Genomic DNA, 41,041 nt, shown 5'->3' with positions numbered 1-41,041 from the left:
CAACGAGTGCCCACACAGATTGATAGGTCTATATTGTTAAAGAGCTTGCTTATCGAGAAGTTTTTCTCTCAAAGCGGAGGGGCATTCTAGCGAGATAATTGAGAGTGTCAAACACTTTTTTCAACTAATTTTTCGTAGAAGCTTTTCACCTCTCCGACCCTGCTGAAGCCTTGTGGCGCCTGCCGTGTCGATGGATGCGCATTATAGGGAGAAGATTTTCTTTGGCAATACTAAAAATGCATTTTTTCTAAAAAAACATGCCAAATGGATACTTTCTATCCAACCTTAAAATTACCCAGAAATAACACTCAGGATTTCTACAATTTACCCACAAAAAGCTGTGGATAACTACTCATCACTATCGAAGAAATAAGAAATGCGTGAACGTGGATTAAGGTATTCTTTGATTTTCTCCGGCAATTTAGACGGATGAATCGCATTAACTATCTTTATGTCCTTTGATGCAAGGTCAATGATTGGCGCTTGAGTTCTTGGAACTGCTGGGTCATAGACCAGTACATTTGGAAATAGTAAGTGGGACGCATTAACAGAGATAACCAATCCCACCATATTATTGGAGAGCTGAACCACTGTTCCCGGTGGGAACACCCCCATAAACTTAATAAGGATGTTGAGGTTCTCTTCTTTATATAAGTGTTTGCAATTCTTATAGAGGTGGGAAAGCGCCGTATATGGAATTTTTTGTTCAGCAGCAATCGAGGTGTGACATAAATTATCAAAAGCATTCGCAACGATAATCACTTGAGCGAGTTCATCAATCTCATCTCCCTTCAAACCTTCAGGATAGCCAGAGCCATCACGCAATTCATGATGTTGCGCTATCACTGTTTTTGCACTGTCAGGAAAGTCTTCAATTTGATTAGCCATATCCAAGCCATACTTAGTATGTAGCTTTAGATAATTGCTTTCTGGTTCAGTGAGTGGAACTTGCTTCCTTAATATAGCGGTTGGAATTTTGATTTTGCCCATATCATGGAACAAAGCAGCAAAAGAAAGCGCTTTAAGTTGCTCCGCTGAATACCCCTTCGCACGTCCAATCATCATCGCGATTACCGCAACATTAAGGGAGTGGAAGTAGATATCTTCAAACTCGTTTTTACCGTTCATTAAGTGCAGTGTCACATTGTCATCACACATTAACTTATCAACGATGTCATCGATCAGTTGTTGTGCCTCCCCTACTGCATCGACAGGGCGGTTGCGAATTTTGGTCATCACTGAACGCATTCTCGCAAGTGAACGCTCAAACTCTTTTTCACATTGAATGACACGGCGTCGATACGCGCTTAACTTTTCTATGCGTTTTTGCTTTTCTTTCCAAAGCTTTTGCGCTTCAAGATCTAATGTATTGTCTTGCGTTACTTCAACCTGAGGTTGATTTGCAGGTAAAGGAGACGCATCGCTTTGCTCGGGATTGAAATAAACGAACTTCACACCAAGATGACGAATCATCTCAACTTGTTCTTGGTCTTTGATTTTGAAGCTATTGAGTAGGAATGGGTGATCATTCCACTTTAGCGGAAGACGGATATGTAACCCGGGCTGAATACGATCCACTGTAAGTTTAATTGCTGCCACTTTTCCACTACTGATTCGGTTTTCCTGATAAGCCTATAATAGTAGTCAATTTTGTAAATGAATTCATCAATAAGGAGGATGTATCAAGCACCTCTGTGCATGTCGTCAACAAAGTTGCACTAACCAGGTCGATAAGAAAGGGAAACTAAGTAATTATTCGGTCGGCTTTGCGCAGCTTTAATTGTGCTTCAAATTCGGGTTGAGTCATCAATGGTTGCTCTTTTATTAAGCCTATCAACGTTTGCACCGCTACTCTGGCCATATCACTGATCGGGAAATGTACCGCTGACACAGTTGGGTACAAACTTTCACACAAATCCACACTGTCGAAGCTCACCAATGAGATTTGCTTCGGTACGGAGATACGATGCTCATGAAGAAACTGCATGGCACCCACGGTCATTTCTTCACTGCATGAGAACACTGCGGTCAAATCGGGATGCCTTCTATAAAGAGCAGCCATTGCATCGTACCCACTTTGACGACCGTAGTTTCCTTCTTCACACCAACTCTCATCGATGTCTATACCCGCCGTTTTCACTGCATCAATATAACCTCGCTTTCTCAACAAACTGTTTTGGCGTTGAGAGGGACCAGCGATGCAAACTATTTTTTGATGGCCACCAGCGATTAAATGCTCAACAGCAATTCGGCTCGCGTGATGATGGTTAAAGGTCACACAGCGTTCTTCAATGCCCTCGACATACCGATCGAGCAGTACAAATGGTGTTGGTAGTTTGGCAAGTTCTCTCAAATCATCATCAGAAAGATAACGACTATGGAGCACATAACCATCACAGCGCAAATCATTAAAACGCTGAATTGCCTCTCGCTCCCCTTCCGCTGAATGATGTCCTTGTGCCGTGATGAGGAACTTCTTGTGCATATCCAACTCAGTCTGCACTTGTTCCATCATTTCACCAAAGAACCCACCCGTGTAGTACGTCACCAAAAGGCCAACCATATTACTAGAAGAGGTCGCGAGTGAACGCGCGATTGCACTAGGGCGATAGTTGAGCTCTGCCATCGCAGCTTCGACTTTCTTTCTCGTTTTTTCTCGGAACTTCCCTTCTCCATTAATGATACGAGAAACCGTTGAGCGATTTACTCCTGCGAGTTCGGCTACATCTTTAATCCTTGCCATAATGCTGCTTAATCCAACTTCCTGTTTTGTTAATCATGACTTAGCGAAAAGTGGCTGCCAGCAAATCGTAAGGTGTATAGGGGGCGATGCTGACAGCCTTAATCATACACTGGCGACTCCACTTGAAGAAACGAGAGCAGAGTAATCCGTGATTGCCATACCATGCTGAGCAAGTTCTTGTTTAAAAACGGGAGAAGTCAGGACTTGAAGTTCCACCTCTCTTTGTTGGGCGTAGCTACTTTTCGACAATAGAGATTGGTCCGCTTCCGCCGGGTGACACATCACTTCAACTACGTCATATTGAGCTTTCAAACTCAATAAATGCTTCATAATGCCTTCCAAACTAACCCCTTGATCATAGAACTCAGCAGTAAAGTAATACTTCACACTGTTCTCTATGTGGCACAAACCGCTACCACGCAAAGGTACTTTGTATTTCTGAGCAACCTTTCGAATCACCGGAAGCAGCTGTGGATGTGTATGCGCATGGTGGTGACTATCTAAATGACTTAGTGGCAGACCCAATTTAAGAAATGCTTCCACCTGGGCCACCGCTTCTTGATAGACCACCTCTTCTTCGAAATCTTGTATCTTCCATAGCTCATCGTAACTAACAAACTGAGTTTGACCACGAGTAAGATTTGGATGTCCCGTTAAAGGAATACCGGTAGTAAAACGAAGGTGCACACCAACGTTCAAATTTGGGTTCTGCTTTGCTAAATCAAGCGCGTGCCGCTCAGCATCCATTCCCACCATCATTGTTGTAGACTGAACCACACCCTGTTGATGGGCTTTGATAATTCCCTTGTTCACACCCGGAGTTAAACCGAAATCATCTGCGTTAAAGATCACTTTCATTGGTGCGGTTCCTTACTTTACAAAGTCGTCAATTTGAATTGAGGCAGATACGCGGCGTTTACTTCTAATATCTCATCCAAAATGGACTTAGCCCGTCCGATATCAGGAACAAGCGGATTATTGGTTAACGCCATTAACGCTTTTTCGTAGCTTCCTTCAACTGCAGCTTCAATAGCGAGCTGTTCATAAGCTTTGACCTGATGAAGTAGTCCTTTGATATTGCTAGACAGCTCACCAACTGCCAGCGGCTTCGCTCCCCAACTGCCGATCACTGCACTGCATTCAATCACCGCGCTATCCGGTAAGCCATTGATAGCACCATTGTTTAGCACGTTCACTACATGAATACTGTTACGATTGTTGTAAATTGCATCCACGAGATTCAACGACGCGTCAGAATAGTAAGCGCCTCCTCGCTCTTCCAATTCCTTTGGCTTGTGGTCTAAATTAGGATCTTGGTAAAGCTTAAATAATGCGCTTTCTGTTTCCATCACCTGCTCAGCACGTGTCCCTTGCTCTCCTGCACTCTGCTTTTCTTCCGCTAGCATCGCATCTGTTTGATAGAAATAACGATGATACGGACAAGGTATGGCTCCAAGCGCTTTAAGAAACGCAGGATCCCACGGCTCTTCCCATATATTTTTCATGCTGAAGTTGGCACCATCCCCAACTTTTTCCAGAACGGTTTGCGTAACGTCTTCTCCTTTCAACCAAGCCTTGAGCACCCAAACAAGATGGTTTAAACCAGCAAACTCAAGCTGAAGCTCTTTTGGCTCGCAATCCATCATTTCGGCAATCATCATCTCCATAGATACAGGAACGTTGCACAAACCTATACTTTTTACGTTGGAGTATTTACTGACCGCTTCTGATACCAAACCTGCAGGGTTAGTAAAGTTCAACATCCACGCGTGTGGAGAAAGTTCTTCAATGTCCTTACAGATATCGAGAATAACAGGAATAGTGCGCAGCGCTTTTGCAAAACCTCCGGGACCCGTGGTTTCCTGACCGATAACGTCATACTTGATTGGAATTCGCTCATCATTCGCTCGTGCCGTTAGTCCGCCAACGCGAAATTGAGTCATTACAAAATCTGCATCTTTTATCGCTTCACGACGATCAAAGCCGGCTTTGATTTCAATGTCAGCTCCTGCTTTATCAATCATCCGTTGTGCTAAGCCTTTGATGATCTCTAATTTCTCCGCACCTGATTCAATATCGACAAAGTGCATCTGCTTTACAGGCAAGAACTCCAAACGCTTAATTACCCCCTCAACAAGCTCTGGGGTATAACTGCTTCCACCACCTATAATGGCGAGTTTGATTGCATTTCTTGGCATCGTACCGTCCTTATCTCGCTGCTAACTGCTTGTTCAACGCAACGATTTCCACTGCCATTTCTTGCGCTAAGATGGTTGTCATTAAGTGGTCTTGTGCGTGTACCATAACAAGAGTCATTGGCAGTTTGCCCTCCCCCTGATCTTCTTCAATCAATTGGGTTTGAATCAGATGCGCTTTGTTAATGCACTCTTTTGCTTGAGAAAGCTTTTCCTCTGCGGCGGTAAAATCTTTCTCTCTCGATAGACGCAACGCTTCGTAGCTCAAACTCCTGGCTTCACCTGCATTACAGATAATTTCCATTACGACTAGTTCTTGTTCCATTTCTTCTCTCCGGAAATGAAGGCTGCCAAGCGACAGCCAAATCATGATTAAGCTGTCACGCCCTCGCCTGATGGCTGTTCAGCGTCTTTACTTTCTTTGCTCGTAGGTAACTCTTGTTCCATAACCTGCTTTTCAAACATCTTGAAGAACGGCAGATAAATGAAGAGATCAAGAATCAGAAGCCCAATCACCAACAGCACAGGTGAGAATGTCCAACCGCTCCCCCATGAGGCACCAATTAACGCCGGAGTCGTCCATGGCGTGGTCGCAACCCCCATACCAACAAAGCCGAGTTGTACTGCAAAGTAAGCAATGGTTGCGTTGACGATTGGTGCAAACACAAATGGAATGAATAGAATTGGGTTCATTACGACTGGGCTACCAAAAATCACAGGTTCATTAATTTGGAAAAAACCAGGTACCGCACTCATGCGACCAATACTCTTTAGGTGAGCAGAGCGGCTAAATGACATCAACATAACAAGGGCAAGCGTTGCGCCCGAACCACCAATAAAGATGTAGAAATCCCAGAATGGTTGAGTGAATACGTTTGGAATTGGTTGACCCGCGACAAACGCATCAATGTTGGCACTGATGTTGGTTAGGAAGATTGGAGACAATAAACCAACCACAATTGCGGCACCATGAATACCAGCAAACCAAAGTAGTTGACACACAAGCAATGCACCGATGATTGCTGGTAAGGTGTTGGAAGCACTGATCAATGGCTTAAACATCGCCATCACTGCATCAGGGATCAACATGTCATATTGAGTTTGAACAAAGATACTTAATGGGTACAGTGTTAGAAATACAGCCAGTACCGGAAGAAGAACTTCGAAAGAGCGAGCAATCGCAGGTGGTACTTGTTCTGGCATGCGGATAGTAATGTTGTGTTTTTTCATGAAGCGGTATAGCTCAACAGCAAAGAAGGCGCACATTACCGCTGTAAAGATCCCGGTCCCCCCCATATGTTTCATAGCAAGCGCTCCGTCTTTTGCAGGTGCAGCTACCAGCAAAAAACACATCAAAGACAATACGGCGCTGGTGATACCGTCCATCTTGTACGCTTTCGCCAAACTATAGGCGACGCCAAGCGAGACAAATATGGTCATGATGCCCATCGACATATTGAAGGGCATCATAATGGTATCGAAATGCGTGGTCGCAAAATCCAACCAAATTCGTCCTAGTGCAAACGTCGTGTCTTCAGCAAATGGTGGGAAAGCAAAAATTAAGATAAAACTACCAACAATAATAAACGGCATTGCCACAATAAATCCGTCTCTCATTGCTCTGACATGAGGCTGATTACCTACTTTCGCTGCAATTGGGGCTATATGTTTTTCGACTATTCCTATAATCGCATCATAGAGCTTCATAGAATCCATCCTTATTTTCAGACAAAAGAATCCCACACCAAATATTGATATTTAGTGGCAACTCTTATTTCTATTTAAAATTATTGAATTAGTTAATAAGTTCTAAAGCTTGCTGGAGTACTTCTTCTCCTTTCATCATCCCGTAGGCTTGTGGAGAGATTGCATCAATATTCTTACCATGTTCTTGTGCTGTTTTGCGCAACTCCTCTAACTGAAATCGCACTTGCGGACCTAACAGACAGACATCGTACTCTTTAATTGCCTCATCAAACGCATTAACTGACAGTGCATCAATCTTACACTCAAGCCCTTGCTTTTCAGCAGCTTGTTCCATTTTCTTCACTAGCATACTGGTCGACATTCCAGCACTGCAGCATAAGAGGATCTTTTTCATAGCCTTGCTCCCATTGTGTAAATTTCGAACTACAAAAACTGTAGCAAAAATAACCAACACAAAAAAGCGCAACCGGTTGCATTGAGTATGAACAAGATCTCACTTTCAATATAAAACAAAGGAGTAATTACATAAAAATAGGAATTAGACAGGAAAAGACAAAGCTAAGTATATATTTACAATTTTCATATTTATTCAATTAAAACATTAAATTAAAAACAAGAAATTTATTATCAACCTCGCTATTTAGAAGCATAAAAACCATGATAATAATCATTTGAATTTCATGTCATTAACTATTTAATCCTCTTAGTAACCTAAAACATCACAACCGTCATTGACAGATTTCTCGACACAGCTCTTATACATTGCCATCAACTAAATAAACCATTGAGACTGCTGACGTGAGCACATTAATTGAGCAATTATTTCAAGAATTAGTTACAGACCTAGGCATCGACACACTCCAGCCCAACGAAGACGGGCATTGTACTTTGATGGTTGATGAAACTCTTTTGCTAGACATCGAGTTGGACCCTAAACGTGAACGGCTGATCCTGACATCGCTAGTAGGACCATTAAGTTCCCAACAAGGCATAAAACAATTATCAAGCTTAATGCAGTTCAATAAAGCCTTATATAAAGAACTCAATATGTCTCTAAGCCTTGAAACTCACACAGCGAGTATCGTTTTGACATACAGCGTGGATGCTGGTCTTTGTACTGTGTTTGACCTAGAAAGCGCACTGTCGTGTTTCATCAGTCAAACAGAGAAATGCCGTCATTTGCTAGAGAGTACCCAAGAGGACTCGCCCCCTAAAAATAGCATGCTCAATACTGCTATCTGCGTTTAATTTTCCTCAAGAATTTATAGAGATACCGATATGGCTATACAACTACAACAGTTTCTTAGTGTTGCTAAAAATAACACTGTGGTTGCCAATCAAAACAATCAAGGAGAGGTCACTTTAAAAAGTGGTCGTTTTGAAGGCAAAACGCTTTCTCCTTTTGCAAAGCACACTCAAACTCAATCCAATCTTAACCTTCAAACCATGGGGCTCTTTCTCAACTCATTACAGAAAGAGTACGGAAGTGATATCACCTCACATCTAGCTTCTAAGTTAGATATTACCTCCGGTAGTAAGCCGTTAAGCGGAAAAGTCATCCAGACCATTGTTGGTGAGGCGAATGCCATCAGCAAGGCCATGACCGCTTTCAATGCCCAAGCCGTTCATGATTTTATTGCCTCTCCAAATGGCGCTCAAAAATTACTTGCTAACAACGACCACGAGCAATGGTTGGCTCCAAATAATGCAGCAGGAAAACAATTTGAAGGCTTACTTCACGAGGCATGCGACAAACAACACCATCAATTGACTCAACGAGAAATTGCCGAGATCGCCCAAACCGTTGTTGATGACATACATCGTCTTCCACAAGGTATTCAAGAAGACTTCAACCAAGTAGCGGATGCATTCAATCAGAAAGATCATTATCAAGTACTTCACAACCTCGATAATTGTGCGCAAAAGATCATGCTACGCGCGCAATTTGACTTAGCTGATGTCGATAAGCAAAAGCTTGGCGCTGACGACAAGAGTGGTTACCAGCAACGTATCGTGTCTGAATTAACGCAAGGCTTATCTCAGACTCAAGCCAGCGATTTACTCAACTCTATTCTTAATCATCCAACCAGCAAAGAACTGGTCCAATTGCTCAACTCTCCAGGATTCAAAATGCAAGTAATGGATGACCTAGAGCAAGCCGATATTCCACATGAAGAGCAGTTGTTAACACTGACTAAACTGTGTCGAACTGAAACACTGCTTGATGCACTAATTACAGAGTTAGATAAACGCGCACATGGTAGTGACAAAGCATCGCAACGTTTAAATGATTGGGTTAGTTACTATGGACAGGGTATTGGTGCTGGTAAGATTTCAGCATCAGATCCTGAGTTTGCTTCTGCTTTTTTGACGATGCAAGCCAATGACAACCACTTAAATCTTGACGATTGTGGGCTTACTCAAGAGCCTGTTGCTGCGCAAACCAAACAATATGTCACGCTGACTAACCCCACAGCCGTCACCAATGCACTCAAAGAAATAGCCGCAAAAGTGGATGAAAAACGCAGTGAGCAGTTTGAGAAAGACTTTGATCGTGCAACTTATCTAGTTGATGGTGCACAAATTAGTCGCAATGAAGATTCAACATTAGATGACATCAGTAAAATGCCGACAGGCGTAAGCTACTTTGCTAACCAAGAGTTGTTTGCAAGCGTCCTTATCTCTTTAATGAATGAACAAGGCATCACGCCAATAGGCGACCCAACATCCACGTTCAATTTGTACAATAAAGAAGATGGCACAATGGAACTTCATGCCCAATTGGACATGCAACTTAAAATGATGATTGGTTTAAACGAAGAGCCATTAGATCCGGATAAAAGCTCGCTGCATCTTGAGGTCAATCTAACGATAGCAGCGCACAATAGCCAAATTGATGCCAAGTTAAATGGACCAATTAACGTCGACTATCGAGCCGCTCCTCTTTAATCCCGCGTAATAAGATTCCAACAAATAACCGAGCCTCGATAGTGTCGAGGCTTTTTGTTAGCCTGAAATGCGTCAGTTTTTAGGGACATAATCCCGCTAACTACCACCTTGATCATCATGCTGGATTTGAATTCACAAACCTCAGATACAACAAAGCCCCGACTTTCGTCGAGGCTCTGTCTTGGAATATGGTACCGGTGGGCGGACTTGAACCGCCACGCCCGAAGGCAACGGATTTTGAATCCGTCGTGTATACCAATTTCACCACACCGGCATCTCTGGGCTATTGCCCTTTGATGGTTGGCATTATACGTAAGCTTTTGACCTGCGCAAGCAGAAAAACCTTAAATAACTATCGTTTGCTGATAATTTCGCCACAAAGTGTGACAAAGGAGATCTCATCTTAGCTCAGTCTGCCGTTTTGGTTTGTTGTAATACCACCATTCAGTCCTATAAACGGTTAACGGTAATATCCGAAATGTAACCATTACCGATATTAGATAGCGCACCATGAATCATCCGCGCTGCATCACCTGCGCTCATAAAACTACTAGTGTCTAAAGACTTACCACTCGTCTCCCAAAACTCAGTCGCCATACCTCCAGGATACACTGCGATAATTTTCATTGGTTTGCCTTTTAATTCCATACGAACGGATTCAATCAAACCTTTGACAGCCCACTTCACCGCACAGTAGGTCGATTCTTGTGCCTTAGGCTGTTGTGCCGCTGTCGACATCACCATCACAACATTTACCGGCTGATCTTGATAACGCTTTACCAACTCTCTTAAGACATGAATTGCTGAAGTGAGATTGTTTTCAATCAGCTTTTGAATCTCTTGTGGGTCTTGCTCGGCTAACAAACCAAAATAACCACTTCCCGCACAATGAATCAGAGTTGAAGGCACTTGAGGCAACTCATCAAACAACTTCTCGACTTGAGATGCGTCAATAAGATCGCAACTTCTTACCTTAGCTTTACTCGAGAGGTGTTGAGCAAGCGTATTTAACTTCTTTTCGCTGCGACCAGTTAACAGTGTTTCTTCGCCTTGAGCATCATACAACTTAGCTAACTGCGCCCCTAAGCCACTGCTCGCGCCTGTAATTACGATCATCTTGTACCTCTATCACGTCATTCGTAATCTTGTGTTCTAAGCAAAGTAACCCATGTTTGATGCTTTCACAGATTGCATGATAGGAAGTTTGAACTCGGTTACTTTGTTGGATAGTTGATTAGCGATAGAGTCGTATTCAAACTTGTGATTTGCCCACAATTGAAGACTCTGTGCGTTAGCTCTCTTTTCACAAGCTAATGGAATCTATATTCTGACGCACAATTTTAAAGGTAAGTGATGGAATTATGACGACTTCTACAACTCTTCCACCAGCGGGCTTTTTCCGTCGACTCGCAGCATTGTTTTACGACACGCTGATCATCCTAGCGATTGAGATGATGGCAGCAGGCGTAGTAATGGCGATTGTTTTTGCGCTTAATGCGGCAGGCTTGCTGAGTTATGGGGAATATGTGGATGCAGCAGATATGCTAGGAAAGCATCCAGTTCTAAGCCCATTGTTCACGCTGTATCTGGCTGTGGTGTGGATCTACTTCTTTGTATTCTTCTGGACCCGCGCAGGACAAACACTGGGCATGCGAGCTTGGAAAATGCAAATTCGTAACAGTAAGGATGGTGCGCCAATTACAGTTACTCAGGCTTTAATTCGTTTAGGTACGTCGGGCTTTGGTTTGGCTAACTTGACTGTGCCAATCGACCCACAAAAACGTGGCTTCCACGACATTTGGGCAAAAACCGAAGTCGTTGTCTTGCCGAAAGCAAAATAGCGAAACCGCGCAAGCAGAATAGAAAAAGGAAGGCACAGTGCCTTCCTTTTTTATGTTTATCGCTTTTGAAAACCTACAGCTTTCTTCTTAGCAAGGATACCGCAATTGCTAGGAACACTAAGCTAGGGGCTAATGCGCCGAACACTGGCGGAATGCCATATACCAAGGTCAGAGGTCCAAAGAACTCACTGGATATGTAGAAGGTAAAACCTGCAACTACCCCTGAGAGCACCCTTGCACCCATGGTGACACTACGCAATGGACCGAAAACAAACGACAACGCCATCAGCATCATTACTGCGATAGAGAGTGGTTGAGATAGCTTGCGCCAAAATGCGAGTTCATAACGCGAAGCATCTTGTTCCGAGGCTTTCAAATAGGTCACATAGTCATATAAGCCACTTAAAGAAAGCTCTTCTGGTTTCACCGTTACCACCGCCAACTTATCTGGTGCTAATGAGGTGTGCCATTCCATCTGCTCTAAATCGCGCTTGGTAATGACGTTTTCATTTTCCATATCGGTGATTTGGACATAACGCATCAACCAGTTGTTATCTTGTTGGTAGTCGACTTCTTCTGCGAAGATAACTTTGTCTAAGTTCTTATCTTCATCGAAACGCCACATGTTCAAGCCGTAGAGTTTGTCATCTTCCACTTTACCGATAAAGATGAAGTCGTTGGCATCACGAGCCCATACCCCAGCCCGCACCGACACAATACTACCGCCAGATAGAGCAAATGCACGTAGGTCACGCGCCATCTTTTGCGCCTCTGGTGCGCCCCATTGACCTAGCGTCATAACGATAAGCATTAGAGGTACTGCGGTTTTAAGTACTGATAAGCCGATATCCAACTTAGAGAAACCCGCGGCTTGCATAACCACAAGTTCAGAACTTGAAGCAAGCATGCCCAAACCAATCAAGGCTCCCAGCAGCGCCGCCATTGGGAAGAACATTTCGATATCGCGAGGAATACTCAGCAAAACAAAGTAAAGCGCGTGCATTAGGTCGTAAGCACCACGACCAACTTTACGCAACTGTTCTACGTACTTGATGATGCCCGACAAGCCGACGAAAGTCGCCAGAACCAAGGCTGTGGTAGAGATGATCGTTCTACCGATGTAAAGGTCTAAGAGTTTGAACACAGCTTACGCGAGCCTCTTCTTGCGGAATTTGTCTTTAATTCGTCGAGCTGGAACACTGTCCATCATGTTAGCCAAGATAGCGACAATCAATAACATGGCATTAATTGGCCACATACCAATAGCAGCAGGAATAGCACCATCTTCTAGCGCGGATTTCGTTGCACTAATCGCAAGGAAGTACGCCAAGTAAATCAAGATAGCCGGTCCCATTTTAGCAAAGCGTCCCTGGCGCGGGTTCACTGCCGACAAAGGAATAACCAGCATCGTTAATAGTGGAATACACACGAACAACGAGATACGCCATTGCAGCTCAGCCTGCGCTTCAGGATCTGGGTGACCAATCAAGTCTGCCGTTGGGTACGCTTCCCAATCGCGACCTTTTTGCTTCACTTCACGCTGACCAATCAAACCTTCGTACTGATCGAACTTAGTAACCATGTATTCAACACGAGTCGGCACACCTTCATAGCGCGTACCTTCATGCATTGTGATGATCTGACGTCCATCCGACAGTTCTTTTACTTCACCAGAAGAGGAAAACATCACGCTTGGTAAGATGGAATCACGCGGACGCATCTGTGCTACAAACACATTACTTAACGTGCTGTCTTTGATGTCATCAATAAAGACAACCGAAGAACCATCTGGCGTGCCTTGGAACTGACCTTTCTTCAATAAGTCGACACTGTTTTCTGCTGCGACTTGCTCATAAAGTTGCTCAACACGGTCTTGTGACCAAGGCGATAGCCATAATGCATTGAACGCTGCCACACCCGATGTGATGATCGCCAAGTACAACGCAGCTTGTACCAGGAACTTATTCCCGATACCCGTCGCGTTCATCACCACGATTTCACTTTCCGCATATAAACGACCAAATGTGATCAATATGCCGATGTACAAACTTAATGGCAGCATTAATAGCCCCATTGCTGGCATGTTTAAACCAACAACTGAGAAAATTAACCCAGCAGGAATATCCCCGTCCGAAGCATCAGCAAGAACACTGATAAACTTCTGGCTCACAAACACCAAAAAAAGCACGAAGAAAATCGCAAATTGGCTCTTGAGTGTTTCGCGGATCAAATATCTAACAATAATCACGCTGAAATTACCTATACAAAACTTGTTTTTTTGGTCGAATCACTATAGTTTCCCGTTGAACCATTTATTTTTTTAAAAATTATAAACTAGATGTTAGCGCTTAAATCAGCTCTGTTGGTAAGACCTGAGCTTAAATTCAACAAGTAAGCGATCATTATCTAACATTTAGAGCAATTTGTCTTCAGGATGTAGGAGTACGCATGGAGTTCAGTGTTAAAAGTGGCAGTCCAGAGAAACAACGTAGCGCATGTATTGTTGTTGGTGTGTTTGAACCACGTCGCCTTTCTCCAGTAGCCGAGCAACTTGATAAAATCAGTGACGGTTACATCAGTTCACTACTTCGCCGTGGTGATCTAGAGGGTAAACCTGGTCAGATGCTGCTACTGCATCAAGTACCAGGTGTTTTGTCAGAGCGCGTTCTACTCGTAGGTTGTGGTAAAGAACGTGAGCTAGGCGAGCGCCAGTACAAGGAAATCATTCAAAAGACGATCAGCACACTTAACGAAACAGGTTCTATGGAAGCAGTATGTTTCCTAACTGAACTGCACGTTAAGGGTCGTGATACTTACTGGAAAGTTCGCCAGGCAGTAGAAGCGACTAAAGATGGTCTTTACACATTCGATCAGTTCAAGAGCGTTAAGCCAGAAACTCGTCGTCCACTGCGTAAGCTAGTATTCAACGTACCAACGCGTCGTGAATTAAACCTAGGCGAGAAAGCAATCACTCACGGTCTAGCTATCGCATCTGGTGTGAAAGCATCAAAAGATCTTGGCAACATGCCACCAAACATCGCAAACCCAGCGTACCTTGCTTCTCAAGCACGTCGCCTTGCTGACGATTACGAAACTGTAACCACCAAGATCATTGGTGAGCAAGAGATGGAAAAACTGGGCATGACATCTTACCTAGCAGTAGGTCGTGGTTCGAAGAACGAATCAATGATGTCGATTATCGAATACAAAGGTAACCCAGAATCAGAAGCAAAACCTATCGTACTAGTCGGCAAAGGTCTGACGTTCGATTCAGGCGGTATCTCTCTAAAACCTGGTGAAGGTATGGATGAGATGAAGTACGACATGTGTGGTGCAGCATCTGTATTCGGTACGATGAAAGCGCTAGCGAAGCTAAACCTACCAATTAACGTTATTGGTGTTCTAGCAGGCTGTGAAAACATGCCAGGCAGCAACGCTTACCGTCCAGGTGATATCCTAACAACCATGTCAGGTCAAACCGTAGAAGTTCTAAACACGGATGCGGAAGGTCGTCTTGTTCTTTGTGACGCACTGACTTACGTAGAGCGTTTCGAACCAGACTGTGTAGTAGACGTTGCAACGCTAACTGGTGCTTGTGTTATCGCACTAGGTCACCATATTAGCGGCGTAATCTCTAACCACAACCCACTTTCTCATGAGCTAGTAAATGCTTCTGAGCAAGCAAGTGACCGTGCATGGCGTCTACCAATGGCAGACGAGTACCACGAGCAATTGAAGAGCCCGTTTGCTGATATGGCAAACATCGGTGGTCGTCCTGCTGGTACTATCACTGCGGGTTGCTTCTTGTCTAAGTTTGCTAAGAAGTACAACTGGGCACACGTCGATATCGCAGGTACTGCTTGGAAATCAGGCGCAGCGAAAGGCTCAACGGGCCGTCCTGTCTCAATGCTTGTCCAATTCCTTTTGAACCGCAGCGGCCAAGAGACAGAAGAGTAATTTCTGAACAACATCTAAAAGGGCCGCAAGGCCCTTTTTTATTACCTCGATTTTCTTGATTGAAAATCGGATTTAAGATGGTCTTAGGAAGAGACCAACGGCAAGTGAGAGAATGATGCAAACTGCAACCTTCTACATCATTAACGAAGAGAGCCCGCAAGCAACGGTGGCTGGCTTTGAAGAATACATTGTTTTTTTGGCTCAGCACTTTGCTCGCCAAGGCGCAAAAGTATACCTGAACTGCCAAGACAAACCGCACGCCGAGCAGCTCGCTGAAGCCTTTTGGCAAATTGATGCAGACAAGTTCATGGCACATAATCTTGTAGGCGAAGGACCGAAATACGCCACCAATATTGAGATCGGTCATAATGGGGTAAAACCCAATTGGAATCGTCAGCTGGTAATTAATTTGGCGGAAAATGAGACAACCTTTGCGAACAAGTTTGCTCAAGTGGTAGACTTCGTGCCTTGCGAAGAAAAAGCTAAACAGCTCGCAAGAGAAAGGTATAAAATTTACCGTCAGGCAGGTTATCAACTGCAAACGATCGAAATTCAATATCCTTAACGGTCAATCCTTATAGTTAAGCTCTCCACTCAGAGAGTTCACTTATAAAGATTGACTTAGATTCAACCATCAACGTATCCATTAAAAGAGCGCTATGGAAAAGACATACAACCCAACTTCAATCGAACAAGCTCTGTATCAGACTTGGGAAGAGAAAGGCTACTTTAAGCCACACGGTGACACTACTAAAGAATCATACAGCATCATGATCCCGCCACCGAACGTCACTGGTAGCCTACACATGGGCCACGCGTTCCAAGATACGATCATGGATACGCTTATCCGTTGTGAGCGCATGAAGGGTAAAAACACTCTTTGGCAAGTAGGTACGGACCACGCAGGTATCGCAACTCAGATGGTTGTTGAGCGTAAGATCGCTGCAGAAGAAGGCAAAACAAAACACGATTACGGTCGTGAAGCTTTCATCGACAAAATCTGGGAATGGAAAGGCGAATCTGGCGGCACTATCACTAAGCAGCTTCGTCGTCTTGGCGCATCTGTAGACTGGGATCGTGAGCGCTTTACGATGGACGATGGTCTATCTAACGCTGTTCAAGAAGTGTTCGTACGTCTATACGAAGACGACCTAATCTACCGCGGTAAGCGTCTAGTTAACTGGGATCCAAAGCTACACACTGCGATTTCAGATCTAGAAGTAGAGAACAAAGACACTAAAGGCAACATGTGGCACTTCCGCTACCCACTAGCAGATGGCGTTAAAACAGCAGATGGCAAAGACTACATCGTTGTTGCAACGACTCGTCCAGAGACTATGCTAGGCGATACTGGTGTTGCAGTTAACCCGGAAGATCCACGTTACAAAGATCTTATCGGTAAAGAAATCATCCTTCCTATCGTTGATCGTCGCATCCCAATCGTGGGCGATGAGCACGCAGATATGGAAAAAGGTACTGGCTGTGTGAAAATCACACCTGCGCACGACTTCAACGACTACGAAGTTGGTAAGCGCCACCAGCTACCAATGATCAACATTCTGACTTTCGACGCGAACATCCGTGACGCTTCTGAAGTATTCAACACCAACGGCGAAGCAAGCGACGCTTACAGCACTGAGCTACCAGCTAAGTACCACGGTATGGAACGTTTTGCTGCTCGTAAAGCTATCGTTGCTGAATTCGACGAGCTAGGTCTACTTGAAGAAGTGAAAGATCACGATCTACAAGTTCCTTACGGCGACCGTGGTGGCGTGGTTATCGAACCAATGCTAACTGACCAATGGTACGTACGTACTGCGCCTCTAGCGAAAACAGCGGTTGAAGCAGTAGAAAACGGCGACATCCAATTCGTTCCTAAGCAATACGAAAACATGTACTTCTCTTGGATGCGTGACGTTCAAGACTGGTGTATCTCTCGTCAGCTATGGTGGGGTCACCGCATCCCAGCTTGGTACGACAACCAAGGTAATGTTTACGTAGGTCGTGACGAAGAAGAAGTTCGTAAGAACAACAACCTAGAGTCAGTTATTGAACTTCACCAAGATGAAGACGTACTGGATACATGGTTCTCTTCTGCACTATGGACGTTCGGTACTCAAGGTTGGCCAGAGCAAACTGACGATTTGAAAGTATTCCACCCTTCAGACGTACTAGTAACTGGTTTCGACATCATCTTCTTCTGGGTTGCGCGCATGATCATGATGACCATGCACTTCGTGAAAGACGAAAACGGCAAACCACAAGTACCATTTAAGACAGTTTACGTTACTGGTCTAATCCGTGACGAAAACGGCGACAAGATGTCTAAGTCGAAAGGTAACGTACTTGACCCAATCGACATGATCGATGGTATCGACCTAGAGTCTCTAGTAGAGAAGCGTTGTGGCAACATGATGCAGCCTCAGCTAGCGAAGAAGATCGAGAAGAACACTCGTAAGACGTTTGAAAACGGTATCGAAGCATACGGTACAGACGCACTACGTTTCACTCTTGCAGCAATGGCATCAACAGGTCGCGATATCAACTGGGATATGAAGCGTCTTGAGGGTTACCGTAACTTCTGTAACAAACTATGGAACGCAAGCCGTTACGTAATGATGAACACAGAAGAGCAAGATTGTGGCTTCAACGGTGGTGAGATTGAATACTCACTAGCGGACAAGTGGATCGAGTCTCAGTTTGAACTTGCAGCGAAAGCGTTCAACAACCATATCGACAACTTCCGTCTAGATATGGCGTCTAACACGCTTTACGAATTCATCTGGAACCAATTCTGTGACTGGTACCTAGAGCTAACTAAACCAGTTCTATGGAAAGGTACTGAAGCGCAACAGCGTGGTACTCGCCGTACACTAATCACGGTTCTTGAGAAGACTCTACGTCTAGCTCACCCAGTGATTCCTTACATCACTGAAACTATCTGGCAAAGCATCAAGCCACTAGTTGAAGGTGTAGAAGGCGAGACAATCATGCTTCAAGCACTGCCTCAATTCGACGAAGCAAACTTCAACCAAGAAGCGCTAGACGATATTGAATGGGTGAAAGCGTTCATTACCAGCATCCGTAACCTACGTGCTGAATACGACATCAACCCAGGTAAGCCGCTTGACGTTATGCTGAAAGCTGCAAACGCAGAAGACGCAGCGCGTCTAGAAGCAAACAAACAAGTACTGATGTCTCTAGCGAAACTAGAATCTGTACGCGTACTTGCTGCTGACGAAGAAACGTCAGCGTGTGCGACAGCATTGGTTGCTAAGTCTGAGCTGATGATCCCAATGGCGGGTCTGATCGACAAAGACGCTGAGCTTGCTCGTCTAGATGGCGAAATCAAGAAAACTCACGGCGAAATCAAGCGTATCGAAGGCAAACTAGGTAACGAAGGCTTCGTAGCGAAAGCACCTGAAGCGGTTGTTGCTAAAGAGCGTGAGAAGCTTGAAGGCTACAAAGAGACACTAGCTAAGCTAGAAGAGCAGAAGACAACGATCGCTGCACTTTAATCGCTAAAGGCTAGAACAAAAAGAATCAAAGGGTTGGTGTGAAAGCATCAACCCTTTTTGCATTTTATCGCTAGGAAAGCTTTCAAAGATATCCACTCTTCTCTCCTACTCTTCCTCCTATTTAATAGTTTTTACCTATCAAACTAATCTTAACTGACCATTAGATTTAATGATAATAATTCTCAATAATAGACCTATCGAAACAACACAACGATTGAGTAATTATCATGAAAAAGACACTAACCTTTGCAGCACTCCATTTTACTATCGCGTTTAGTGTCGCTTACGTGCTTACTGGCGACATTCTAATTGGTAGTTTAATTGCCATGATTGAGCCTTCAGTGAACACCGTCGCTTTCTACTTTCATGAAAAGGCATGGGCAAAAGTCCCAGCGCTTAAAGCTCGTCAGTGGATGACCAAATTAAAAACCGCAAGCTTTGCCACTATCCACTTCAGTGTTGCGTTTAGCGTGGTTTACTTACTAACAGGTGATGCGTTTGTCGGCGGTATTATGGCGATGCTAGAGCCAAGCTTGAACACAGTGGCTTACTACTTCCACGAGAAAGTATGGATGCGTAAATCAGATAACCAAGCACCACAATTTTGTCTACACCAACACGCTTAAACATGGAGGCTCAATACGCCTCCTAACGAGCAAAATGACATTTACCATTGACAAAGTTGCGCACCGCAATTAATTTAATTGCGGTGCGCAACTTTATTTTCAGAGGTAAGTGATAATGAATGCTCGTCAACTCCGACACTACTCCCGTCAAGCCGTCCGATTGCTTGGCATGCTCGATAAACAATGCGGCGATGTCGCTCTCACTCCAGTACAAGCGCACGCCTTAGGTGAAATCCAGCTGCAGCCGTTAACCATCAATCAATTGGCACAGCAACTTAATGTCGACAAGTCCAATGCGAGCCGAACCGTTACTGGTCTGATTAAATTAGGCTTGGTTGAGAGCATCGAAAACCCAAAAGACAAACGTAGCCAACTTGTCGCGCTTACAGAACAAGGGCAACAGGCGTTATCGCAACTAGACCAGCAGCAAAACAGCTTCTTTGAACAACTGCTTACCCAACTCGATGACAGCGAGCAAGAGCAACTCAAACTTGGTCTAGAGACTTACCTAAAAGGGCTAACGAAAGTGTGCCAGGCTGAGGAATACGTTCTTCGACCTCTTACCAAAGCAGATAACTCGCAAGTTGCGGACGTGATTCGTAAAGTCTCTGCAGAATACGGTTTAACCGCAGATAAAGGTTATGGTGTGGCAGATCCAACGCTTGATGACATGTACTCGGTTTACGATCAACAAGGCGCAGCCTACTGGGTAGTAGAGTACCAAGGCGAGATTGTGGGTGGCGGCGGCTTTGCACCTTTAGCTGGTGAGCCAAATGTGTGTGAGCTGCAAAAGATGTACTTCTTACCTCAAACACGAGGGCACGGCTTAGCTAAACGCATCGTCGCATTGAGCTTACAGCTAGCGAAACAGTTTGGGTATCAGCAGTGCTATTTAGAAACGACAGAATGTCTAAGAGAAGCGGTAGGTTTGTATGAAAAGCTAGGCTTTGAGCATCTCGATGCCCCGCTAGGACAAACAGGGCATGATGCATGTGAAGTCGTGATGCTTAAGACGTTATAGCGTTTTATCCCCAAACTTAAAGTACAAGATGGGTAACACAGAGCTCTTGGCTAAGCGCCACTGTAAATGCTTGGCGTTGCCCATCCAACTCCACCACGAGTTCGTAGAGATCTTTTGGATCGGGATCGTTAAGATCGGCATACTTTGGCGCTTCAATCTGGAATAAAGCACTCGCATGATCCGCTCGGACATCAATAGGAATATGGTAAGTCATGCCATTAAACTTAACCGATGCCGATACTAGACCCGGCGCAAAAGTTTGATAGTACAAGTCTACTTTAAACTCACAACCACCACCATGGTGCCAAATCTGCTCGGTTGCTACACGGTCTAAACGCACATTGCGAATAAACTGCAGATACGGCTCTTGCCATACCCCCAAGCGCTCATCACTCTTTTGATATTCATGATCCGCAAGTGAGCACAACTCTGGTTTATCCTCATCCAGCAGAAGATCTTCTTCTTCCTCAAGGAACAGGATCTCAAAACGGTTACGCCCCATCTGCATGAACGGACGAATGTCTTTTTTGTACATGCTTTGTGAACAGTCACAGTCGAACAATGCTACCCCGTTTAAACGCACTTCTGCATGGTAATCCACACCACCCAACACCATTTCTACCGCAGGGAATGCCATCATGGATTCGTCCACTTCAATGTCGTGCATCAGGTGCCACTCTTGCTGACGAATCGCTTCTTCAGTCAGTTCAGCAGGCAATACCTGACTCAAAGGAGCAGGGAAAGTAATGTCATCCTGTGGGATAGAAAGGTCCGTCAGTGGAGAGACTTGCCATAAACCGGCGAGTGAGAGTTGCATATACACCTTGAGCTAGATCAATTTTCACGCATTATATACACAACTAACTTAGGGTTACAGGCTATAAGCAGACAAACTCAATGAGAATTATTTATCGTCATCGGCGGTTATCATTTTCAAGGCACAAAAAAGCCAGCGATAAACGCTGGCTTCTTAGATTGAATAAGAGGATTACTCTTCGTCTTCATCATCTTCTTCAGGGTAAAGCGCATCTTCGCCTTCGTAGTAAGTACCCCAACCGTCGTAAATGATGTCGTATTTTTCTGCAAGATGAACCAGTTTCTCAACTTGTGCATCAATCGCTTCTGCGTTTAGTGCAGATTCCATTGTTGCATCACAGCAAAGCAGTTTGTTGCCGTCTTCATCTTCTGTTTCTTCAGCTTCAAGAACTTCAAAGCCCATCTTGAACGCTTCAACAACCGCTTTCTCTAGCGTGTCGAAGTCTTCAGCAAATAGGTGGTGCTCGATTTCGTATAGTGAATCTGGATCGCTGCCGTCTTCTAGCAATGCTGCAATGATATCGCGAGTCTCTTCCTTTTGAATCTCAATTAATTCTTCTACTGATAGATATTCATCTTCGTGAGACATGTTTTGGCTCCAGATTAGTTACTTGATGGAAACACTATACTCTAAACTGAGTACGTTAATGCGGTGAAATATGGCACGGATTGCGATGAAAAGCCACAAACAAACACCAAACTGCGGTGATTCTTGATGATAATTTTTGCTCGCAAATCTAAACCCCGCTCACAGAAACAAAAAATTAACAAAAACGACTAATCTTTAATATTCAGAAGATCCTAATTGAACCTAAGACGAGTAATTTTAGACATGTTTGCGTGTTTATGATCTTGGAGTGAATACAGCAACGACTCGGTAATTCTGACCTAACGAATAAAAGAAAGCTAAAAACTGCATATTTCAGAATGGTTATGCACGTTTTATGCACTTTTGATGTATGAGTTCTTTCTCAAACGAAAAAGAATAAAAACGCACTTTTTAAAACTCATGAACAAACAACAAAGTATAGAATTAAAATACATCATGAAACCATTTACGAAATATAACGCCAAAAAACGATATTTTTGCAAAATATAATCAAAGTTCTAGGACTTGCATCTTTGCACCAAGCTTGTCATAACTAACGGCTGGAATATTTGTAAGGATGCAAAATGAGTAAGCTGTACGTTGGATCAGAAGTTGGTCAACTAAGACGAGTTCTATTAAATCGCCCAGAGCGCGCCCTCACCCACCTAACGCCATCGAACTGCCATGAGCTACTGTTTGATGACGTATTAGCGGTCGAAGCAGCTGGTGAAGAACACGATGCGTTTGCGCGCACACTGCGTGAACAAGATGTCGAAGTACTACTGCTTCATGATCTGCTGGTTGAAACCCTTGCGGTTCCAGAAGCAAAACAATGGTTGTTGAATACTCAGATCTCTGACTTCCGTTACGGTCCGACTTTCGCTCGTGATTTGCGTCAGTACTTCGCAGAGATGGACGATGAGCACTTAGCAAGCATTCTTCTTGGCGGCTTGGCTTACTCCGAACTGCCAATCAAGTCTTCATCAATGTTGCCAAAGATGAAGCGCCCACTGGATTTCGTGATCGAGCCTCTGCCTAACCACCTCTTTACCCGTGACACGTCATGCTGGGTATACGGCGGCGTTTCTCTTAACCCAATGATGATGCCTGCACGTCAACGCGAGACCAACCATCTGCGCGCCATTTACCGCTGGCACCCAACCTTCGCGGGTCAAGACTTCATTAACTACTTTGGTGATGAAGACCAGCACTACGACAATGCCAACGTAGAAGGTGGTGATGTACTGGTTATCGGTAAAGGTGCAGTTCTAATTGGTATGTCTGAGCGCACAACCCCGCAAGGTGTCGAAAACTTAGCGGCAAGCCTGTTTAAGTCTGGTCAAGCGAAAGAAGTGATTGCTATCGATCTACCAAAACACCGCTCGTGCATGCACCTTGATACGGTCATGACGCACATGGATGTAGACACTTTCTCGGTATACCCAGAGATCATGCGCAAAGACTTAGACACATGGCGCCTAACACCTAAAGGCAACGGTGAAATGCATGTCGAAGCGTCACACAACTATCTGCACGCCATTGAATCGGCACTTGGCTTAGACCAATTGAAGATCATCACAACCGGTGGTGACAGCTACGAAGCTGAGCGAGAGCAATGGAACGATGCCAACAACGTACTGACGGTGAAACCTGGTGTTGTGATTGGCTACGAGCGTAACGTCTACACTAACGAGAAGTACGACAAAGCTGGCATTGAAGTCCTGACTATCCCGGGTAACGAGCTTGGTCGCGGTCGTGGTGGTGCACGTTGTATGAGCTGCCCAATCGAACGTGACGATATTTGAGAAACCTCTCCCACCAAATAAAACCAATTGAGACTAAGGTTGATGTGAATGCATCAACCTTTTTTGTTTTTAATTAAAATAATTATTCACAATAAAAGCATTTATATGTTTTAATGCTTTTATTCTTTATCAACCAAACGACCTAAAGGACGAGCTATGGCTTTCAATCTACGTAATCGCAACTTTTTGAAGCTATTGGACTTCTCAACTAAAGAGATCCAGTTTTTGCTCGAACTGTCTGCAGAGCTGAAAAAAGCTAAATATGCAGGAACAGAGCAGAAGAAACTTCAAGGTAAAAACATCGCACTAATCTTTGAGAAATCTTCTACTCGTACCCGATGTGCGTTTGAAGTCGCGGCCTTTGACCAAGGCGCTCAAGTCTCTTACATCGGTCCTTCTGGCTCACAGATCGGTCATAAAGAATCAATGAAAGATACCGCTCGTGTTCTTGGTCGTATGTACGACGGGATTGAATACCGTGGCTTTGGTCAATCCATTGTTGAAGAGCTTGGTACTTATGCTGGTGTACCTGTCTGGAATGGTTTAACGGATGAGTTCCACCCAACCCAAATCCTTGCAGACTTCCTGACCATGCAAGAGCACGGACGTGGGAAACAACTGCATGAGATGACGTTTGCTTACCTTGGTGATGCTCGCAATAACATGGGTAATTCACTCATGGTTGGCGCAGCAAAAATGGGCATGGACATCCGCCTTGTAGCGCCAAAAGCGTTCTGGCCAGAAGAAGCATTAGTGGCAACTTGCCAAGAAATTGCCCAACAAACCGGCGCTAAAATCACGCTGACTGAGAACGTTGAAGAAGGCGTTAAAGGTTGTGACTTCTTATACACCGACGTTTGGGTGTCGATGGGTGAGTCGGCTGAAGCTTGGGATGAGCGTGTTGCGCTGATGACACCTTACCAAATCAATATGGATGTGATTAAGCAAACGGGTAACCCTCATGTGAAGTTCATGCACTGCCTGCCAGCTTTCCACAACGATGAAACTACTGTGGGTAAAGAGGTCGCGGAGAAATACGGTATGAAAGGGCTTGAAGTAACCGAAGAGGTGTTTGAATCTGAATACTCTATCGTATTCGACGAAGCCGAAAACCGCATGCACACGATTAAAGCCGTGATGGTGGCAACCTTAGGCAGCTAAACCAAAGCATTAAAAATGGTAACAAAAACCATGATGTAATCGCTTGCGCTCACGAAAGTTAAGCGTATAATGCTCGGCAATTTGTCTGAGGATTACGAAATGACCACGCCGATTGCTGACGTAAAAACGCGATTTGCTCTAGCTAAGCGACTACGCTTACGTGCTGTTATTTTCGTTAATTCTATTGAATTTTAAAACCTCCCCAATTGGGGAGGTTTTTTTATGCCTAAAATTCCATCGCGGTGAATTTTGGGGATAGTCACCACTGTTATAGGGAAGAAGATCATGGCGAACTCGCTTTACCAGAAGCACATCATCTCTATTCCAGAGCTTTCACGTGAAGAACTGGAACTGATTGTAGAAACTGCAGGTCAGCTAAAAAAAGAACCTCGTCCAGAACTGATTAAAAACAAGGTTGTAGCAAGCTGTTTCTTTGAGCCATCCACACGTACTCGCCTGTCATTCGAGACAGCAATTCAACGTATCGGTGGCGATGTTATTGGTTTTGATAACGGTGGTAACACCTCTCTGGCGAAAAAAGGCGAGACGCTATCTGACTCAGTTCAAGTGATCTCTTCTTACGTCGATGCATTCGTGATGCGCCACCCTCAAGAAGGCGCAGCGCGCTTAGCCTCAGAGTTCTCTAACGGCGTACCCGTTATCAACGCAGGTGACGGCGCAAACCAACACCCAACGCAAACGCTACTCGACCTATACACCATCGCGGAAACGCAAGGTCGTCTAGACAACCTAAACGTTGCGTTTGTTGGTGACCTAAAATACGGTCGCACCGTGCACTCGTTGACTCAAGCATTGGCAAAGTTCAATAACATTCGCTTCTTCTTTGTTGCACCAGAAGCACTCGCAATGCCAGATTACATCTGTGAAGAGCTAGATGAAGCAGGCATTCAATACAGCCTACACACAGACATGGAAAGCGTGATTCCTGAGCTCGACATTCTGTACATGACTCGCGTACAAAAAGAGCGCTTTGATGAATCCGAATACGCGCACATCAAATCAGCTTACATCCTAACGGCGGCACTACTAGAAGGTGCACGTGAAAACTTGAAAGTACTGCACCCACTGCCACGCGTGGATGAAATCACCACAGACGTCGACGTCACACCACACGCTTACTACTTCCAACAAGCAGAAAACGGCGTTTACGCGCGCCAAGCGTTGTTGGCACTGGTTCTTAACGAAACACTGTAATCGAGGGAGAAAAAGACATGGCTAAAGAAACTCAATTGCAGGTTGAAGCAATCAAAAACGGCACAGTAATCGACCACATCCCAGCACAAATTGGTATCAAAGTGTTGAAGCTGTTCGATATGCACAACTCTTCTCAACGTGTCACCATCGGTCTGAATCTGCCTTCATCTGCACTCGGTCATAAAGACCTACTCAAGATTGAAAACGTGTTCATCAACGAAGAGCAGGCAAGTAAACTAGCACTGTACGCACCACACGCGACCGTTAACCAAATCGAAAACTACGAAGTAGTGAAGAAGCTAGCGCTAGAACTCCCTGAGCGAATCAACAACGTGTTTGAGTGTCCGAACAGCAACTGTATTACACACAACGAACCGGTTGCGAGCAGCTTCCAGGTGTTCGAGAAGAAGGAAGAAATCCGTCTGAAGTGTAAATACTGTGAGAAAGTTTTCGCACGTGAGATCGTAACTGAGCGTTAATTTTCTGCTCCGATTCTTGCTAATGATAAATTGACTGATACCCCGCCAATGCGGGGTATTTTGCACTTTACGTGCTTCATGTTTAAAGGCACACTGCTTATTCTTAAGAACACTCAAGATGTTTGAGTAAACTCTTTATTCCCCTAAACAGATGGAACAATTCAAATGACGAAAGTACTTCACACTGAGTCTGCACCAGCAGCAATCGGTCCTTACGTTCAAGGCGTAGATCTAGGCAACATGGTTCTAACTTCTGGCCAAATCCCAGTAAACCCAGCGACAGGTGAAGTGTCTGCAGACATCGCAGAGCAAGCTCGTCAATCTCTAGAGAACGTAAAAGCAGTTGTGGAAGCATCAGGTCTTAAGGTTACTGATATCGTTAAAATGACAGTATTCGTGAAAGACCTAAACGACTTCGGTACTGTGAACGAAGTTTACGGCAAGTTTTTCGATGAGCACGAAGTAGCAAACTACCCTGCACGTTCTTGTGTAGAAGTCGCTCGTCTGCCTAAAGATGTCGGTATCGAGATTGAAGCAATCGCAGTTCGCAAATAATTGCCCTTGCTGACAAACATAAAAAACGGGTAGCTCAAGCTACCCGTTTTTTATTGTCTTTTTGCGATGATATCGCCGTAGAACTCAAGCTGCGTTGCGCTGTTTCACTTCTTCATCCAAGGCTTCCAGTTTCGCTTTCATCTCTTCACGACAAACATTAGCTAACTCACGTACGCCCTCTTTGCCGTAACCTTCCGTGCTTACTGGAGGTAACATTTCAATGATCACATGACCATTGTTCCAACGGTTCAGTTTAATGTGACCTGTAGAGCTGCACACGATTGGAATGATTGGCACTTCTGCACCGATAGCTGCATGGAATGCACCAGTTTTAAATGGCAGTAAACCACGACCACGTGAACGTGTACCTTCAGGGAACATCCACACTGAAACGTCGCTGTTTTTGATGCTGTCTACAACTTGGTCGATAGTACCTTTTGCTTTAGAGCGGTTTGCACGATCAATCAAGATGTTACCTGTTAGCCAGTAAAGCTGACCAAACAAAGGCATCCACGCAAGACTCTTCTTACCTACCGTTACTACCTTAGGTGTAACAGCTGAAGATACAGTGAAAAGGTCCCAGTTGTTCTGGTGGTTAGCAATGTAAACATGCTGACCGCGAGAATACGCATCTTCCGGAATACGCAATTCTAGCTTGATACCAAATACACGTGACATTTTGCCGAATAGACGACCGAACGTGAAAACGTGCTTAGGGTTTCTAGGGCTAAGTAGGCAGTAACCACAACCACCAATAAACATCACAATTGCGAAAATTGCGACAGCAAATACACGTAACAGTGCAATCATTGTTGTTCTCCAAGAACCGGCTTTGCGCCAGCTACAGCTATTATTGTCTCTTTGAACATAGTCATGAACTATGAAAGAAAACGCGATATAAAAAAGCCGAAACCTACGTTTCGGCTCTCTTCATATCTAGGTCAACTGCGATGCAGTTTAACCCGCCTCACTTACGCGCTCAATATTTGCGCCAAGTGCAGACAGTTTATTTTCGATTTTGTCGTAACCACGGTCGATGTGGTAGATACGGTCAACGATGGTTTCGCCTTTCGCGATACAACCAGCAATCACCAAACTTGCCGAAGCTCGTAAGTCAGTTGCCATCACTTGTGCACCACTTAAAGAATCTACATCACCGCAAATTACTGTGTTACCTTCAATTTCCGCTTTCGCGCCCATGCGCATCAATTCAGGCACGTGCATGAAACGGTTTTCAAAGATAGTTTCAGTGATCACGCCGCCACCTTTCGCCATCATGTTTAACAGCGTAAATTGTGCTTGCATGTCCGTTGGAAAACCTGGATGTGGTGCAGTACGAATGCTCACAGCTTTCAGCTCGCGATCTGTCATATCAACAGAGATCCAATCTTCACCAGTTTCTACCAACGCGCCCGCTTCTTCTAGCTTAGCCAGTACCGCTTCTAACAGGTGACCATTGGTGTTGCGACATACCACTTTACCGCCAGACACGGCAGCTGCAACTAGGAATGTACCTGTTTCGATACGGTCAGCCACAACGCTATGTTTGCCGCCACCTAAGCGCTCAACACCTTCAATAGTGATGGTGTCAGTACCTGCTCCAGAGATTTTCGCGCCAAGTTTGTTTAGGAAGTCAGCCGTATCAACAATTTCAGGTTCACGCGCCGCGTTGTCTAGTGTTGTCGTACCTTCAGCAAGTGCTGCTGCACACATGATAGTGATGGTTGCACCAACACTCACTTTGTCCATCACGATGTGCGCGCCTTTAAGGCGACCATCGACTTCTGCTTTAACGTAACCATCTTCAAGAGTGATGGTCGCGCCAAGCTGTTCTAGACCAGTAATGTGTAGATCAACAGGACGAGCACCGATAGCACAACCGCCAGGTAGAGACACCTGACCTTGACCAAAGCGCGCGACAAGAGGACCAAGCGCCCAAATAGAAGCACGCATGGTTTTTACTAAATCATAAGGAGCGCAGTATTCATTAATGCTGCTTGGATCGACATGAACGGAACCATTACGACTTACTTTTGCGCCTAGACGCTTTAGTAGTTCCATGGTTGTGTCGATATCACGAAGGTGTGGCACGTTTGCCACTTCTACTGGCTCTTCCGCCAAGATAGACGCAAATAAAATCGGCAGTGCTGCGTTTTTTGCACCTGAAATGGTCACTTCACCAACCAGTGGTTTATCTGACCCAATAACTCGAAACTTTTCCATCAATAAACCTTAAAGCGACATTAGCTTCTTATCACGAGCCCACTCTTCTGGAGTGAACGCTTTGATTGATAGCGCGTGAATGTCGTTACGCTGGATGTAATCCATCAGAGGACCGTAAATTAACTGCTGCTTCTTAACGCGGCTCATTCCATCGAAACAAGCATCAACAGCAACCACTTCATAGTGGCTCCCTTCACCTTTTACATGCACTTCTTGAAGGTTTAGTGCTTCTTCTAGTAACTGTTGTACTTTTGCGCTATCCACAATTTACCCCTGATAATTCTGTATATGTTTGGCCACTAAAGATTCAACGTTGCTCAATTGAAACAAAGTGCGCAATTGCGCTGGCACGAAACTGAGCATTATATGACAGTTTTGCTTTTTTGCATGCTCTAATAAGTGGATTAACATCACCATTCCCGCAGAGTCGATGCGTTCAATCTCTTGGAGTGAGCATTCTAGCTCGGTTTGAGAAGGTCGCCATTGCTGTGCCACCGCCCACAAAAACGGCACCGAATCGCGATCCAGCGCCCCTGTAAGCTTAAGAATGTCTGCCTGTAAATGCCACTGAGAATGAGACTGTGCCATTACTTTGCTGCCTCGAAGCGAATTGGCTGTGCAGCCAGTTTCTCTAAATCTTTAGCGACCGCAAGAATACCTTCTTGGCGAATTTGTGTATTCCACTCCGATTGTTTGCTTGATAGTAGGCTAATACCCTCAGCCACCATATCGAATGCTAACCACTCACCGGTCTTCTTATCTTTGCGCAGTTTAAATTCAAGTTTGATATTTGGACGCGGTGCGTCGATGATTTCAACCTTGACGCTAGTAATGCGCTTAGAAGGATCCAGTTTTGGCTCCGGACCAAACTCAATTTGTTGATCCGTATATTGCGTTAATACTTGCGCGTATGACGTCACCAAGTAAGCACGAAATGCTGTGATGAATTCACCCACATCTTCACGCTTCGCCCCTTTTAGGTTTGGACCAAGCAGTTTCAATGCCGCATAGCGATCGTTGACATAAGGCATAAGCTCTTCTTCAACGATGGTTTTTAGTAAGTTTGGATCTTTTTTGATTTGCGGTTGCTCCGCTTTGAGACGCTCAAACGTCACTTCTGCAACCTGCTTCATCATATGGTATGGCTGAGTTTTATCTACTTCAGCAGCAACGGCTCCAAATGCAGTAAATGCTGCTAAGAAAGAAAGTAATAGTCTAGAAAACATGGATTATTCCTTACTCGTGTCACCAGAATCGCCTGAGCCACCAATGCTGTATAGAACCTGACCGATCAGGTCTTCTAGTACCAATGCAGATTTGGTGTCTTCGATGGTGTCACCATCAACAAGCATTTCTTCATCATCAAAAACAAAGCCCGGTACCAAGCCAATGTACTGCTCACCAATCAATCCAGATGTCAAAATTTGCACGCTAGAAGTTTCTGGGAATTGGTTATATTGGCTGTTAATCGACAAGCTCACTACAGGTAATAGGCTATCAGGGTTAAGTGTAATGTTACTTACACGACCGATAACAACGCCACCTACTTTCACAGGAGAACGTACTTTCAAGCTACCAATATTATCGAACTCGGCTTTCAGGGTGTAAGTATTGCCAGAGCCAATGCTTTTTACGTCAGCAACCTGAAAAATCATCACAAGAATCGCGCAAATTCCTGCTAATACAAAGCTGCCAACCCATAATTCTGTTTTACGTGTTTGTTGCATGATTAATTCCCAAACATCAATGCGGTCAGTACAAAGTCTAGTCCCAGTACTGCTAAAGAAGAATGCACAACAGTGCGCGTCGTTGCTCGGCTGATCCCTTCCGAAGTTGGAATAGCGTCATAGCCATTAAATAGAGCGATCCAAGTAACGGTAATCGCGAACACAATACATTTGATCATGCTGTTACCGATGTCTTGACCTAATTCCACTGAAGATTGCATCGCAGCCCAGAAGCTGCCGTGGTCTACGCCTTTCCAATCCACACCAACAAGCTGAGCGCCCCAGATACCAACTGCCATAAAGATCATAGCTAATAATGGCATTGAGATAGCCCCAGCCCAAAAACGTGGTGCGATGACACGTTTTAGTGGATCCACAGCCATCATTTCCATGCTTGAAAGCTGCTCCGTTGCCTTCATCAACCCAATTTCTGCAGTCAGTGCTGAGCCAGCGCGACCAGCAAACAATAACGCAGTTACTACTGGTCCTAACTCACGTAGTAGCGAAAGAGCGACCATTTGACCCAGGCTGCCTTCTGCTCCGTAATCCACCAGCACAACATAACCTTGCAAGCTAAGCACCATGCCGATGAACAAGCCAGAAACGACAATGATCGCCAGCGATTGCACACCTACGGAATAAAGCTGTTTAATCAACAGAGGAAAATTCTTGATTGGCTGAGGTCGAGTCACTAATGCGCCAACAAGCATCAAGGTCGCACGACCAAAGGCTTCACAGATGGCTAATGTTCGTTTACCTAATGAAGCGACAAATTGAATAAAGCTATCGACCATCAAATAAGTCCTTTTCGATACTTTGAGCAGGAAAGCGAAACGGCACGGGACCATCGGCTTCCCCTTGTAAGAATTGCTTCACACGTGGGTCGGGATTATCGATCAACTCTTGTGGCGTACCAAAAGCAATGATTTTGCCATCAGCCATCAAGTAGACCCAATCCGCGATACTCATCACTTCAGGCACATCATGAGAGACGACGATTGAAGTCAGCCCCAATGCGCGATTCAAGTTGCTAATTAGCTCAACCAAAACGCCCATAGTGATTGGGTCCTGCCCAACAAAAGGTTCATCGTACATGATGAGATCTGGGTCTAAGGCTATGGCACGAGCTAGTGCAGCTCGGCGAGCCATGCCGCCGGAAAGCTCACTTGGCATCAATTCTGCCGCACCTCGTAATCCGACCGCTTCAAGCTTCAGAAGCACCATGGTACGAATTAATTCTTCGGAAAGTTCCGTGTGTTCACGCAAAGGAAACGCCACATTGTCGAACACATTCAAGTCAGTAAACAAAGCTCCCGACTGGAACAACATGCTCATTTTTTTGCGTGCTTGATAAAGCTTTTTACGAGACAGGGATGGAATATTATCGCCATCAAACCAGATCTCCCCTTGCTCGGGATAAATCTGCCCACCAATAAGGCGCAGCAGTGTCGTTTTACCAATCCCCGACGGTCCCATAATGGCCGTCACTTTTCCTTTTGGCACATGCAGATCAATGCCATCGAAGATCTTGCGCTCTCCACGTGAAAAAGTGAGATTGTTAACGGTAACTAAATCGTTGTTCGACATACTATCTCTTCTACTAGTTGTGAGCGGTTCTCACAGAGTTGCAATCCAACTCAACCCCGATTGTTTTCAAGATATTACGTCGAGAATATCCTAAAGTGACTTCGGTACACTTATTAGGCTGCAATCATAAGCACAATGAACCTGAATTAAAAGCACTGTTCGATTAAATAAAGCCGACGAAATTCAAGCAATTCAGCATAAAATATGACGAAACCCAAGGAAGGTGTTTAAATCCCATTCCAGAATAGCCGTATTCCAACCGACAAGTGAATGAGCAACAATTAAGCACAATTTCGTTACTAACCTTTAATTTATTTGTTGTTTATCTTCCATTTTTGACCGCAAAAGGTCAAAATTAGTGGTTACTCATTTCGCTTATTTTATTACTTAGGAATCATCATGCTCGAAGCCGTTGCGTTGCTTATCGTCGGTCTTGTTTTACTTGTTTGGAGTGCAGATAAACTTGTTTTTGGCTCTGCTGCTCTGGCCCGCAACGTCGGTATTTCACCTCTAGTGATCGGTATGACAATCCTAGCAATGGGTTCATCTGCGCCGGAAATGATGGTTTCGGCGACAGCAGCATGGGATGGAAAAACCGATACTGCCGTTGGTAACGTATTGGGTTCCAACATTGCCAACATTGCTTTAATCCTAGGTATTACAGCGCTTATTAAGCCCCTTTCTATCAGTTCTGCAGTTATTCGCCGTGAACTGCCTTTGATGATAGCAGTAACCGTATTGGCGGGTATTTTGCTATGGGATAGCCATTTAGGTTTTTACGAAGGCGTGCTGCTGTTCATTCTGTTTGGTGGTTTCTTGTTTGCAATGTTGCAAATTAGCCGTAAAGAGCAAAAAGCGGGTGATGCGTTTGTTGAAGATCAAGAGTCTGAAGTACCAGAAGGCGTGAGCAACTCAAAAGCGGTGATGTGGGTAGTGATCGGTCTGATACTGCTTCCTTTGGCAGCAAGTATGTTGGTTGATAACGCCGTGATCATTGCGAAGTACTTTGGCATGAGTGACCTCGTGATCGGTTTAACCATTATTGCCATTGGTACTAGTCTTCCTGAGCTGGCAGCTTCTCTTGCTGGTGTTCTAAAGGGCGAAGACGATATGGCAGTTGGTAACATCATCGGATCAAACGTATTCAACATTCTTGCGGTAATGGGTCTACCGGGCATTATTAATCCATCAATGCTAAGCGAATATGCAATGGGGCGTGATTTCTGGGTAATGCTGGGTGTATCTCTACTACTTGTAGCAATGTGCTTGGGTAAATCTCGTAGCATCAACCGCATTGAAGGTGGCATTTTGTTTGTGTGTTTCTTGGCTTACCAAGTTTACCTATTCGCAAACATGGCTGCTTAATAACATAATAAGTAAAGACAAATTGGAGCACTGATATGTCCACTCAATTTGATTTTCGCGCTGCTGCTAAACAAGTACTCGATATCGAAGTGAAAGCACTACAACAGCTAGACCAATACTTTGATGCGCAGTTTGAGCAAGCTTGCGAATTGATTCTTTCCAACAACGGCAAGGTTGTCGTGATGGGTATGGGCAAGTCAGGTCACATTGGCAATAAGATTGCCGCTACGCTTGCAAGCACAGGTACCTCTGCATTTTTTGTTCACCCAGGTGAAGCGGCTCACGGTGATCTCGGTATGATCAGTGCTGGCGACATTGTTATCGCCATTTCAAACTCAGGTGAATCGCATGAGATTTTATCTCTGTTCCCTGTTTTGAAACGCTTGAACATTAAGATCATCAGTATGACAGGTAAGCCGGAATCTAACATGGCGAAACTGTCCGATCTCCACTTGCAAATTACTGTACCAAAAGAAGCTTGTCCGCTTGGTCTTGCTCCAACCAGCAGCACCACGGCAACGTTGGTTATGGGCGATGCACTGGCAGTTGCACTTCTCCAAGCTCGAGGGTTCTCTGCAGAAGATTTTGCGTTATCACATCCAGGTGGCGCACTGGGAAGAAAATTGCTGCTTAAGCTGTCTGATATTATGCACTTTGGTAATTCGCTACCAAAAGTGTCACCAGATGCTTTAATTCGTGACGCACTGCTTGAGATTTCGGAAAAAGGCTTAGGCATGACCGCTATCGTCGATGAGCACGATGCTATGCTTGGTATATTCACTGATGGCGATTTACGTCGTACGTTAGATAAACGCATTGATATCCATACCACAGCCATTGGTGATGTGATGACGAAAAACCCAACTACCGCCTATCCTGAGATGCTGGCAGTAGAAGGCTTAAACCTGATGCAAGACAAAAACATCAATGCTCTGATCTTGTGTGATGACTATAAAATTGTCGGTGCACTGAATATGCATGATTTATTAAAGGCTGGCGTGATGTAATATCGCGTCACCAAAAAGACTTAACGATTGATTTAACAGATTAAGGCAATGGTCAGGGAAGTACTGAGCTAAGATAAAGGCCTTTATTTTATGAGTTTTACTCGCCTTATTTATTTGCTCTTGATTTTTGTTGTTGCGTGGTGCGGTTATTACCTCATGACGCCAAAAAGCAATGAAAATATCCAAGTAGCACCAAATTTAGAACTGCCTATGTTCAGTGGTACTGGACTAGAAAACATCACTTATGGTGAAGATGGTGTCCGCAGTTACATCATCCGTTCCACTAATTTGGATCATTATGCCAAAAGTGGAGACACGATATTTAAGAGCCCAACACTCATGGTGTACCGCGAAGGTAGTGTGGTTGAGTGGAAGGTAACTGCAACCAGAGCAGTCTTAGATGAAGACCAAATTCTGACGCTGTACGACAACGTGCTAATGCAAAACCTTTTGCCTGGTGCAAGTTTCGATACCATGGCGACAGACAAATTGGTGATTAATCTAACCAATCGTGATTTTAAAGCCGATCAACAAGTGATGTTGGTTGGACCGCAATTTGAAACTACTGGGGGCGCAATGCAGGGCAACTTAAAGGCTCACACTGCGACTCTAACTGATGAAGTTCAAGGTCGATATGAAACCGTTACACCTTAGCCTATTGGCATTGGTTTTAGCAGCGCCACAAGCGTTAGCACTTAAGTCGGATACACAACAGCCGGTTTACATTAATTCAGACACTCAACAAGTGGACATGAAGAGTAATCAGGTGATCTTCAAAGGGGATGTATCGCTTAAGCAAGGTAGCATCAATATCGATGCTGATAGAATCGTGGTGACTCGCGATCCTAAAACCGAGTCTATCAAACAGATCCAAGCATTTGGCAAACCAGCTACCTTTTCTCAGTTAATGGACGATGGCAAAACGCTCAGTGGTCAGGCAACTGAGTTAGACTACCGTATTTCTACTGATGAATTGACCATGAAAGGTCAAGCGCAACTGGCTCAAGACGGAAACACCATCAAAGGTTCGTCAATTCGTTACCAAATTGGTCAACAGAAGCTAGTCGCTGACAGCTCGAAGGATGAGCGCGTAACAACCATCCTGCAACCGAACCAAGTCGAGAACTAATATGGCAGTACTAAGTGCAAAGAACCTTGCTAAAAGCTACAAAAAACGCAAGGTGGTAACTGATGTAAGCCTTGAAGTAGAGTCTGGTCAGATTGTTGGTCTATTGGGTCCTAACGGTGCGGGTAAAACCACATCGTTTTATATGATCGTTGGCTTGGTACCGCGTGACGAAGGCACCATTACAATCGACAACCAAGACATCAGTATTCTGCCGATGCATAGCCGCTCTCGTATGGGTATCGGTTACCTGCCACAGGAAGCTTCCATCTTCCGTAAGTTGTCGGTTGAAGACAACATCATGGCGGTTCTGGAAACTCGTCAAGAGTTAACGCGAGAAGAGCGTCAAGATAAGCTGGAAGATTTGTTAGAAGAATTCCACATACAGCACATACGCACCAGTGCGGGTATGGCACTATCGGGTGGTGAGCGCCGCCGTGTAGAAATCGCGCGAGCACTAGCTGCTAACCCTCAGTTCATTTTGCTGGATGAACCATTTGCGGGTGTTGACCCGATTTCGGTTAACGACATCAAAAAAATCATCGAACACCTGCGCGATCGCGGTCTTGGTGTATTAATCACTGACCACAACGTTCGTGAAACCTTGGACGTATGTGAAAAAGCCTATATCGTAAGCCAAGGACATCTCATCGCATCGGGAACTCCGGATGAAGTTCTCAATAACGAGCAGGTGAAACAAGTTTATCTCGGCGAACAATTCCGTCTATGATTACATTAGGAACGGTAAGATTCTGAGCATTACAAGGTAAGTAACACTGAATGAAACCTTCATTACAACTCAAGCTAGGTCAACAGTTAGCCATGACGCCGCAGCTGCAACAAGCCATCCGTTTGTTGCAATTGTCGACGCTCGATCTTCAACAAGAAATTCAAGAAGCGCTGGATTCCAACCCGCTATTGGAAGTTGAAGAAGGTCACGATGAACCTCAAGTAAATGGTGAAGATAAGTCAGCATCCGAAGCCGCTGAAGCCAGTGCCAACGACACCTCTGAACCCGATCTTCCAGACAGTTCAGACGTAATTGAAAAATCTGAAATCAGTTCTGAACTAGAAATCGATACTACCTGGGATGACGTTTACAGCGCTAACACTGGCAGTACAGGTCTAGCGCTTGATGACGACATGCCGGTCTACCAAGGTGAAACCACTGAATCACTGCATGATTACCTCATGTGGCAATTAGATCTCACGCCTTTCAGTGAAACAGACCGCACCATCGCACTCGCGATCATCGATGCTGTCGATGATTATGGCTACCTCACTCTTTCTCCTGAAGAAATCCATGAGAGCTTCAATAATGAGGAAGTCGAGTTAGATGAAATCGAAGCAGTGCGTAAGCGTATTCAACAATTTGACCCGCTTGGGGTTGCATCCCGCAACCTACAAGAATGTTTACTGCTGCAATTAGCGACCTTCCCAGAAGATACGCCGTGGCTAGCAGAAGCGAAAATGGTATTGAGCGATCATATCGATCACCTTGGTAATCGCGACTACAAGCTAGTCATCAAAGAGACTAAGCTTAAAGAAGCTGACCTGCGTGAAGTCTTGAAGCTAATTCAACAACTTGATCCTCGCCCAGGCAGTCGCATCACACCAGATGACACTGAATACGTCATTCCAGATGTGTCCGTATTTAAAGATCATGGTAAGTGGACCGTATCCATTAACCCTGACAGCATTCCAAAACTAAAAGTAAATCAACAATATGCGCAGCTAGGCAAAGGCAACAGTGCGGATAGCCAGTACATTCGCAGCAATTTGCAAGAGGCAAAATGGCTGATTAAGAGCCTAGAAAGCAGAAACGAGACGCTTCTCAAAGTTGCAAGATGTATTGTTGAACATCAACAAGATTTCTTCGAGTATGGTGAAGAAGCCATGAAACCAATGGTACTAAACGATGTAGCATTGGCAGTGGACATGCATGAATCAACGATTTCTCGTGTGACAACACAGAAGTTCATGCACACACCACGTGGCATTTTTGAACTGAAGTACTTCTTCTCTAGCCATGTTAGTACAGACAATGGTGGAGAATGTTCGTCCACAGCAATTCGTGCTCTCATCAAGAAACTGGTCGCAGCGGAAAATACCGCTAAACCTTTAAGTGATAGCAAGATTGCTGCTCTTCTGGCTGACCAAGGGATTCAAGTCGCAAGACGAACGATTGCGAAATATCGCGAATCCTTGGGTATCGCCCCTTCAAGTCAGCGTAAACGCCTACTTTAAGGCACCAACTGAAAAGGAAAGTCTATGCAAATCAATATTCAAGGCCATCACGTTGATCTTACCGATTCAATGCAAGACTATGTTCAATCTAAGTTTCAGAAGCTCGAAAGGTTCTTCGACCACATTAACCAAGTTCACGTGGTACTAAAAGTTGAAAAACTTGACCAAATAGCGGAAGCTACACTCCACATAAATCAAGGCGAAATCCACGCGTCATCGAACGACGAAAATATGTATGCAGCAATTGACTCGCTGGTGGATAAATTAGTTCGTCAACTTAACAAGCACAAAGAAAAACTAAACAGTCATTAATCATGCAACTGAGCGAGATACTGTCACTGGACTGCACCAAAAGTGCAGTCCATTGTACAAGTAAGAAACGTGCCCTAGAGATGATCAGTCAAATTGTTGCTGAGAACACGGGTCAAGATTCTACGGAACTGTTTGAGTGTATGCTCAGCAGAGAAAAAATGGGTAGTACTGGTATCGGTAACGGTATTGCTATCCCCCACGCAAGAATGCAATCAAGCGACAAAGCCATCGCGGTGTTACTTCAATGTGACGAGGCAATTGAGTTTGATGCTATCGACAATCGACCTGTCGACCTTCTTTTTGCTCTCCTTGTTCCAGAAGAACAGTGCAAAGAGCACCTCAAAACATTATCCTCTATGGCAGAGCGCCTAAGCGACAAGCAAGTACTTAAGAGCTTGCGTAACGCTCAGAGCGATGAAGAACTCTACGACATTATGATTCATCAGTAATCAGGACGATCACCATGCGATTAATCGTTGTTAGTGGGCACTCTGGTGCCGGGAAGAGTGTTGCTTTACGTGTGCTTGAGGACTTGGGCTACTATTGTGTAGACAACCTACCAGTTAACTTGCTTGATGCGTTTGTTCAATCGGTTTCCGATAGCAAACAGAACGTGGCAGTAAGTATCGATATTCGCAATATCCCTAAGAAACTCAAAGAACTGAACACCACACTTGAAAAGCTAAAAGCTGAACTGGATGTGACAGTACTTTTCTTAGACGCCAACAAAGAAACTCTACTCAAGCGCTACAGCGAAACTCGTCGAATTCACCCACTGTCACTTGGCAGCCAGTCGCTCTCTCTTGATCAAGCTATCGAACTTGAGCACGACATCCTAATGCCGCTAAAAGCCCATGCAGACTTAGTGTTGAACAGTAGTGGTCAATCTCTTCATGACCTTAGCGAAACGGTACGCATGCGGGTTGAAGGCAGGGAACGCAAAGACTTGGTGATGGTGTTTGAATCATTTGGTTTCAAGTACGGCTTGCCATCAGACGCGGATTACGTGTTCGATGTACGCTTCCTACCAAACCCACACTGGGAGCCAGCACTGCGCCCTCTCACTGGTTTAGACGCTCCAATCGGTGCATTCTTAGAGCAGCATCAGTCTGTACTTGACCTGAAATACCAAATTGAGAGCTTCATTGAGACTTGGTTACCTCTACTAGAGAAAAACAACCGCAGCTACCTTACAGTTGCGATTGGTTGTACTGGTGGCAAGCACCGCTCGGTTTATCTCACTCAAAAAATCGGTGAGTTCTTTGCTGATAAAGGACACCAAGTACAAATTCGCCACACTTCATTGGAAAAGAACGTTAAGGAATAACGGTGGAAATAAGTCGTAAAGTACTGATCCAAAACCGCTTAGGGTTGCACGCTCGTGCTGCGGTTAAACTGGTAGAGCTGGCGCAAAGCTTCGATGCGGTGATCACCATCGACAACGAAGAAGACAAAACCGCGACCGCAGACAGCGTCATGGGGTTGTTGATGTTGGAGTCCGCCCAAGGACAATACGTGACTATCCACGCAACTGGCGACCAATCCGAGCAAGCTCTTGATGCTGTTTGCCATTTGATTGAAGATAAGTTTGATGAAGGCGAGTGATTCACTCGCTTTTTTATTATCTATAGCCAGATATCCCACATAACTTTCACCTCCTGCTTAAATTCCGATAAATAATTTTGTCGACTTTCATAAGTTGTTATTAAAAGGTGCCTAGAATTAAGTTATTATTCAAAGCATTGTAAATATCAGGAATTAGGAGGAATGAATGGCAGAGCAAATAGAATTCGACCAAGCTCACCAAGCCCTCCAAGAAGTCACTGAAGCACTGGAAAACGGTCGCTTCGTCCATGTTCGTCGCCAACTGCAGGACATGGAACCTGAGGATATCGCCCACCTTTTAGAAGCTTCGCCGCGTAAAAGTCGTGAGGTTCTTTGGCAACTCACCGACCCAGAAGATTACGGTGAGATTCTTGACGAGCTGAACGAAGACGTTAAAGACAGCCTTGTGTCCAAAATGGCTCCTGAAGCGCTTGCAGAAGCGACGGAAGGCATGGACACCGATGACGTGGCTTACGTCCTACGTAGCTTGCCTGACGACGTCTCACGCGAAGTTCTGTCTCAGATGGATTCAGCGGATCGTCTACGCGTGGAAACCGCCCTATCCTACCCTGAGGATACCGCGGGTGGACTGATGAACACCGACGTAATCACCATTCGTGGTGACGTTGATGTGGATGTAGTCCTGCGTTATTTGCGTATGAAAG

Annotated in this window: 45 protein-coding genes and 1 tRNA gene (1 of these 46 running past the window's edge); 25 read left to right on the top strand and 21 right to left on the bottom strand. The window is 44.8% G+C overall.

All coding sequences use genetic code 11. The features are described 5' to 3' along the window. Window positions 1-348: 348 nt before the first annotated feature. The 7 genes from AACR11_RS12185 to AACR11_RS12155 all read right to left on the bottom strand — a co-directional run bounded on the left by AACR11_RS12185 (window position 349) and on the right by AACR11_RS12155 (window position 7,039). Window positions 349-1,599, bottom strand: a complete 1,251-nt coding sequence (locus AACR11_RS12185; RefSeq protein ID WP_009698789.1) for an HD-GYP domain-containing protein — start codon at window positions 1,597-1,599, stop codon at window positions 349-351. Between the two features lie 145 nt (window positions 1,600-1,744). Then, window positions 1,745-2,743, bottom strand: coding sequence for a LacI family DNA-binding transcriptional regulator (locus AACR11_RS12180; RefSeq protein ID WP_079324345.1), 999 nt, complete (start codon window positions 2,741-2,743; stop codon window positions 1,745-1,747). Between the two features lie 102 nt (window positions 2,744-2,845). Then, complete coding sequence (chbG, locus tag AACR11_RS12175) at window positions 2,846-3,601, bottom strand: chitin disaccharide deacetylase (RefSeq protein ID WP_029790577.1); 756 nt, start codon at window positions 3,599-3,601, stop codon at window positions 2,846-2,848. 17 nt (window positions 3,602-3,618) lie between these two features. Then, a complete protein-coding gene (locus tag AACR11_RS12170) occupies window positions 3,619-4,941 on the bottom strand; it encodes a 6-phospho-beta-glucosidase (RefSeq protein WP_017187878.1) in 1,323 nt (440 codons plus the stop codon). A gap of 10 nt (window positions 4,942-4,951) precedes the next feature. After that, on the bottom strand, window positions 4,952-5,263 hold the full coding sequence (locus AACR11_RS12165; RefSeq protein ID WP_029790578.1) for a PTS lactose/cellobiose transporter subunit IIA: 312 nt from the start codon (window positions 5,261-5,263) through the stop codon (window positions 4,952-4,954). 47 nt (window positions 5,264-5,310) lie between these two features. Continuing rightward, entirely contained in the window at window positions 5,311-6,645 is a 1,335-nt protein-coding gene (locus AACR11_RS12160) for a PTS sugar transporter subunit IIC (RefSeq protein WP_029790579.1), read from the bottom strand. 88 nt (window positions 6,646-6,733) lie between these two features. Continuing rightward, window positions 6,734-7,039: a PTS sugar transporter subunit IIB gene (locus AACR11_RS12155; protein WP_005448803.1), complete on the bottom strand. Its 306-nt coding sequence runs from the start codon at window positions 7,037-7,039 to the stop codon at window positions 6,734-6,736. Between the two features lie 404 nt (window positions 7,040-7,443). On the opposite strand from AACR11_RS12155, the gene AACR11_RS12150 reads away from it, so the two are divergent. Next, the gene (locus AACR11_RS12150) at window positions 7,444-7,893 is read left to right on the top strand and encodes a type III secretion system chaperone (protein WP_005448805.1); all 450 of its coding nucleotides are present in this window, start codon (window positions 7,444-7,446) and stop codon (window positions 7,891-7,893) included. A gap of 30 nt (window positions 7,894-7,923) precedes the next feature. Further along, entirely contained in the window at window positions 7,924-9,594 is a 1,671-nt protein-coding gene (locus AACR11_RS12145; protein ID WP_029790580.1) for a hypothetical protein, read from the top strand. 189 nt (window positions 9,595-9,783) lie between these two features. On the opposite strand, the gene AACR11_RS12140 is transcribed toward AACR11_RS12145, so the two are convergent. Together AACR11_RS12140 and AACR11_RS12135 are read right to left on the bottom strand one after the other, a co-directional pair. After that, window positions 9,784-9,868: transfer RNA gene (locus tag AACR11_RS12140), tRNA-Leu, on the bottom strand. Window positions 9,869-10,044: 176 nt separating this feature from the next. Further along, window positions 10,045-10,710, bottom strand: coding sequence for an SDR family NAD(P)-dependent oxidoreductase (locus AACR11_RS12135; RefSeq protein WP_029790581.1), 666 nt, complete (start codon window positions 10,708-10,710; stop codon window positions 10,045-10,047). A 245-nt stretch (window positions 10,711-10,955) separates the two neighbouring features. Between AACR11_RS12135 and AACR11_RS12130 the strand changes: the two genes are divergently transcribed. Next, entirely contained in the window at window positions 10,956-11,435 is a 480-nt protein-coding gene (locus AACR11_RS12130; RefSeq protein WP_005448808.1) for an RDD family protein, read from the top strand. A 73-nt stretch (window positions 11,436-11,508) separates the two neighbouring features. Here AACR11_RS12130 and lptG read toward each other — a convergent pair whose 3' ends face one another. Together lptG and lptF are read right to left on the bottom strand one after the other, a co-directional pair. Beyond that, a complete protein-coding gene (gene lptG, locus AACR11_RS12125; protein ID WP_005441983.1) occupies window positions 11,509-12,579 on the bottom strand; it encodes an LPS export ABC transporter permease LptG in 1,071 nt (356 codons plus the stop codon). Between the two features lie 3 nt (window positions 12,580-12,582). Beyond that, window positions 12,583-13,683 carry an LPS export ABC transporter permease LptF gene (gene lptF / locus AACR11_RS12120; RefSeq protein ID WP_005448809.1) on the bottom strand — a complete coding sequence of 367 codons (1,101 nt, stop codon included), beginning with the start codon at window positions 13,681-13,683 and terminating at the stop codon, window positions 12,583-12,585. A gap of 200 nt (window positions 13,684-13,883) precedes the next feature. Between lptF and pepA the strand changes: the two genes are divergently transcribed. From pepA to AACR11_RS12095, 5 genes are all read left to right on the top strand, one after another. Then, complete coding sequence (pepA, locus tag AACR11_RS12115; RefSeq protein ID WP_005432840.1) at window positions 13,884-15,392, top strand: leucyl aminopeptidase; 1,509 nt, start codon at window positions 13,884-13,886, stop codon at window positions 15,390-15,392. Between the two features lie 115 nt (window positions 15,393-15,507). Beyond that, on the top strand, window positions 15,508-15,957 hold the full coding sequence (locus AACR11_RS12110; RefSeq protein WP_026000077.1) for a DNA polymerase III subunit chi: 450 nt from the start codon (window positions 15,508-15,510) through the stop codon (window positions 15,955-15,957). Between the two features lie 94 nt (window positions 15,958-16,051). Beyond that, window positions 16,052-18,910: a valine--tRNA ligase gene (locus tag AACR11_RS12105; protein WP_029790582.1), complete on the top strand. Its 2,859-nt coding sequence runs from the start codon at window positions 16,052-16,054 to the stop codon at window positions 18,908-18,910. A gap of 227 nt (window positions 18,911-19,137) precedes the next feature. Beyond that, a complete protein-coding gene (locus AACR11_RS12100; protein ID WP_005432839.1) occupies window positions 19,138-19,536 on the top strand; it encodes a DUF2061 domain-containing protein in 399 nt (132 codons plus the stop codon). Between the two features lie 115 nt (window positions 19,537-19,651). After that, window positions 19,652-20,557, top strand: a complete 906-nt coding sequence (locus AACR11_RS12095; protein ID WP_079324343.1) for a bifunctional helix-turn-helix transcriptional regulator/GNAT family N-acetyltransferase — start codon at window positions 19,652-19,654, stop codon at window positions 20,555-20,557. A 16-nt stretch (window positions 20,558-20,573) separates the two neighbouring features. Here AACR11_RS12095 and AACR11_RS12090 read toward each other — a convergent pair whose 3' ends face one another. Both AACR11_RS12090 and rraB read right to left on the bottom strand, forming a co-directional pair. Continuing rightward, window positions 20,574-21,374: a glycosyl hydrolase 2 galactose-binding domain-containing protein gene (locus tag AACR11_RS12090; protein WP_079324341.1), complete on the bottom strand. Its 801-nt coding sequence runs from the start codon at window positions 21,372-21,374 to the stop codon at window positions 20,574-20,576. A 171-nt stretch (window positions 21,375-21,545) separates the two neighbouring features. Next, window positions 21,546-21,962 (bottom strand): ribonuclease E inhibitor RraB, encoded by a 417-nt coding sequence (gene rraB, locus AACR11_RS12085; RefSeq protein ID WP_005432867.1) that lies wholly within the window; start codon window positions 21,960-21,962, stop codon window positions 21,546-21,548. A gap of 584 nt (window positions 21,963-22,546) precedes the next feature. Here rraB and arcA point away from each other — a divergent pair. The 6 genes from arcA to AACR11_RS12055 all read left to right on the top strand — a co-directional run bounded on the left by arcA (window position 22,547) and on the right by AACR11_RS12055 (window position 27,177). After that, window positions 22,547-23,767: an arginine deiminase gene (gene arcA / locus AACR11_RS12080; protein ID WP_005432859.1), complete on the top strand. Its 1,221-nt coding sequence runs from the start codon at window positions 22,547-22,549 to the stop codon at window positions 23,765-23,767. A 156-nt stretch (window positions 23,768-23,923) separates the two neighbouring features. Further along, window positions 23,924-24,928, top strand: a complete 1,005-nt coding sequence (locus AACR11_RS12075; protein ID WP_005432863.1) for an ornithine carbamoyltransferase — start codon at window positions 23,924-23,926, stop codon at window positions 24,926-24,928. Window positions 24,929-24,997: 69 nt separating this feature from the next. Continuing rightward, entirely contained in the window at window positions 24,998-25,123 is a 126-nt protein-coding gene (locus tag AACR11_RS12070; RefSeq protein ID WP_005432831.1) for a hypothetical protein, read from the top strand. 90 nt (window positions 25,124-25,213) lie between these two features. After that, a complete protein-coding gene (pyrB, locus tag AACR11_RS12065; protein ID WP_005432845.1) occupies window positions 25,214-26,143 on the top strand; it encodes an aspartate carbamoyltransferase in 930 nt (309 codons plus the stop codon). Window positions 26,144-26,160: 17 nt separating this feature from the next. After that, window positions 26,161-26,622, top strand: a complete 462-nt coding sequence (gene pyrI, locus AACR11_RS12060; protein WP_005448817.1) for an aspartate carbamoyltransferase regulatory subunit — start codon at window positions 26,161-26,163, stop codon at window positions 26,620-26,622. Window positions 26,623-26,787: 165 nt separating this feature from the next. Continuing rightward, entirely contained in the window at window positions 26,788-27,177 is a 390-nt protein-coding gene (locus tag AACR11_RS12055; protein ID WP_005432832.1) for a RidA family protein, read from the top strand. Between the two features lie 84 nt (window positions 27,178-27,261). Here the strand turns inward: AACR11_RS12055 and AACR11_RS12050 are convergent, their stop codons facing one another. From AACR11_RS12050 to mlaF, 8 genes are all read right to left on the bottom strand, one after another. Then, window positions 27,262-27,987 carry a 1-acylglycerol-3-phosphate O-acyltransferase gene (locus tag AACR11_RS12050; protein ID WP_005444408.1) on the bottom strand — a complete coding sequence of 242 codons (726 nt, stop codon included), beginning with the start codon at window positions 27,985-27,987 and terminating at the stop codon, window positions 27,262-27,264. 147 nt (window positions 27,988-28,134) lie between these two features. Next, window positions 28,135-29,400 carry a UDP-N-acetylglucosamine 1-carboxyvinyltransferase gene (gene murA / locus AACR11_RS12045; protein WP_005444406.1) on the bottom strand — a complete coding sequence of 422 codons (1,266 nt, stop codon included), beginning with the start codon at window positions 29,398-29,400 and terminating at the stop codon, window positions 28,135-28,137. Window positions 29,401-29,409: 9 nt separating this feature from the next. Further along, window positions 29,410-29,664: a BolA family iron metabolism protein IbaG gene (ibaG, locus tag AACR11_RS12040; RefSeq protein WP_005432865.1), complete on the bottom strand. Its 255-nt coding sequence runs from the start codon at window positions 29,662-29,664 to the stop codon at window positions 29,410-29,412. A gap of 3 nt (window positions 29,665-29,667) precedes the next feature. Further along, entirely contained in the window at window positions 29,668-29,988 is a 321-nt protein-coding gene (locus AACR11_RS12035) for an STAS domain-containing protein (protein ID WP_029789667.1), read from the bottom strand. After that, a complete protein-coding gene (gene mlaC, locus AACR11_RS12030) occupies window positions 29,988-30,626 on the bottom strand; it encodes a phospholipid-binding protein MlaC (RefSeq protein WP_029789666.1) in 639 nt (212 codons plus the stop codon). Before mlaC ends, AACR11_RS12035 begins: the two co-directional genes overlap by 1 nt. Window positions 30,627-30,629: 3 nt before the next feature. Beyond that, window positions 30,630-31,127: an outer membrane lipid asymmetry maintenance protein MlaD gene (mlaD, locus tag AACR11_RS12025; protein WP_005436386.1), complete on the bottom strand. Its 498-nt coding sequence runs from the start codon at window positions 31,125-31,127 to the stop codon at window positions 30,630-30,632. A 2-nt stretch (window positions 31,128-31,129) separates the two neighbouring features. Then, window positions 31,130-31,921 carry a lipid asymmetry maintenance ABC transporter permease subunit MlaE gene (gene mlaE, locus AACR11_RS12020; RefSeq protein ID WP_005444399.1) on the bottom strand — a complete coding sequence of 264 codons (792 nt, stop codon included), beginning with the start codon at window positions 31,919-31,921 and terminating at the stop codon, window positions 31,130-31,132. Then, on the bottom strand, window positions 31,911-32,714 hold the full coding sequence (gene mlaF, locus AACR11_RS12015; protein ID WP_005444397.1) for a phospholipid ABC transporter ATP-binding protein MlaF: 804 nt from the start codon (window positions 32,712-32,714) through the stop codon (window positions 31,911-31,913). The genes mlaE and mlaF overlap by 11 nt, the downstream gene beginning before the upstream one ends. A 399-nt stretch (window positions 32,715-33,113) precedes the next feature. On the opposite strand from mlaF, the gene AACR11_RS12010 reads away from it, so the two are divergent. The 11 genes from AACR11_RS12010 to mgtE form a co-directional block, all read left to right on the top strand. Then, window positions 33,114-34,079, top strand: coding sequence for a calcium/sodium antiporter (locus tag AACR11_RS12010; RefSeq protein ID WP_005444395.1), 966 nt, complete (start codon window positions 33,114-33,116; stop codon window positions 34,077-34,079). Window positions 34,080-34,114: 35 nt separating this feature from the next. Continuing rightward, window positions 34,115-35,086 (top strand): arabinose-5-phosphate isomerase KdsD, encoded by a 972-nt coding sequence (gene kdsD / locus AACR11_RS12005; protein WP_029789665.1) that lies wholly within the window; start codon window positions 34,115-34,117, stop codon window positions 35,084-35,086. A 90-nt stretch (window positions 35,087-35,176) separates the two neighbouring features. Then, on the top strand, window positions 35,177-35,740 hold the full coding sequence (gene lptC, locus AACR11_RS12000; protein ID WP_005444391.1) for an LPS export ABC transporter periplasmic protein LptC: 564 nt from the start codon (window positions 35,177-35,179) through the stop codon (window positions 35,738-35,740). Further along, complete coding sequence (lptA, locus tag AACR11_RS11995; RefSeq protein ID WP_005444389.1) at window positions 35,721-36,215, top strand: lipopolysaccharide transport periplasmic protein LptA; 495 nt, start codon at window positions 35,721-35,723, stop codon at window positions 36,213-36,215. Before lptC ends, lptA begins: the two co-directional genes overlap by 20 nt. A gap of 1 nt (window position 36,216) precedes the next feature. Then, the gene (lptB, locus tag AACR11_RS11990) at window positions 36,217-36,942 is read left to right on the top strand and encodes an LPS export ABC transporter ATP-binding protein (protein ID WP_005444387.1); all 726 of its coding nucleotides are present in this window, start codon (window positions 36,217-36,219) and stop codon (window positions 36,940-36,942) included. Between the two features lie 50 nt (window positions 36,943-36,992). After that, window positions 36,993-38,459, top strand: coding sequence for an RNA polymerase factor sigma-54 (locus AACR11_RS11985; RefSeq protein WP_005444386.1), 1,467 nt, complete (start codon window positions 36,993-36,995; stop codon window positions 38,457-38,459). Window positions 38,460-38,483: 24 nt separating this feature from the next. Then, window positions 38,484-38,771 carry a ribosome hibernation promoting factor gene (hpf, locus tag AACR11_RS11980; RefSeq protein WP_005444384.1) on the top strand — a complete coding sequence of 96 codons (288 nt, stop codon included), beginning with the start codon at window positions 38,484-38,486 and terminating at the stop codon, window positions 38,769-38,771. Window positions 38,772-38,773: 2 nt separating this feature from the next. Beyond that, window positions 38,774-39,220, top strand: a complete 447-nt coding sequence (ptsN, locus tag AACR11_RS11975; RefSeq protein ID WP_005444382.1) for a PTS IIA-like nitrogen regulatory protein PtsN — start codon at window positions 38,774-38,776, stop codon at window positions 39,218-39,220. Between the two features lie 14 nt (window positions 39,221-39,234). Continuing rightward, a complete protein-coding gene (rapZ, locus tag AACR11_RS11970; protein WP_005444380.1) occupies window positions 39,235-40,098 on the top strand; it encodes an RNase adapter RapZ in 864 nt (287 codons plus the stop codon). Window positions 40,099-40,100: 2 nt separating this feature from the next. Next, entirely contained in the window at window positions 40,101-40,376 is a 276-nt protein-coding gene (locus tag AACR11_RS11965; protein WP_005442213.1) for an HPr family phosphocarrier protein, read from the top strand. A gap of 166 nt (window positions 40,377-40,542) precedes the next feature. After that, on the top strand, window positions 40,543-41,041 hold the 5' end (the start) of the coding sequence (gene mgtE / locus AACR11_RS11960; protein ID WP_005444378.1) for a magnesium transporter. 857 nt of this gene lie beyond the right edge of the window; only the first 499 of its 1,356 coding nucleotides appear in the window; the start codon lies at window positions 40,543-40,545; the stop codon falls past the right edge of the window.

This window comes from Vibrio sp. L85, assembly GCF_963871815.1.
Lineage (GTDB): Bacteria > Pseudomonadota > Gammaproteobacteria > Enterobacterales > Vibrionaceae > Vibrio > Vibrio harveyi.
Note: the sequence above shows the minus strand (reverse complement) of the source record. Positions and strands in the feature narration are given on the sequence as shown.

Coding starts and splice junctions, on each gene's coding strand:
- rraB (WP_005432867.1), bottom strand. CDS start 21,962: ATGTCTCACGAAGATGAATATCTATCAGTAGAAGAATTAATTGAGATT.
- AACR11_RS12075 (WP_005432863.1), top strand. CDS start 23,924: ATGGCTTTCAATCTACGTAATCGCAACTTTTTGAAGCTATTGGACTTC.
- pyrI (WP_005448817.1), top strand. CDS start 26,161: ATGGCTAAAGAAACTCAATTGCAGGTTGAAGCAATCAAAAACGGCACA.
- AACR11_RS12070 (WP_005432831.1), top strand. CDS start 24,998: ATGCTCGGCAATTTGTCTGAGGATTACGAAATGACCACGCCGATTGCT.
- arcA (WP_005432859.1), top strand. CDS start 22,547: ATGAGTAAGCTGTACGTTGGATCAGAAGTTGGTCAACTAAGACGAGTT.
- pepA (WP_005432840.1), top strand. CDS start 13,884: ATGGAGTTCAGTGTTAAAAGTGGCAGTCCAGAGAAACAACGTAGCGCA.
- AACR11_RS12010 (WP_005444395.1), top strand. CDS start 33,114: ATGCTCGAAGCCGTTGCGTTGCTTATCGTCGGTCTTGTTTTACTTGTT.
- ptsN (WP_005444382.1), top strand. CDS start 38,774: ATGCAACTGAGCGAGATACTGTCACTGGACTGCACCAAAAGTGCAGTC.
- murA (WP_005444406.1), bottom strand. CDS start 29,400: ATGGAAAAGTTTCGAGTTATTGGGTCAGATAAACCACTGGTTGGTGAA.
- AACR11_RS12110 (WP_026000077.1), top strand. CDS start 15,508: ATGCAAACTGCAACCTTCTACATCATTAACGAAGAGAGCCCGCAAGCA.
- AACR11_RS12155 (WP_005448803.1), bottom strand. CDS start 7,039: ATGAAAAAGATCCTCTTATGCTGCAGTGCTGGAATGTCGACCAGTATG.
- AACR11_RS12165 (WP_029790578.1), bottom strand. CDS start 5,263: ATGGAACAAGAACTAGTCGTAATGGAAATTATCTGTAATGCAGGTGAA.
- chbG (WP_029790577.1), bottom strand. CDS start 3,601: ATGAAAGTGATCTTTAACGCAGATGATTTCGGTTTAACTCCGGGTGTG.
- AACR11_RS12160 (WP_029790579.1), bottom strand. CDS start 6,645: ATGAAGCTCTATGATGCGATTATAGGAATAGTCGAAAAACATATAGCC.
- kdsD (WP_029789665.1), top strand. CDS start 34,115: ATGTCCACTCAATTTGATTTTCGCGCTGCTGCTAAACAAGTACTCGAT.
- AACR11_RS12130 (WP_005448808.1), top strand. CDS start 10,956: ATGACGACTTCTACAACTCTTCCACCAGCGGGCTTTTTCCGTCGACTC.
- AACR11_RS12090 (WP_079324341.1), bottom strand. CDS start 21,374: ATGCAACTCTCACTCGCCGGTTTATGGCAAGTCTCTCCACTGACGGAC.
- mlaF (WP_005444397.1), bottom strand. CDS start 32,714: ATGTCGAACAACGATTTAGTTACCGTTAACAATCTCACTTTTTCACGT.
- AACR11_RS12170 (WP_017187878.1), bottom strand. CDS start 4,941: ATGCCAAGAAATGCAATCAAACTCGCCATTATAGGTGGTGGAAGCAGT.
- AACR11_RS12145 (WP_029790580.1), top strand. CDS start 7,924: ATGGCTATACAACTACAACAGTTTCTTAGTGTTGCTAAAAATAACACT.
- AACR11_RS11985 (WP_005444386.1), top strand. CDS start 36,993: ATGAAACCTTCATTACAACTCAAGCTAGGTCAACAGTTAGCCATGACG.
- mlaD (WP_005436386.1), bottom strand. CDS start 31,127: ATGCAACAAACACGTAAAACAGAATTATGGGTTGGCAGCTTTGTATTA.
- AACR11_RS12105 (WP_029790582.1), top strand. CDS start 16,052: ATGGAAAAGACATACAACCCAACTTCAATCGAACAAGCTCTGTATCAG.
- AACR11_RS12100 (WP_005432839.1), top strand. CDS start 19,138: ATGAAAAAGACACTAACCTTTGCAGCACTCCATTTTACTATCGCGTTT.
- lptC (WP_005444391.1), top strand. CDS start 35,177: ATGAGTTTTACTCGCCTTATTTATTTGCTCTTGATTTTTGTTGTTGCG.
- AACR11_RS12135 (WP_029790581.1), bottom strand. CDS start 10,710: ATGATCGTAATTACAGGCGCGAGCAGTGGCTTAGGGGCGCAGTTAGCT.
- mlaE (WP_005444399.1), bottom strand. CDS start 31,921: ATGGTCGATAGCTTTATTCAATTTGTCGCTTCATTAGGTAAACGAACA.
- mlaC (WP_029789666.1), bottom strand. CDS start 30,626: ATGTTTTCTAGACTATTACTTTCTTTCTTAGCAGCATTTACTGCATTT.
- AACR11_RS12095 (WP_079324343.1), top strand. CDS start 19,652: ATGAATGCTCGTCAACTCCGACACTACTCCCGTCAAGCCGTCCGATTG.
- lptB (WP_005444387.1), top strand. CDS start 36,217: ATGGCAGTACTAAGTGCAAAGAACCTTGCTAAAAGCTACAAAAAACGC.
- AACR11_RS12055 (WP_005432832.1), top strand. CDS start 26,788: ATGACGAAAGTACTTCACACTGAGTCTGCACCAGCAGCAATCGGTCCT.
- hpf (WP_005444384.1), top strand. CDS start 38,484: ATGCAAATCAATATTCAAGGCCATCACGTTGATCTTACCGATTCAATG.
- pyrB (WP_005432845.1), top strand. CDS start 25,214: ATGGCGAACTCGCTTTACCAGAAGCACATCATCTCTATTCCAGAGCTT.
- AACR11_RS12035 (WP_029789667.1), bottom strand. CDS start 29,988: ATGGCACAGTCTCATTCTCAGTGGCATTTACAGGCAGACATTCTTAAG.
- AACR11_RS12180 (WP_079324345.1), bottom strand. CDS start 2,743: ATGGCAAGGATTAAAGATGTAGCCGAACTCGCAGGAGTAAATCGCTCA.
- AACR11_RS12050 (WP_005444408.1), bottom strand. CDS start 27,987: ATGATTGCACTGTTACGTGTATTTGCTGTCGCAATTTTCGCAATTGTG.
- lptA (WP_005444389.1), top strand. CDS start 35,721: ATGAAACCGTTACACCTTAGCCTATTGGCATTGGTTTTAGCAGCGCCA.
- rapZ (WP_005444380.1), top strand. CDS start 39,235: ATGCGATTAATCGTTGTTAGTGGGCACTCTGGTGCCGGGAAGAGTGTT.